Raw genomic sequence first — 50,552 nt, 5'->3', positions numbered from 1 at the left:
TGATTTTTAAAACTTAGCTTAATTTCTCTTAATCTCTTAATGGTAAAAAAATGGTGAAAGCTAATCATTAAAAGGACGGACTTGTTTTATATATAAATCCCTACTTTGGTTTACGATCTTAAATTCCATGTCGATGGCGCTACTTGAGTTTTTCCAATAACGGGACATTTTACTTTCTATTTTCTTACTGACCAGATACAGGTTGTTGATTTCCTTTTTTGTTAACAATGGTTTATTGTCGTTTAAATTTGAATTAGAAGTAAAGTCAACATCAAAATCGACATCTTTGGATTCATCGAAAGTGAAATTATAAACTACAAATTGTTCGCAAACTTCGCCTTTTTCTGGTTTTACAACCGAATTTTCTCCTTTCTGGATATTTACTGTAATTCCCGGGAGACTTTCTCTAAAAATGTTCTTCGTAATTATAACGCCATTTGCCAATTCATCTGGAAACGAACGATGAACGAGAACTCCCATCGCAATATTTTGTTGGTCGATACCAAAGAGTTCACGCTCCCAATAGGAACTTTCGTTCCATACGCTTGCCCAAACTTGTTTAATTGCTTTTTCGAATGTTTTAATAGTATCGCCTAAAATCCCAGTTTTCGATTCGTATAAGCCAGCACCATTAAATCCAGCTATATCTTCGGCATTAGTAGAAGAACGGAATCTGAAATTCTTAAAATCGGTTTGTTTTCCTAATCTCTCATTTAGTTTAGATATCAATAACTTGTCGATTGGTTCTTTTTTTATTGCAGTTCGAATCTTTTTTAATTGATTGTTTACCCATTGCGCAGAATCTTTGTGCGGATAATCTAAAAGCTCTTTTATTAATGGTGAAATACTTTTGTTCTGAATGTGTTTTGTGTAATAATAAAATGGAATAGCATTGGCATTTTCAGGGGTTTTAAAAGGAGTTTCTTTTGCAATAGCAATTAAATACGCCAGATTTTGTGCTTTCGCGCCAATGTAAGTCACACCATTTTTTGGGATAGTAGATAAATCAATTAGTTCCGTAACCGAATTATCTACGACTAGTTTTTTCTTTTTAGTGATTGATTTTTCGGCAATTTTTTTGGTAGTTTCACTAATGTAAAAGGTATCTATTGCAATTTTTAATTCTACTTTTTTACCAACTAAACTTTTTATTTTGTTGTCGTTTAAAACATTGGTATAAGCCATAATCGGAATCTTTCTATTTTTGCCCAAAATGACCAAATGACTTAAGGGAGTTTGTAATTCATTTACAATAATACCTCTTACATTTGGTAAGATTTCTGGCGTTCCGTCTAGAATAATAATCTCGTCTTTGCTGGGTTTCGTCTTTTCTAAATCTTTAGTTCGATACATTTTTAGAATACCAATATTCTTTCCCGAAACAACTTCTTGGTATTTAAGTTCGTTAAAGATATAATCGGATTTTACACAAGGAATTTTAAACTTTCCTAACTCGTATAAGTCAATATTTTCTCGGTTATTGAGATAGAATTTTAGATTTTTCCTAATAAAACTAGTTTTGGTAATGAGGTCGTAAAATTGCTCAATCAGAGGGATTGGCATATGATCCGAAGCCGCCAATTCAAAAATCCATTTTTCAGTTCCTTTTATATGGTTAAGATTTCCAAGTAAATAGTTCCTATTTTTGTCGGTATTGCTATAATTATCACGGTTAAAGATTTCTAATTCTTTACTATAGCCCAAATAATCAACAACAAAATCATAATGGAGTTTAATTAATGTGCTATTGAAATAATATATCTTCTTGCTTTTAAGATCATAAATGATTTTAACCGATTCGATATTCGAGAATTTATCAGATAGCGTTTTTCCTCTAAATGCTTTGTATGCTTCATAATTTGGCAAATTTGAAACATAACTTTGAGCATAAAAAGTGGTAATTATTGCAAAGCAGAGAATGGTATAAATACACTTTTTCATAGCAATTAGTTTGAGTATTAAATGTAATAAAAAATTGCAATAGATTTTATGTACTTTGTTTTTAGGTTTAAGTTGCTTGAGGTATTTTTAAATTGAGTGTTTACTACTAACTGAAAATTTTATTATTTATAATAATTTCACTAAAATAGCAATCTATTCAAATAAGTTTTAAGTGTTTGTATCTTTTTTTTCGAAGTTTCCATATCCAAACCATGCTCTATCCCTATCAAGTGGTATTTCAGTTCCAAATCCTAATTCTTTCCTAACTAAATTGCGATAGCTATTTAAAAGATCTGTAGCAGGAGTTTTTTGTGCATTCTGGTCTTTTGGTCCAAACATAATTAATGAAAACATCTCTAAAATTTCGACATTTTCGCAAGTTAAAATTAGATTATTATGGCATTTTCTGGCATCTTCTGTTGATGCATACTGTTTTTTTATTTTTTGACCTTCAGAAGGAATTAAAATATGTGATAAGTTTGCATCCATTATGGTTAATGACAATAGTATTGCATCATATTTTAATTGTCTTTTTTGTTTTTCAACTTCTTGCTGATTTTGAATTTTTGCTTTTACATCTTCAATTTTTTGTGTAATGTTTGTAATGTCTTGTTTAGTGGCATAGTTTTTTCCTTTTTCCATTAAAAATTGTATAAGGGAAGTTGTGGTTAAACAGAATAATATAGCTAATAAAATATAAAACCAATAATATTCTGTTTCATTTTCAATTACTTTTCTTAATATTTTTTCAATTTCTTCAGGGGTCATATTTCTTTTTTTTGTTAATTTAAGGTGTTTATTTGTATATATAATCTATAATATGAATTATATAGTTTAAAAGTTAGTTCCTTTTATATTATAAAAATGATTTTATTGTAAGACTAATGTATAGCTTTTTTATTGCGAATTATGAAATAAATTTTAAAAATTTGATTGAATCAATAATTCTTTTATAAAGTGCTATATCTTCTAGATTCAAATTAAGAATAAACATACCAATAACTTTTATCTACCATTCGATTGCATAAACTAATAGAAACAATAGTTATTATCTGCAATTATGGGTTAACTTTGCAAAATAATTTTTTTTAGATTTCGAATATATGAAACGTGTTGTAGTAGGACTTTCCGGAGGTGTTGATTCTAGTGTTGCGGCTTACTTGTTGCAACAGCAAGGATATGAGGTTATTGGTCTTTTTATGAAGAATTGGCATGACGATTCGGTTACTATTTCTAACGAATGCCCTTGGTTAGAAGATAGTAATGATGCATTATTGGTAGCCGAGAAACTTGGGATTCCTTTTCAAACCGTTGATTTAAGCGAAGAATACAAAGAAAAAATCGTTGACTATATGTTCAACGAATATGAAAAAGGACGCACACCAAACCCTGATGTGTTGTGTAATCGTGAGATTAAATTTGATGTTTTCATGAAAATTGCATTAAGTCTAGGAGCCGATTATGTGGCTACAGGACACTATTGTCAAAAAACTGAAATCGAAGTAAATGGCGAAAAAGTATACCAACTTATTGCTGGAACTGATACAAATAAAGACCAATCTTATTTCTTATGTCAATTGTCACAAGAGCAATTGTCTAAATCGTTGTTTCCTATTGGAGGATTGACTAAACCAGAAGTGCGCGAAATTGCTGCCGAAATGGATTTGGTTACTGCCGAAAAGAAAGATTCGCAAGGATTATGTTTCATCGGAAAAGTACGTTTGCCAGAATTTTTACAACAAAAACTACAACCTAAAGATGGTTTAATTGTACAAATTGATAAAAACGACCCAATATATAATGCTGAAAAATCTGAAGATTTATCTTTTGAAAAAGAATTAGAACTTGAATCTCAAAAATTACCTTATACTCCAAAAATGGGTAAAGTAGTTGGAAAGCATCAAGGTGCTCATTATTTTACTATTGGTCAACGAAAAGGACTTAATGTAGGCGGAACAACCGATCCATTATTTATTATTGCAACCGACGTTGAAACGAATACTATTTATACGGGTTTAACGAGTCAGCACCCCGGTTTGTTCAAAAAAGCATTATTTATCGAAAAATCAGAAGTACACTGGATTCGTACCGATTTAGCTTTAAAAAATGGAGAACAAATGGAAGTTATGGCAAGAATTCGTTACCGTCAGCCTTTGCAAAAAGCAACCTTACACCAATTCGAGGGAGGAATGTATATTCATTTTGACGAGCCACAATCGGCTATAACCGAAGGACAATTTGCTGCTTGGTATTTAGGAAATGAATTAGTTGGTTCGGGAGTAATTTCTTAGATTAGTACTTTTTTATGGGAGGTTTAACCTTATCTAAAAAAGTAACTTATGAAAAAATATTACACATTTCTTTTTTTGTTCATTTCTTATGCGACTTTCGCACAAGAAGATGCATGGGTTTATTTTAATGCCAAACCCAATTCCCAAGCCTATTATGATAATCCTTTGTCCATGCTTTCACAAAGAGCATTGGATAGAAGGAGCAATCAGAATATTGCTTTAGATCTTAAAGATGTTCCTATTGAAACTACTTATGTTGCTCAGATAAAAGGGAGTACAGGGATAACGGTTATGGCGGAATCTAAGTGGTTGAATGCGCTCCATATTCGAGGGACACAAGCTAATATCAATACACTTAAATTATTATCCTTTGTGTCCAAAGTTGATTTTGCTAATAAATCACTAAATGGTACTGGCAAAAAAGCAGCTTCGGATAAGGTAAAAGCAACGGAGAATAAGCTTGAAACTACTGTGAACTATTCTTATGGTAATTCTGCAAATCAAATACAAATGCTAAACGGACAAATCCTGCATCAACAAGATTATACCGGTTCGGGGAAGATAATAGCTGTTCTGGATGGCGGTTTTCCGGGTGTTAATACAGCAAGTACTTTTCAGCGTTTAAGAGACAATAATAAAATTTTAGGAGGATATAATTTCGTATCAAGAAATCCAAATTTTTATACTGGAGTTTCTCATGGTACGCAAGTTTTATCGACAATGGGAGGGTATAAAGAAAATGCTTTGGTTGGGACTGCTCCCGATGCTTCCTATTATTTGTTTATTACAGAAGATGATACCTCCGAGAATCCTGTTGAAGAATCGCTTTGGGTTGAAGCTGCCGAAGAAGCAGATAGGCTAGGGGCAGATATTATTACTACTTCTTTGGGTTATTTTGGATATGATAATGCAAATTATAGCCATACGTATAGCGATATGAACGGTACAACTAATTTTATTTCCAGAGGTGCAGAAATTGCTTTTAGTAAAGGAATGATTGTAGTTGCATCTGCCGGAAATGAAGGGAATACAGTAGAGAAGCATATTGGCGCTCCTGCCGATGCAGTATCTGTAATTACGGTAGGTTCGGTGACTGCTAATAAAACGTTATCTTCTTTTAGTTCTATCGGACCAAGTTATGATGGGAGAATTAAACCGGATGTTATGGCTCAAGGAAGTGCAGCAGTAGTTTCGAGTGTTACTGGAAATATTGGTACAACAAATGGAACCTCTTTTTCATGCCCAATAATGGCAGGAGCTATAGCTTGTTTATGGCAGGCTTTCCCGAATAAAACCAACCAGGAGATTAGACAAATGGTTTTGAAATCGTCGGATCGTTATGCATCTCCTAATATTCAATATGGCTACGGAATTCCCAATTTTAGTTTGGCTTTAAATACTATTTTGAATGTAAGATCGATTAAAGATTCTGAATTTTTGGTGTATCCAAATCCAACTGATTCTAATCTTTTCTTTGCTTTTTCTGAAGATATTAATGAAGCGTTTGTAACGGTGTATTCTATACTTGGACAAAAAGTTGTTGAAAAACAAATTACGAATCAGGCCCCGTTTGTATCGTTACAAGAATTACGTTCGGGTGTGTATTTTTATACTTTAGATGCGAATGACCTGCACAAAACTGGTAAAATCATAAAACAATAATTGGCATTTTTACATGAATAAAATCACAACTCTTTTTAATATAAAATACCCAATCATTCAGGCAGGAATGATATGGAATAGTGGTTATAAGCTTGCTAGTGCAGTAAGTAATGCAGGCGGTTTGGGAATAATAGGTGCAGGCTCGATGTATCCGGAAATATTACGGGAACATATTCAAAAATGTAAGAAAGCAACATCAAAACCGTTTGGGGTGAACGTGCCAATGCTTTATCCTAATATCGATGAAATCATGAAGATTATTGTTGATGAAGGGGTGAAAATCGTTTTTACATCGGCAGGAAATCCTAAAACATGGACCTCTTTTTTAAAAGAAAAAGGGATTACAGTTGTACATGTGGTAAGTAGTACTATTTTTGCGCTAAAAGCACAAGAAGCGGGTGTTGATGCTATTGTTGCCGAAGGTTTTGAAGCTGGAGGGCATAATGGTCGTGATGAAACAACGACTTTTACATTAATTCCGATGGTACGCGAAAAAATTACAATTCCGCTTATTGCAGCGGGAGGGATTGCAACAGGAAAAGGAATGCTTGCAGCAATGGTTTTAGGTGCAGATGGAGTTCAGGTAGGTAGTCGTTTTGCGGCTTCGATAGAATCATCGGCACATGATAATTTTAAACAAACTATTGTAAATGTTAAAGAAGGTGATACGCAGTTGACGTTGAAAGAATTAGCTCCAGTGCGGTTAATCAAAAATAAATTTTATCAGGATATTCAGGCTTTGTATGAAAAGTGTCCAACGAAAGATGAGCTTATCGAACTTTTAGGAAGAGCAAGATCAAAACGTGGAATGTTTGAAGGAGATCTTGAAGAGGGAGAATTAGAAATTGGGCAAATAGCAGGACTTATTCATGATATTAAACCTGCTGCAGAAATTATTGATGAAATGATTTCGGATTTTGAAACAGCACGTAAGCAAACATTAAATTTAGATTTTTAGATAAATGAATCGCATAAAAATATATATAGTATTACTTTTTTTAGGACTTGGTTTGCAACAAACGTATAGTCAGAGTTACAAGTTTAGGACTTCTGGTTATAGTGTTTTAGAGAAAAATGAAAAAGGAAAATGGGGTAAATGGTCCGAATTGGAATTGGTTAACATTCCGGTTGTTCTAGATACAGATAAAAACCGAATTGTAGTTAATTCTCAAGAGATACAAGTGTTTCAAATCTCGGATTATATCGCAAGAGAAGAAAATGATACAGATATTGTTTATTCTTTTGTTTGCAAAGATTTAAATGGGAATGATGCTAAGTTGTCGATTATTACCAGAAAAATGCAGGATAACAGGAAGCAGTTGTATATAAATTACAATGACAGAATTATTGTGTATAATATTTTTAATATGTAATTATAAGATAGGTTTTGCGTGAGGGATGGTAGCGAATAGCCCACAGCCTGACGAAGGAAGTGCGAGGACTTGTAGCGAACAGCCCGACCCGAAGGGACACGCCCAAATTATGAAAGAACCACAAGATTCAAAATTAAATAAACAAACCCGACAGTTTTTAAAACTTGTCGGGTTTGTTTATTTATAGCCACAATTTATGAAAATATTTGTCCTTTTGAATCTGAAAAACTACTCAATATTCTTAATAAACTCATCATACTCCAGATAAAACATTTCGAGAGCATTCATTTTTTCGAAATAGAAATCAAAAATTTCATCCCAATAATTGCGATTGCTAAAGCCTACTCCAAGTTTTTCAACCCAAATACGGCTAATAGTTTTTCCGCTTTCCAGAGTGTATTCTTTTTCGAAAATTAGGTCTTTAATAAATTCTTCTTCCAGAATGTTTTTTAAAGCTTCTAGTTTTTCATAGTATGCATTTCGCTTTTCATCACTACGATGCTCGATGTCTATTAAGACTTGTGCTTTTTTATTATCGACATAAAATTTAAATGAAAAATCTTTTATTTTGGTATCATAAAGCACCCATTTTCGAGGATATTTTTCTGCGAAAGAGACCCAGAATTCTCGTTTTAGTTTTTGCGATTCTTCTTTACTATACATTTTTATTGGCTTAAGCTCTAGAAAACTTGTGAGACACTATTTTCTAAAGTATATTTATATATTATTTGAGACTACAAAAATAGACTTTGATTATGGATTTTCAAGACTTTTTGCATTTTGTTCCCAATTTTGCGCAAGCAAAACTTCCTGCCGTTGCTGCTCATTTAAAAATGGCACCTTTGGAAAGAGCTGATGCGTTAAGAAATCTAGATTTAAAGGCTAAGAGTCCTAGAATTGCTGCTGTCATGATGTTATTTTATCCAAAAAATGGAATAACACATTTGGTTTTAATTGTTCGTAATAGTTATAATGGAGTACATTCGTCGCAAATTGCATTTCCTGGTGGGAAATATGAAATTGAAGATGAAAATTATGAGCAAACGGCCTTACGGGAAACACATGAAGAAGTGGGGGTTTTACCTAAAAAAATAACTGTGCTTAAGGCTTTTACACCAATGTATATTCCGCCTAGTAATTTTATGGTACATCCTTTTCTAGGAGTTTGTAAGGAGGAAATTTACTTTTCTCCGGACCCCAGAGAAGTGGCGGATATTATAGAATTGCCGCTTTCGGTATTTTTGGATGATAATATCGTTATTGAAACTACTTTGTCGACTTCGTATGCAGCCAATATATCGGTTCCTGCTTTTAAAATCGAAAATCATATTGTTTGGGGAGCTACAGCTATGATACTAAGTGAATTAAAAGAGGTTTTAAAAGAGAGTTTTGTAATCTGAATCATTGATGATTCTGAATAAAACATATTATAGCTTTTGATATCTAGATAATTAGGTTGTGTGGGCTTGAGCTAATTTTCTAGTTATAACTACAAAAATAAATTTCGTAAGTTTGTCCTTCTAATTTTCAAAATAACATATAAATTTATGGGATTGTTTAAGAGAAATCCTTTTGGTCATATACTATTTATAAAAAAATGGTTAATTCGAATTTTTGGAGCAATTACGCACAGACGTTATCGTGGTTTTAATGAATTACAAATCGATGGCTCGGAAATTATAAGAAGTTTACCAGATACAAATGTTCTTTTTATATCCAATCATCAGACTTATTTTGCCGATGTAGTGGCTATGTTTCATGTCTTTAATGCAAGTTTGAGTGGAAGGGAGGATAACATTAAAAACGTAGGATACTTGTGGCAACCAAAGATGAATATTTACTACGTTGCTGCCAAAGAAACAATGAGAGCGGGTTTATTACCAAGAATTTTATCTTATGTTGGAGCTATAACAGTAGAACGTACCTGGCGTGCTAAAGGGGTTGATGTTACCGAAAAAAGAGAAGTAAACCCTAATGATACCGAAAATATTAGAATAGCACTTAAGGATGGTTGGGTAATTACGTTTCCGCAAGGGACAACTAAGTCATTTAAGCCAGTTCGTAAAGGTACAGCGCATATTATTAAGGAACACAGACCTATTGTTGTACCAATTGTGATTGATGGTTTCCGTCGTTCTTTTGACAAAAAAGGATTGCGAATGAAAAAGAAAGGTATTTTACAATCGTTTATTATCAAAGAACCACTTGTTATTGATTATGATAATGATACAATCGAAGAAATTGTTGAAAAAGTAGAATATGCAATTGAGCAGCATCCTTCATTCTTGAAAGTTATTCCATCTGAGGAGATAAAAGTTCAGGAAGAATTGAATAAATTGCGTAGATGGGATTATTAATCTTCTGGATAAAATGAATTTTTGTAAAAAGAGAGATGTAAAATATATTTTACATCTCTCTTTTTTATTTCAAGTATTACCTTTTTTTGAAAGGTAAATTGAGTAATAGAAACTATAAATTCATGATTTCATAGGTATATCTTTAAAAACCTCTGAACCTTTGTGACTTTGAACCTTATCCTTTCTACAAATCTATCTTTTTAAGTTCTTTATAATTAGCATATAATCTTCGGAGTAATGTGCCGTATAGTAATTTGTAAAAACACCAGAATAAACCTAGAAAAGCAAGTGTAACCAATACCAGAATACCTATAACCATCATCATTACGGTACCATTGGTAGCTATTTTTTCTTTAAGATAATTCATTTCCGGGCTGGAAAAAGCAATGAAAAAACTTATAACAGAGCTTATTACTGCCATCGTCAAGTTATACCAAACGTAGTATTGAACCGTTTTTCGGGTTTTTAAGATACTACTCATGAGTAATTTTGTTGATTTTGTAGTCGATATTGTAGTGTAGTTTTTATAGAAAAAATACACAAAAATTAATACCACTATATAATTAAAGTAAGTTAATACTTCAAGGTATAATATATATTCAGGATGCTTAATTTGTCTTAAAAAATCATCAGTACTAAATATGAAATTGGATACAGTCCAAAATAATATTTCTAAAATGCTTATAACCAAAATCCACTTCACAATCGAAGACGATTTTTTATGAATCATATTGTAAATCTCCACTTCTGATACTTGTTGAAAAGTACCCGCGGTTTTGTTCCAGTCTTTTTTTAATAAATCCAGTTCTTTCATAATTTTTTTTAAGGATTTAATATTTTTTTAAGTTTCCCTTTTATCCTATTCATTTTCACGCGTGCATTTACTTCACTAATACCCAAAGTTTCGGCAATCTCCTGGTAATCTTTATCTTCGAGATACATGAAAACCAATGCTTTTTCGATATCGTTTAATTGGTAAACGGCTTTATACATTAGCTTAATTTGTTCTTCTTCCTCATAGTTGTAATCAACTTCTTTTATAAAATGTTGGTGATTTTCAAATTCTACTGTTGCTATTGAGCGTTTAGTTTTTCGATATAAAGTAATAGCGGTATTTAACGCGACACGATAGGTCCAGGTAGAAAATTTGCTGTCGCCTCTAAATTTTGGATATGCTTTCCATAGCTGAATCGTAATTTCCTGAAACAAGTCTTTGTGTGCGTCTTGGTTAGCAGTATATAATCTACAAATCTTGTGGATTATATTCTGGTTTGCCTGCAATTGCACAACAAATGAATGTTCTAAATTATCGCTCATATTACATTAGTGTAGTTAATACCTTTTTTGTTACACCCTTTTTTAACTAAAAAGAGAATTTTTAGTTTATAGATCTTTTCCTTTGTAATAATTAACCATTAAATCAACAAACTTGCTATAACTTTCCATGCCGTCTTTTTGCTGATTGATTTTTAAGAAATTGTCATAAAAAATATGGAAACCTGTTTCTATAAAAGTTTCATATTGTTTCCAAAAATCCTGACTTTCTTTGTAGTTTTTTATAATTCCGGGATGTACTGTTTTTAGTAATTGCTTAAATGTCTTTTCATTTTTAGCTTGTATAATTCCCAAGCAATAGCGCAAAGCTAAACTATAACCGGAATATTGAAAATACAGATTGTCATTTTTTATGGAAGCCAAAAATCCTATAAAGTTGCATTCGTTTTCGCTGGCATATCCCATTTGGTGTGCCATTTCGTGATTTGTGGTCATTGGGAAACTATACATCGGCCCAAGACTATTTACTTGAGCTTCATTTGTAAATGGGTTTAAATAACCACCAAATCCCATATAAGTAAGAGGTAAGCTAAAAAGTGATTTTTTTATACTTGAATGAGAGTAGGTGAAATAAGGATATTCTGCAGCAAGATTGTTATATCCGTTTAAATTGATTTTAAAAACCTGTTCTTGCGAATAAGGAAACACAACTTTAAGGCTATCATTTTTTGTTAATTGTGATTGAATTGAGTTGGTTTTTATAATTAGTTTTTGGGTGAAAGCCAATAAATCGGCATCAGAATAATCTTTTTGAATTCCCATTTTTTCAAATAAAGGCTCTCGGTAATAATTAAACGCCCATAGAAAATGGAATAAAAAATAAAATACCGACAGGTAGCTTAAAGCAGTTAAGAGATTATCTTTCCATAATTGTTTCCATGATTTTCGTTTTATCCAAAGCCATCTTAAAAGCAATACGATCAATATAGAATAGACACAATCTCCAACAGAAAAAGGAATTCCACCGAGTATAATTCTTGAAAAGGAAGCAATTTTGGGATATAATCCGTTACTATAGTTTTTTTCAAGGAATTCTGGGAAAAATGGAATAATCTTTAAGATGATGATTTGTAGGAGTAAAAATAAAGGAAGAATGTATTTTCGTTTCACAGTGTAAATTTTGGATACGTAAATATAAATACAATATCAATTAGTAACGAAAAAGAATTTAAACTTTGTAACTTTGAAGTTGGAAAATGTTAAACTTCAAACAAAACATAATGAGTCAAGAAATAAGAAATTTAGAACCAAAAGCACTTTGGAATAAGTTTGCCGATTTAAACGCTGTACCTCGTCCGTCTAAAAAAGAAGAGCGTGTTATTGAGTTCATGAAAAACTTCGGTGCTAGTTTAGGATTAGAAACTTTTGAGGATGAAATTCGCAATGTAATTATCCGTAAACCTGCCACTCCGGGAATGGAAAATCGTAAAGCAATTGTTTTACAAGGACACTTGGATATGGTACATCAAAAAAACGCCGATACGGTTTTTGATTTTGATACACAAGGAATTGATATGTATGTTGATGGGGATTGGGTTCGTGCTCGCGGAACTACGCTTGGTGCAGATAATGGTCTTGGAGTTGCAACAATAATGGCAATTTTAGAAAGTAAAGATATTCCGCATCCTGCAATCGAAGCATTGTTTACAATCGACGAAGAAACAGGAATGACAGGAGCATTAAATTTAAAAGGGGGAATTCTTCAAGGTCAGATTTTATTAAATTTAGATACCGAAGAAGATGATGAAATTGATATTGGTTGTGCAGGAGGAATTGATGTAACTGCTACAAGGACTTATAATGAAGAAGATGTTCCGGAAGGTTCGGTTGGACATATTATTACTGTAAAAGGATTAAACGGAGGTCACTCAGGAATGGATATTCATAAAGGTTTGGGTAATGCTAATAAAATAATGAATCGTTTGTTGTTTGACGCTTTCGAAAATTTCGGATTACAAGTAGTTGAAATTAATGGAGGAAGTTTGCGTAATGCAATTCCGAGAGAAAGTGTTGCCAAAGTTATTATTTCAGAAATGTTTGATGAAGCTTATATCTTTGATATGCAGGAAATAATCAACGATATTAAAGCTGAATATAAGACGACTGAACCAAACCTTACAATAGAAATCGTAAAATGCGATTTGCCTAAAAAAGTAATGGATTTAGGTGTTCAGGAAGGTATTATTCGTGCAATTTATGCTGCTCATAATGGTGTTTATAGAATGAGTGCCGATATGGATGATTTAGTAGAGACATCAAACAATATTGCTCGTGTTATTGTAAAAGATGGCGAGATTTCGGTTGGGTGTTTAACACGTTCTTCTGTTGAAACGTCTAAATTTGATTTGGCTAATTCATTACGTTCTGCTTTTGAATTAGTAGGGTGTGAAGTAGAGCTTTCAGGAAGTTATCCGGGATGGACTCCAAATGTAAACTCTGAGATATTAGATGTTTTGGTTGGAATCTATGAAAAACAGAATAACGAAAAACCTAAAGTTGTAGCTTGTCACGCTGGTTTAGAGTGTGGGATTCTAGGAACAAATTATCCAGATATGGATATGATTTCTTTTGGTCCAACAATTCATGGAGCGCATTCGCCAGACGAAAGAGCAAGCATTTCATCTGCTAAAAAATATTGGAAATTTGTTTTAGAAATTCTAGCAAATATTCCTGTGAAGTAATAAGTTGACAGTCGCAGTTTTCGGTTTTCAGTTAAAAAACTGTACACTAAAAACTGCGACTGAATACTAAATATTAGTCTCTTTTAGGACTATTTTTCTTTTCTCTCTTTTCCTCTTTCTTTTCTTTTGCAGTTTTAAGAGGTTCTTTTTTTTGCGTTTTTTTTGCGTCTTGACTCTTTGCCATGATATTTAAGTTTAGTTAATTTCCTTTTTATGTAAGTAAATATAGTGACTATTTTTTAGATGATTATACATGCAAAGTGTAAAACCTTTTTTACTAAAATAATCTCAGTTGTTATTCCTTATTTTAATGCCTGTTTATATACTTCTATTGAATCTTTGGCTAGTCGAATTTTGAGCCATGATTTTAGTTTTTTATTCATTTCGTGATCTAGTTCTTTCTTACTTTGGTATAAAACTATTGGAATTATTTTGGTAGTTTGACCTTCTTTGTAGGAGTAGTTTCCTATGGTTAATGAAGAAATATAAGGGAATAATACTTTTGATTCATTTGTAATTTGTTCATTGTTAAATTGATATTCGGATAATTGTCCTCGTAAACTATTAATGATGATGTCTTTTTTGTCTACTAAATCTTTATTGGATTTTATTTTATTTAGAACATCTTTACTTAAATTAAAAGTGTCTTGCTCAATAATTAGTTGTGTATTTAGCAAGTTGTATTCGGCTAATTTTTTATTCAAATTAACGATTTCCTGATGATTAAATTTTTTAGATAAAAAAGCTAATTTTATTTTCTTAGGTTTCGAATTATACTCTATTTTTTCATAGATTATAGGATAATCATGGTCGGTAAATTCCTTTCTGATGAAAACTTCAGTTCTTTGGTTATAACTCTTTTCTACAAATAGTTGATAGGCAAAATAAATACTAGGCAAAATCATGAGCATAATAAGTATTGTAATTCCGTACTTTACTTGTCTTTCGTGTTTTAAATCTAATTGTTGTGCAATAGGATATCTCAGGAATTTTACGATTACAAAAGTTGCTATGCAGATAAAAACACAGTTTATAGTGTATAAATACATAGCGCCAAGGAAATAACTAATGTTGCCCAATGCCAAGCCATATCCTGCAGTACATAAAGGGGGCATTAATGCTGTTGCAATTGCTACACCTGGAATAGGATTTCCTTTTTCGACTCTGGTTACTGCAATTACGCCAACCAAGCCACCAAAGAAAGCAATTAAGATGTCGTATATATTAGGAGATGTTCGTGCTAGAAGCTCAGATTGGGCCTCTTTAAACGGACTTGCGTAGAAATATAAAGTAGAGATAGCTAGACTTACAAATGTGGCAATAAGAAGGTTCTTGATGGATTTTTTTACCAATGTGAAGTCATACATGCCTAAACCAAAACCAGCACCTACAATAGGTCCCATTAAAGGCGAAATTAACATTGCACCTATGATTACTGCTGTTGAATTTACATTTAGACCAACCGATGCGATAAGTATAGCGCATGCTAATATCCATAGATTAGATCCTCTAAAAGAAATTGCACCAGTAATGTTTTCAATTACTTTCTTTTTGTTTTCTTCTCCTTTATGTAAGTCTATAAAATTTAATACTTTATTAATTTCTCGTTTCATTTAGGTTAGAGGTTTCTTATTTAGAGTTAAAGTACGAATTTTATATTAGATTGCCAATGAAGTATAGTGTTGAAATAAAAAAATCCTCTTTTACTTTTGTAAAAGAGGATTCGTTTTTTATAATTTGAAGTAATTTTAATTACGTTTAAGTATTTTATATTGTTCGTAACAACCACTAATGGCATCCATTATCTGTAAATCATTTGCAGTTTGAATAAAAGACTCAGAGTAGTTGCATCGTTTTAAAATCTCTGGGATTTCATCTTTGCTTACTCCCAGAAGTACAGCAACAGTTTCTCTGTCAAACTTAGATTCTAATAGATTGCGAACAGTATCGTCTTTTTTCATTTCCTTGAGTTTCTTGAGCTCCTTAGGATTTCTTCCAAAGAAATTATAGAGGACATCTGTAGGATTAAATATCGATCCTAATACTTTGCCAAATGCATTTGGCGAGTATTCACCAGCTTCGTATCCTTGCGTTAGCCCCGAAATGCTATAACGATAATTTTCTTTTGTAGGGATCAGTTTAGAGTCAACTTCCAGATAACCGGTTAGATTAAAAGGTCTGATTATAACTTCTTCAAGCGCAATTGCTTTTTCTGTAAGTTGAATTTTTGTGACTTTGTTTTTTATCCAGTCATTTGTAACACGAATCCTTAAGGATTGAAATCCTAAAATAGAGAAGTGTAAAGTATCATTTGGTTGTACATCAATTTCAAAATATCCTTTAGAATCAGATGTAGCACCTCTTACTTTATTAAGATTGATGATGTTTACACTAGAAAGTGGAAGTTTTGTGTTGTCGTTAACGATGTAACCAGATACTCGTTGAGAATGCTCAGTGTCTTGAGAAAACGCGGCTGTGGATAGTACTAAAAAAAAGAAAACTACAAAATATTTCATAAACTGATTTAAAACTCTAAAAGTAGTAAATCAGGATTAAATATTTTGTAGTCTTCAAGTATTATTATAAGAAAATTAACAAAGGGTATTAATCTCTTCTTGGTCTTCTTGGTCTTGGTGAATCACCAAAGCTTTCAGAACGTCTTGGAGCTCTATCAGAACCACCTTCACTTCTTGGAGCCGAGCTTCTGAAACCACCTTCTCTTGGAGCAGAGTTTCTATCGCTTCTAAAACCACCTTCTCTTGGAGCAGAATTTCTGTCGCTTCTAAATCCGCCACCAGAACCTTCTCTTCTTGGAGCAGAACTTCTTCCACCACCGAAACCACCACCAGAACTTCTTCCGTTATGGTCACGTCTTCCACCACCGTCATTTTTAGAAATTTCAACATTAATACGACGTCCTTCTAATTGTACGTTGTTTAATACTTCCATTACTTTATCAGTGTGTTCAGGATCAGTGTTAAAGAAAGAGAAACCTTCTTTTACATCTACTTTGAAAACGTCATCACGACCTAAGTCTAATGTTTCTTTTAAGTAATCTTTTAAAGACATCCAATCAAAATTGTCTCTTGATCCAATGTTAACGAAATATCTTGTTGCTCCGCCATTGTTGTTAGGTCTTGCAGCACCATCTCTATCATCACGTCTTTCAGAACCTGAAGATTGATTAGTGATATCTCTGTTCTTTTTGTAATATGCAATAAAACGGTTAAATTCAACAGAAACCATTTTTTTGATTAATTCTTCTTTAGATAATCCTTCTAAAACATTGTTAATAGCAGGAAGATAGTTGTCGATTTCGTGATCAACTTCAGTATCTTTAATCTTATTTGCTAAGTGTAATAATTGAATTTCGCAAATTTCGATTCCAGAAGGAATTGTTTTTTCTTCAAATTTTTGTTTGATAATTCTTTCGATAGAAGAAATCTTGCGTAATTCACTTTTAGTAACAATTACGATAGAAGTTCCTAATTTTCCAGCTCTACCAGTACGTCCAGAACGGTGATTGTAAGTTTCAATTTCGTCAGGTAATTGGTAGTTTACAACGTGTGTAATACTATCAACATCAATACCACGTGCAGCAACATCTGTTGCAACAAGCATTTGTATTTGTCTTCCACGGAAAGATTTCATTACACCATCACGTTGCGCCTGAGATAAATCTCCGTGCAATGCAGCTGCGCTGTATCCATCTTCGATTAATTTTTCGGCAACAGCCTGTGTATCTCTTTTGGTACGACAGAAAACTACAGAGAAAATGTCTGGATTAGCATCAGCTAAACGTTTCAAAGCTTCGTAACGATCACGAGCATTTACTAAGTAAAATTCGTGAGATACAGTTGAAGAACCTGAGTTTTTAGCTCCAACAGTGATTTCTAAAGGCTCATGCATGAATTGTTTTGCAATTCTAGCAACCTCTTGTGGCATAGTTGCAGAGAACAACCATGTACTTTTTTCGTCTGGAGATGTAGATAGGATGTTTACGATATCTTCGTAGAAACCCATGTTCAACATTTCGTCAGCCTCATCAAGAATACAATAGTTGATTTGAGAAATGTTTACCAATCCTCTGTTAATCATATCTTGCATTCTACCTGGAGTAGCCACAATAATTTGTGCTCCTCTTTTTATGTCTCTAGCTTGTTCTGTTATACTTGCACCACCGTAAACTGCTACTACATTAATACCTTTTTCGTATTTAGAGTAGTTTTTAATTTCGTTAGTAATCTGCAAACAAAGCTCGCGGGTTGGAGATAAAATTAATGCTTGTGTATTTCTGTTGTTGGCATCAATTTTTTGAATTAGCGGAAAACCAAAAGCTGCCGTTTTCCCTGTCCCTGTCTGAGCCAACGCAACCATATCTGTGTCTTTTTCCAATAATAGGGGAATCGCTTTCTCCTGTACTTCAGTCGGATTTTCAAATCCTAGATCTAAAATCGCCTTCAGTAACGATTCACTCAATCCTAATTGTTCAAATTTGTTCATATGTATTTTTAAAATAGGGTGCAAAATTACTGCTAATTATTCAGATAAACTAATGCTATTTTAAGAATTGTATATTTATTATGATTTGATTATCAAATAGTTATATTTATTCTCAAGTATTTTAAGGTCAATTTTTATGAAATTGTAGTAAAAAAACGTCTAGAAATTTAAATTTTAGGGTTTAAAATGTTGCATTTTAAACAATTATTAAACTATGTTCAGAAAATCAATAAGTTGTTGCGTTGCTTTTCCGCGATGACCAATTTTATTTTTAATACTTAATGGTAATTCAGCAAAAGTTTCATCATATCCTTCAGGTTGAAAAATGGGGTCATAACCAAAACCCTGGGTTCCTTTTTTATCCTGAATAATTTTTCCATTGGCAATTCCTGTAAAGAGGTGCTGCTTTCCGTTTAGGTTCAATGCAATAACGGTTTTAAAATGAGCATTACGGTCAGTAATATTCTTTAATCCTTCTAAAACCTTATTTATATTATCATCTGAGTTACGTTGTTCTCCAGCATATCGTGCCGAATAAACTCCGGGTTCTCCATTTAAAGCGCTTATTTCAAGTCCAGTATCATCGGCAAAACAATCGTAACCATATTTTTTAGTTACATAATCAGCCTTAAGAATTGCATTACCTTCAATTGTATCAGCAGTTTCCGGGATATCTTCGTGGCATCCAATGTCTTCTAAACTCAGGATCTGTATTGATCCGTTTAGTATACTTTGTATTTCTTTTATTTTATTCAGATTGTTTGAAGCGAAAACAAGTTGCATTATATAAGGTTATGAATTATGATGTAGACAAAGTTACAATGATTTCGTGGAACTTTGATCATAACTATGTTTTTTATGGAGCTTCTCCTGCTGTACACTATATCTTTTATGATAATCCCGATTAGTAGATATCAAGCCTTTGTCAAAGTTCAAAACTTTAGGGAAGGCATTCCATAGCATGATATTTAATCATACGGTTATGAATGTTCTGTTCTGTAATAAGTATTGTGTATGAAATATAATTAGATTATGTTTGAATTAATGATTTATTGATTCAACTCAAAAACAAAAAAATATGATTAAGAAAATTATCCAAATCTCATTTGCCATCGCTATTGTATTGCTATTAGTAAGTTGTAAAAACACCAAACAAAAACTTCAGGAGTATGTTGTTACCTACAATACTAGTATAGCTCCAAGTTTTAAAGGTGAAAATATTACTGGTACTACTGCTAGAGGATATTTAGAAGACAATAAAATTGAGATAAGAATAGAAACTGATTTAGAACAAAACGAATTAAATAAACAAAATTATACCAAGGGATTTCCTGATTTGTTAGCTGAAATGATTAAAAAAGACCAGCTTCCTAAAGAGTTAATCGAAGAAGGGGTGACCTTTCATGTGTATTTTCTAGCTAAGGATAATACAGTTCTGTCCAAATTGATAATTAATAAGGAAGAATTAAAAGAGTTGTTAAAAGAAAAGTAAGCCTACGGAAAATAAGATATTTAAAATCTCTTGTTAGTTGAAAAATCAAAAGCCTCTTTTGCAATATAGCTAAAGAGGCCTTTTTAATTTATCGATTGGTAACGCTTGTTAAGTTATCGGGGAAGTATAGTTCGGATAAATTGGTAAATTCATCACCGCGCATAAAGATATTGATATCAACATCGGCGAAACGTGTCTTTCCTGCAGCAGCCAATAATTCATTTGCAGAATGCAATGTGTTTTTATGGAAATGAAATACGCGATCTGATTTATCAGTAACAACTAAGCCTTTCATCAACATTTTATTTTGTGTAGCAACTCCTGTTGGGCATTCATTATTATGACAACGTAAAGCTTGTATACAACCTAATGAGAACATAAAGCCTCTGGCGCTATTACACATATCGGCACCTAGAGCAACAGCGTGAAGAATAGAATATCCTGAGATTATTTTTCCGCTACCAATTACTCTCATCTTATCTCTAATATTTAGGGAAATCAACGTTTTATTTACAAAAATCAAAGCAGGTTCAAATGGCATACCAACACCATCTGCAAATTCTAGTGGAGCAGCTCCGGTACCACCTTCGGCACCATCTATAGTAATGAAATCAGGATAACAATCTTCAGAAATCATTTCATGACAAATGGCTTCAAATTCTTTGGTATTTCCGATACAAAGCTTAAATCCAATTGGTTTTCCGTTGGATAATTCGCGTAAGCGTGCAATAAAATGTACAAGCCCTTTTGCATCAGAGAATGCACTATGGCTTGGAGGAGATAAAATCATGGTATGAGGTTGAACGCCTCTTATTTTTGCTATTTGTTCTGTGTTTTTAGCTGCAGGAAGTACGCCACCATGTCCAGGTTTAGCACCTTGAGATAGCTTGATTTCAATCATTTTTACGTTTGGTAAAAGTGCTTTTTCTTTGAACTTTTCTCCATCAAAGTTTCCGTTTATATCACGACAACCAAAATATCCCGTACCTATTTGCCAAGTAATATCTCCACCGCCAGCAAGATGAAATTCTGTAAGTCCACCTTCACCAGTATTTTGATAGAATTTTCCTTTTTGAGCACCGATGTTCAAAGCGCGAACAGCATTTTCGCTTAGGGAACCAAAACTCATTGCCGAAATATTTAGTATAGAGGCTAGGTAAGGTTGTTTACAATCTTTACCACCTACAAGAACACGAGGTAATTCTTCATTTACTTTTGCAGGAAAAATAGAATGTTTGATTCCTTCGTAACTATCGTGATTAAGATTTAATTGCGTTCCAAAAGGGGAACTGGAATCTATATTTTTGGCTCTTTGATATACTAATGAACGTTGATTTCTTGAGAATGGCTTACCATCTGTGGATCTTTCGATAAAATATTGTTGAATTTCAGGCGCGATCATTTCAAATAAATACCTGAAATAGCCTAAAACAGGAAAGTTTCTTAAGATAGCATGCTTTTTTTGATTTGCATTATAAACACCAACAACCAACAATATAGGAATAATAATAACGAGTAAAAAACCACGGTCAGTATATAGGTAAATTGCAGTAACAACTAGAAATAATAAAAATCCGTAGATAAAGAATTTTTTTCTCATGTTCGTAAAAAATTAAAATGTAATGAATAATAGTTTAATAATTAATTGAATCGTAAGCGTACATAAACATGTTTAATGCCTTTTTTATCCGATTCTCTTTCGTCAATTTCAAGAATATCAGTTAGCGATTTTAACATTGGCGTAAGCTTAGAAAAACCATAATTTCTAGGGTCGAATTCCGGTTTTTTCTTTACAATTAAATTTCCAACATCACCTAGGAATGCCCATCCATCATCATCTTCAATGTCTTCGATGGTTGCTTCAATAAGTTCAATAGTTGGAGCATCTATTTTATGTAAGGCTTTTTCAGTTGGTTTTTCGACTGGTTTTTTTGCATCGATTGCATTGTTGTTAGTCTTAGGTTTTTTCTTTTGGATTGCTCCATCCAGAACCTCAATATAAATAAACCTGTCACAAGCAACAATGAATGAGTTTGGCGTTTTCTTTTCTCCAATACCAATTACTTTCATGCCGGATTCTCTTAATCTAATTGCCAAACGTGTAAAATCACTATCGCTGGAAACAATACAAAATCCATCTAGTTTTCCTGAGTATAATAAATCCATGGCATCAATAATCAAAGCAGAGTCGGATGAATTTTTACCTACAGTATAGCTGTATTGTTGAATAGGGGTAATGGCGTGCTCTAGTAAAACAGCTTTCCATCCATTGGAGTTTGGTTTGGTCCAATCAGCATAAATACGTTTAGTGGTTGGAGTGCCAAATTTAGTAATTTCCTCCATCATACCTTTTACATTGCTATACGGTACATTATCGGCATCGATAAGTACGGCAAGTTTTAGTTCTTTGGTGCTGTTTAAAGACATTTTTTTGGTTTTACAAAATTATAATCTACCAAAGGTAAAACTAAAATTGGTTTTAAATCCACTTGATATATAATATGTGTTTTGAGTTAATTAAATTATTTTGGTTATAAATAAGGTCTTTTTTTATTTGAAAATCTATTAAGGATAAATTTGTCTTTTAATGTTGTTTTAAATATATTTGTATGGAATTTAATACATCTTTCTATGTTTTCAAAAGCTTGTGAGTACGGTATTCGTGCATCAATATTTATTGCAACCAAATCATCTCAGGGAATCCGGGTAGGAATAAAAGATGTGGCAAAAGAAATTGATTCACCAGAACCTTTCACAGCCAAAATAATGCAGATTCTTACCAAAAGCGGAATAATTGATTCGTCTAAAGGAGTGGGAGGAGGATTTGAGGTATCTAATGATGCGGTAAAATCTATAAAATTAATCCAGATTGTAGATGCTATAGATGGAGACAATATATATAAAGGATGTGGAATTGGTTTAAAAGAATGTTCAGAGATTCATCCTTGTCCGGTGCATAATGAATTCAAGCAAATACGTGAGTTGCTTCTTGCTATGCTTACAAAGACAACATTACAGGAACTTGCTTTGGGAGTAAAATCAGGTGATTTCTTTCTTAAAACATTAAATAAAAGTGAATAATATTATAATAATTTAAATACTTAAAAATGAATAAAAGAGTCAAAATTTCTATCGTAATGCTAATGGGTTTTTTCGCAATAACTTCATGTGGTAAAAAAGACGCAACAACAGATGCAGCTACCGAGGTAAATGGAACTACAACAGGTACTGAAGGTCAGGCAGAAGCTGTTAGCAATGTTTTGGTTATTGAGGGGAATGACCAAATGCAATTTAGTACTAAAGAGTTAAAAGCTATAGCAGGAAAACCAATTACACTAACATTAAAACATGTAGGTAAAATACCAAAAGAAGCAATGGGACACAATTTGGTTATTTTGCAAGAAGGTACCGATGAAGCGGCTTTTGCAGCCAAAGCGATTGCTGCGAAAGACACTGATTATATTCCCGCTTCAGAAAAAACGTCGATTATAGCTCACACTAAGTTAATTGGAGGAGGAGAAGAAGATACTATTGAATTTACTATTGATAAAAAAGGGACATACAATTTCTTGTGTACTTTTCCGGGCCATGTTGCCATGATGAAAGGTGTTTTAATTGTAGAATAAATAATAGACTCTAATCTTAATTTATAGGTTAGAGTTTTTTTACAAGCTAATAAAGGATAGTTTTGTCTTTTATTAAGGTCAGATAAATAATAATTTAATTTTAGAGAAAATGGAAAACTTAAAAGATAAAACAATTGGTTCATTTGTAGCCAAAGATTTTAGAACAGCTGCTGTATTTACAAAATATCAAATCGATTTTTGTTGTAAAGGGAATAGGACTATTAATGAAGTTTGTGAAAAACAAGATATTGATTCAGATGTTTTAATGCAAAATGTGTATGATGTATTGCAATCTGAAGGCAGTAATACAATCGATTTTGATTCATGGCCTTTAGATTTATTGGTAGATTATATCGAAAAAACGCATCATCGTTATGTAGAGGATAAATCTACAATTTTAATACAGTTTTTAAATAAACTATGTAGCGTACATGGAGCAAATCATCCCGAATTATATAAGATAAACGAATTGTTTACCGAATGTGCTGGAGAATTGTCGCAACACATGAAAAAGGAAGAGCTTATGTTGTTCCCTTTTATCAAAAGAATGGTAAAAACTAAGGAATCTGATGGGCCTTTATCTCAACCATCTTTTGGAACGGTATCCAATCCAATTGCTATGATGATGCAAGAACATGATAACGAAGGAGAACGCTTTCGTGAAATTGCCAGCTTAACAAATAATTACACAGCACCAAGTGATGGATGTACTACTTATAAGGTAACATTTGCAATGCTTAAAGAGTTTGAGCAGGATTTACACAAACACATTCATTTAGAAAACAATATTTTGTTTCCTAAAGCTATCATTTTAGAAGAGGAATTTTCAGAAAGAGCATAGTAAAATGAATGGTTAAAAAAGAAATGTGCCGATAGATCATTTGAGGGAATGATTACATCGGCGCATTTTTTATTGAAATAACTATTCATAATCATAAAGGTACTAAAGTAAATATAAGTCTTTAAATACTTTTATTATATGAACTTATATAAATTACAGGGTTGAATTTTAGGTAAATAAAACTACTTTTAATATGATAAAAAATGAAATTGTTAGTTGAAATGAATTCGCAAAGAAGTTGGATTTTATGTTGCTTTTTTAATTTTCTGATAGCTTCGGTTATGGGATTATTAATGCGTTTTCTATATCTGTTTCCTTTGCAAAATATAAATTATAGTTTTTTACTTCATGCACATTCCCATGTAGCAATGTTAGGTTGGGCTTATTTGATGATTTATGTTTTAATTGTTCACTTTTTTATACCAAAAGATAAAAGCGAGAAAGCAATTTACAATCAATTATTTTGGACTACAGAATTTGCAGTTATCGGCATGATGATAACCTTTCCTATTCAGGGATATGCTTTGTTTTCGATTGTGTTTTCTACACTACATATTTTATTAAGCTATGTATTTTGCTGGCTGGTTTGGAGAGATGGTTTTAAGGATGAAACAAGTGATTATAAGCTTTTATTAGTAGCTGTTTTGTTTATGGTTTTGTCAACTTTTGGTGTTTGGTGTTTAGGACCAGCGGTAAGTATGTTGGGTAAACAAAGTGCTTTTTATCAAATTGCAATTCAGTTTTTCCTTCATTTTCAATTTAACGGTTGGTTTTTATTTGCTGTTTTAGCTTTATTCTTAAAACAATTCGAAGATAAAATAGATAAAAAAAAGTTTGAAATATTCTTCACATTACTCATTATAGCAACATTTTTAACGCTTGCATTCCCTGTAAGCTGGTATGTTAAGAATAGTTTATTAAGTTGGATTAATACTATTGGAGTTATCTTGCAATTGGTTGCTTTTATCTATTTTTATAAAATGCTAAAACCACAATGGGGATGGTTTAAAGCTAATTTAGACACTACAGCCAAAATGGTTTACAGTTTGGCTTTATGTTCATTATTCTTAAAAATAGGTATTCAACTATTGGTTTTAATTCCTAAACTAGCAGAAGCTTCACACCAGATTAGAAATTTTATAATTGGCTTTATCCATTTAACAACTTTAGGTGTAATTACAGGATTTTTATTTGGAATATTAATTCAGAATAAGATGCTTTCACCTCAATCTTATTTACTCCGTTTAGGAATAAAATGCTTCATTGTGGGATATGTAGCAACAGAAGTTTTGTTATTTCTTCAAGGGGGATTTCTTTACTTTGGTAAAGGCGCACTTTGGGGCTATTACGAAGAAGTTTTTGGAACGAGTGTTCTTATTGTCGTTGGCTTAAGCTTGATTATGGTATCAATATTTAAAACAAAAATATTAGCCATAAATTAGACTAGTTAAATTTATTAAATTAAAAATAGTTACATAGAATTAAAAAGATTTAAGCTTTGCAGTTAATTTTTTTTGCCACAGATTTACTTCGTCTGTTCGACTTTCAGTCTCGGGCCAAGAAAGTACGGTTTGGGTCTTTGACAAAGAGTTGCTAACTTAAATTGTCTATAATGAGACGCGGATGAAATGGATTTACAAAAGTAAAGCCGCGGATTAAAAACTGATTTAAAAATAATCGAAAATAAAATCCGTTTAATCCGTGTTTTCGCTTTAGCGAATCCGCATAATCCGCGTTCCTTCGGCAAAGAGTTAGATAGAATTAAAATGATTACAATGATTTTATCCCGTTCCGAAGCTTTGGGATCGGTATTGCGACCTTTGCGTAATCCTTTGTGAACTTTGCGGTTAATTCTATAGATAAAAAAAACAAGGGTCGATTAATAAAAATCTTCCCTTGTTCTCTTACTAATCAACCTATTTAATCTTCTCTGCTTCCATATTTATTCTGTCTACAGTTTTATCATTATTTACACCTAAACCTTCTTGTTGGTATATTAATTCGCCATCGGGATTAAAAACACTTATGATATTAGAATGGGAAAACTCTACCGGTGATATTTTCTTATAGTTTACTGCGAGAACTGCTGCAAACTCACGTGTGTTTTCTTCTGTAGAACGCAAGAACAGCCACGGGTCATTTTCCATTTTATTTGCTATAGCAAATGCTTTTAATTTTTCGGGAGTATCAGTTTCAGGATCAATACTTACGAGAATAAGCTTTACATTCTTTTTGTTGTTTTTATTCAATCGGGATTCTATATTTCTCATATCGGCTACTAATCTGGGGCATGCTGCTTTGCAAGTCGTGTAGATCATTACCATAACAAGAACGTTGCCTTTCAGGCTTTTTAGTTCTATATTTTTCCCATCTTGATTAGTCCATTGTGATGGTAAATTGTAAATCGATAAATCACTAATTGGTTTATCTTGAGTTACAATTGCGGTACTATCTTTAGAATCTTTGCAACCTTGCAGACTAAAAGCTAATATGGAAATTGCGATTATTATTATTTTCATTTTAAATATTTAAAATTATTGCTTTTTAGTGCTTGCGCATCGAAAGCCTAGATTTCGTGTTGAATATTGTGCCTTGAGACTTCCTCGAAATGCGTATCTCATAAAAGCTGCATAATCCATTAAATCGGTTGCATTTACCGAGGCTCCACCACAAAAAAGATTTTTGTCTTCGCTTTTATCTTTTCTGGATTCTCCTGATAGAAAGATGCTATTAAAATCTGCCGTCCATTCCCATACTAAACCATGCATATCATAAACTCCCCAGTAATTTTTGAATGTCCCTCCAATAGAATTCTCGTATGTTTTTGATTTTTCATACCATGACAATATGTATTTATTGAATTCCGATTTGGTTCTGGCATCAATTTTTTTTTCATCTGCCATAGCAACATATTCCCATTCATCCATTGTAGGCAAACGTTTTTCTTGACATTCACAATATTTCCTGGCAGCAAACCAGGAAACGTTGGTTACTGGTGCTTTTGGATTTGCACTTCCAAAATCAAAATCAGTTTTCCAATACGATAGATAGCTTTTATCTGCATAAATAGCCTTTATTTTGGATTTGTTATAGCTTGGATTCTTTTTGAGGAAACTCAAGAACTCACGATTAGTAACTGGATAAACATCTATAAAAAAGGGCTTCACAACAATTGGGTTTTTTACTGTAGCTCCGTAAAGAGGGACAAACGAGCCCTCTTTTATCGGAACCATCTTCGATTCTTGCGCTCTTATCATTCCTATATGAGCTAAGAAAAGGATAATAATGAAAAAGCTTTTTTGCATAATGTTTTATCTTAGGGCTTTTACCATTTCGGGAGTTACTTCAGTTTTATTATTCCCCCAACTATTGTATATATAGGTCATAATATTTGCTATTTCATCATCGGATAAATTCTGGCTAGGCATAATGTTGTTGTATTTTTTACCATTTACAGTTATTTCGCCACTCAAACCGTGCAGGATTGTCTTGATTGCTCGTTTTGGGTCTGCATTAAGATAATCTGATTTTGCGAGAGGAGGGAACGCACTAGGAATTCCTTGTCCTTCGGATTGATGGCAGGCAAAACACGTTGTTCCAAAAATCTCTTTTCCAATTTTCACTCTTTCGGCTACTGTTCTTTTTGGAATAGCTGTTTTTGTAGCTCCATAGTCAGGCATTTTTTGGATTGTTCCACCTTCTGGTAAATAAATACCTTCTTGGATAGTTCCCGAATAGATATTTTTATGTTCTGCACCTTCTACTTTTAGGATTCCCAAAGCACCTTTGTTAAATGCTCTAAAAATAGAGTGGTCAACAATAATGAAATTTCCGGGAGTTTCTACTTTAAAATCAACTATCGATGCACCGCCGGCAGGAATTAAAGTAGTCTGAACATTTTTATTGATAAGACTTCCGCCTTCAACATGTACATGATCGAATATTTCACCAATAACATGGAATGAAGAAACTAGGTTAGGACCACCATTTCCAACAAATAAACGAACAGTTTCTCCCACTTTTGCGGTAAGCTCATTTCCATTTGTCAAAGAACCAACTCTACCATTAAAAACAACATAATCGGGAGTTTCTTTCACGGCTTTATTCATATCAAAAGGTTGAAGTCCCTTGGCTCCATATTCACCTTGAGTATAAAAGTCGCCTTGCATAACGTAGTATTCCTTGTCTACAGGAGGGAGACCTCCTTCTGGTTCTACCAAAATTAAACCGTACATTCCGTTAGCAATGTGCATTCCTACGGGAGCAGTTGCACAATGGTAAACATACAATCCGGGGTTTATTACCTTAAAACTAAATACTTTTTCATGACCGGGAGCAACCAGTGATGATGAGGCTCCACCTCCTGGGCCTGTTACGGCATGTAAATCGATATTATGAGGTAGTTTGTTATCAGGGTGATTTTTTAAGTGAAATTCTACTTCATCACCAACACGTGTTCTGATAAAGCTTCCCGGAACAGATCCGCCAAATGTCCAATACGTATATTTTACTCCATCGGTCATTGTCCCTTCCTGTTCTTTAATTTCCATATTAACCTTTAACTTCATTGCAGGTCTGTTACCAATAGGTTTAGGTACCATTGGGGGAGCAGTAAGTTCGGCTTCCATTTCTCCATCCGTTACAATTTTTGTGTAATTCGTTGATTCTTCTCCTTTTTTGCATGATGCTAAAATCATTATTGCAAAAAAAGCATATAAAAAGACTTTAGTCTTAATGAGTTTTTTAAATTCTTCTTTCATAATAAATTTGGTTTATTTTAGTTTTTAAATCTAAAACAAATTTAAAAGACTGTTTTGTCTTTTGTTATGACAAAAGTCATGTGTTATTTACAAGATTATAGCTAAATTTAATTGACTTTTATTTTTATGTTCGCGTTTAATCTTGTTAAATAAAATGCTTTCCGATGTGATTAATTCATTGAATATTGATATTCAGAATATTTTTTAATAAAAATAATTGGCTAACTCTATTTTAGAATAATAATCATTATTTTTGCACGCTGTTTAAATTAAAATTATTACTTCAAAATATATTTATGGTAAAAGATTTATTCGAAAGAATTCAGAACAATAAAGGGCCATTAGGAAAATGGGCTTCACAAGCTGAGGGTTATTTTGTTTTCCCTAAATTAGAAGGTGAACTTGGTCCAAGAATGCAATTTGGTGGAAAAAATATTTTAAACTGGAGTTTGAATGACTATTTAGGTTTAGCAAATCATCCAGAAGTTCGTCAGGCCGATATTGATGCTGCAACTCAGTTTGGAGCAGCTTACCCTATGGGTGCGCGTATGATGTCTGGTCATACTAAATATCATGAGCAATTAGAAAATGAATTGGCTGATTTTGTAATGAAACCAGCGGCTTATTTATTGAATTTTGGTTACCAGGGAATGGTATCTATTATTGATGCTTTGGTTACTAAAAATGACATCATTGTATATGATGTAGATTCTCACGCTTGTATTATTGATGGTGTTCGTTTGCACATGGGTAAACGTTTTACATACAAACACAATGATCTTGAAAGTATGGAAAAAAACCTGCAACGTGCTACGAAAATGGCAACTGAAACAGGTGGTGGTATTCTATTTATTACCGAAGGTGTTTTTGGAATGCGAGGACAACAAGGGAAATTAAAAGAAATCGTAGCTCTTAAACAAAAATACAATTTCAGACTTTTGGTAGATGATGCACACGGTTTTGGTACACTTGGTAAAACAGGAGCTGGAGCAGGTGAGGAGCAAGGAGTTCAGGATGATATAGATGTTTATTTCTCTACTTTTGCTAAATCTATGGCAAATATCGGGGCTTTTGTAGCTGCAGATCAAGATATTATTGATTATTTGAAATACAACTTACGTTCTCAAATGTTTGCAAAAGCATTACCAATGATTCAAACTATTGGTTCTTTGAAACGTTTGGAATTGTTACGTAGCCACCCAGAATTAAAAGATAAACTTTGGGAAAACGTAAATGCTTTACAAAACGGATTACGCTCTAGAAATTTTAATATTGGTGATACAAATACTTGTGTAACTCCAGTTTATCTTGAAGGTAGTGTGCCAGAAGCAATGGTAATGGTAAATGATTTAAGAGAAAACTACGGTATCTTCTTATCAATCGTAATTTATCCGGTTATACCAAAAGGTATCATTCTATTAAGAATGATACCTACTACATCACATACTTTAAGTGATATTGACGAAACGTTAGTAGCTTTTGAAGCCATTCGTGAAAAATTAGAAAACGGAACTTATAAAGAAATTGCAAGCAGAACTAAAGTTGATTTAGATGCATAGTAATTAGCTTGAATCCTATATTATTTTTTGATTATATGGGGATTATATAAAAGAATCCATTCGTTATGCGAATGGATTTTTTTTGTTTAAAACTTTTATATAGTATATTTAACACTCAAACTTTTAAACGGAATGATTATGAAAAAAATAATGCTAATAATTGGAGTTTTTACAATGGTATTAGTTTCTTGTAAAAAAAATAAGCCAGAAGAAGTAACCCTCGATGCAGTAGAATCTGTAGGCGAGCAATGTTTCGAGTCGGTAATTAATAAAGATACTATAAAAATGACCCTGAATACAAATTCGCGCAATGAGGTAAACGGAGAATTGATATACAAAATTTACGAAAAAGATAAAAATGAAGGGACTATAAACGGAACTATTAAAGGAGATACGCTCATTGCCGATTATACTTTTCAATCCGAAGGGGTTTCTTCTGTAAGGGAAGTTGCTTTCTTGAAAAAGGGAACAACTTATATTGATGGCTACGGGGATCTTATCGAAAAAAACGGAAAAATGGTTTTTAAAGATAAAAAGACATTGAAGTTTGATGCAAAAATGACATTATCAAAGGTTGATTGTAAATAGATTTAAAACTTAGGCAATAAAAAAATCCATTCGTACATAACGAATGGATTTTTGGTTTTTATAATTCTTTACGAAAAGTAGCTCTTCGTTTGTGTACTACGGGGCTAAAGTGTTTCCATAAATTATGAATAGCTGCATTATCGGCAAGTTCAGGAGTTCTATAACAATTTACAATACCCTTTTCTTTGAAAGTATGGTAGTATTCATTGAATATTATTGCTGTTACGGCTTTATTTTGGTATTCTGGATGAACGCCAATTAAATAAAAAATCATGTCCTTACTATGTTTTTTTGCTTTAAGCAAATGAAGGAATCCGAATGGAAACAGCTTTCCTTTAGTTTTTTGTAAAGCTTCCGAAAATGAAGGCATTACAATGCTGAATGCTACGATATTATGATCTTTATCTTCTACGAATTTTATAAACTCAGGATTGATAAAACTAATATATTTTTTCTTGAAATACTCTTTTTGCACATCCGATATTGCTACAAATGATGATAAAGAAGCGTAAGACTCATTAAATAAATCAAACATTTTATCTACATGAGGCATAACTTCTTTGGTTGTCTTGAAATTAAGCGGTTTTAATTGATATCTTCTCTTTACCAATTCATTTGCCTTTTCGAAAAATTCTGGTTTTACGTTTGAAAAAGGAAATTTACTTTCATCGTATTTTTTTTCTACAACATAACCCAATTGTTCAAAATGAGTTGCGTAATAAGGATGATTGTACCAAGTAATCATGGTTCCGATTTCATCAAATCCTTCGGTTAAAACGCCAACCTTATCTAGATTAGAGAATCCCATTGGACCTTCAACGTATTCAAGGTTGTTTTTTCGACCTAATTCATATACTTTCTCTAGTAAAACTTTGGTAACTTCAATATCATCAATAACGTCGAACCAGCCAAAACGGACTTTCTTTTTTTGTTGTCCATTAACTTCATCCCAGTTAATTATGGCAGCAATTCTTCCTACTATTTCATTGTTTTTATGTGCGACAAAAAAAGTAGCTTCGGCATTTTCGAAAGCGGGGTTTTTAGTTTTATCAAAAGTTTCCAACTCATCGGCAATAATAGGTGGGACCCAATATTTATTGTCTTTATATAATGAGAAAGGAAATTTTATAAATTCGGTTAATTCCTTTTTAGACTTAGCTTCTTGTATTGTAATCATTAAGATTGTATTGTTTATTTTAAAAATATTCCTGTTTTTTTAGGAGATAGTAGTTCTTGTTTTAGGCTTAATTTTATTCAAAAGTAGCTTTTCGTTTTTGCTCCATTTTCATATAATCTTCTTCGTCTGTTTGCTTTTTACTTTTTTTATCTTTCTTTCCTTTCTTCCCTTTTTTGTCTTTTCCGTCTTTAAAGCTCATTTGAACCTCTTTATACTTGGCATCATAACGCCATGAAAACCCAACACCTCCGTAAAAAATAGAGGGAGTGTCTTTAAAGTTTGTGCTTAAAGAAGCATCGATTTGCATGTTTTTATTTAACAAATATGCAGCACCACCTCTCACGATACAATCGCTATAAAAGTCGCTTTTGTAGCCTTGATTTTCTACAAAACCAGACCATTTATCATTAAAACCTCTCGTAAGCGTTAATACATATCCATAACTTGGATAATCGGTTGTGATGTAATCAGCAATAATATTAGTTACAAATACCCATTTTCCATCACCTAAATGGTTTTGAGTAATCAACATGATTTTTGGAGAAATGCTAGATTCTTTTGTAAAGGCATAAGGATTACCTGCAAAAGTAAAGTTTGCTCCTGCAAAAACAGAAACTGCAGGAATTAATTGATGCCAATTGAATCGTTGATTACCTTTCCAGCTATATATATTGGTTTTCTTTTCGTAGTTTTTAAACGGATCGTAGATTAAATATTTTGCTCCTAATATAGTCTGTTTAAAATCATTTTTTTTGTAGCTACTATAGGGAGTGCTGTAATCTTCCATTTGATATTGCAAATCGGCAATAAGTTCCAATTGCTCACGAAAAAGTCCCCAGCGAAGTGTTAAATCTGTTCCGAAACCACTAGCGTCGTAATTTAATAAATTATGTTTTTCATTGATTCCGTATACGCCAACTTCAGCTTGGATTACTGATTTTCCTACAGCAAATGCCGACATTGTTTCACCAGGACGGTTTGAGTTGATTACATCGGTATGTTGGCCGAAAAAAAGATAAGGCGTTAATAAAACGCAGGAAATAATCAAGTTTTTGATTTTAAACATATTATTTTTTTTAGTTAAAAAGTAATAACGCATTTCAAATGTACTATATTTTATTATTTATTTAAGATTGATATCTTAATTTTGAAGAATGGATTTATTATTTTTGAAAAAAATTATATGATTATGCAAACAGCATCTTTTTCAGGTCTTATAAAAGCAATTTTTTATATGATTGCTTTTTATTACATTTTTAGATTCTTGGCAAAATTATTTTTGCCAGTTTTAGTAAAGAAAGTGGTAGATAAAGCAGGAGAGAATTTTCAGAGACAGCAACAACAATATACACAGCAGCAACAAAATAATTCATGGCAAAAAACCAGAACAAATGATGAGGTGATAATTGATACCGCTAATGCGAAAAAACCGCGTGAAACCAAAAAAGTCGGTGATTACGTTGATTACGAAGAAATAGATTAAATTTGTGATCGAATAAATAGATTTTCATCCTTAACCAAACCTACCAAAATTGAAAGTAATAAATAAGCTTTATCCGCATGCCCTTGTTATATTGGGATTTGTACTCGTTTCTTTAATTTATTTTTATCCTGTATTACAAGGAAAACAGATTTTTCAATCGGATATTGCACAATATACCGGAATGGCCAAAGAGCAAAATGATTTCAGAGCAACTGAACATTCTGAACCTTATTGGACAAATTCGGCTTTCGGCGGAATGCCTACTTATCAATTAGGGGCTAATTATCCACATGATTATGTAGGGAAAATAGATGACGCTTTACGATTTTTACCTCGTCCTGCCGATTATCTTTTCCTTTATTTCTTAGGGTTTTATGGGTTGTTATTGGTTTTAAAAATCGATCCTCTTAAAGCATTTATAGGAGCACTAGCTTTTGGTTTTTCTACATATTTAATTATTATTCTAGGAGTTGGACATAATGCCAAAGCACATGCTATTGCATATATGCCACTGGTTATTGCCGGATTTATACTCGTTTTTCAGAAAAAATATATTCTCGGAGGTTTGCTCACCATGTTTGCGGTAGCGTTGGAGATCAATGCCAACCACTTCCAAATGACTTATTACTTATTGATTTTCTTATTGATTCTTTCAGGATATTACGCTTTTAATTTTATTAAAGAGAAAGAATATAAGCCACTTTTAATATCATTTGGAGTTTTGGCTGTAGCCGGAATTTTTGCTTTAGGCGCAAATGCTACTAATTTATTGGCTACATCCGAATATGCTAGTTTTAGTATTCGTGATAAAAGTGAATTGACTTTCAATCCAGATGGATCTAAAAATCTAACAACTGCATCAATGACAACCGACTATATCACCGAATATAGTTATGGTATTGCCGAAAGTTTTAATTTAATTGCACCAAGACTTTTTGGAGGTTCTAGCCATGAACCTGTAGGTACAGATAGTAAAATGTATGAATTCATGATTGGGCAAGGAGTTCCGGAAGGACAAGCTCAGGATTTTGTTTCAGCAATGCCAACATATTGGGGAGATCAACCTATCGTTTCTGCACCAGCATACATAGGAGTTGTTGTTTTCTTTTTGGCAGTTTTGGCTTTGTTTATTGATGACAGAAAAATTAAATATGTGTTCTTTTCAGGCGCAATGGTTTCTTTAGTACTTTCTTGGGGTAAAAATTTCTCGTTACTAACAGACTTTTTTATTCATTACGTTCCGATGTATGATAAATTTAGAGCAGTTTCTTCGATACAGGTTATTTTAGAATTATGCTTCCCTGTTCTTGCAATTATGGGATTACAATCTTTTTTCAAACTAAAAGATACTGATCCTAAGTTACAGCAAAAAGGATTGGTTCAAACAGGAGTTTTTAGTATAGGTGTTTTATTGATATTGCTTTTTAGTAAAAGCATGTTTAATTTCTCGGGAGCAAGTGATAGTTACTTTCTAGAAAGTTACGGACCTGATTTTGTTGATGCACTTAAAGCCGATAGAAGAAGCTTGTACTCTGCAGATTTATTGCGTTCAGGATTCTTCATAGTGGTTACTTTTGGAGCCTTATGGTTCTTTATCAAAAATAAATTATCACAAAATACGGCACTTATAATAGTTAGTATTTTTATGATTTTTGATTTATTTTTTGTAGATAAAAAATATGTTTCAGCAAAAGATTTCGTTAGTCCGGTACAAATTGCGGCTCCTTTTCAAGAAACGCCAGCAGATACTCAAATTTTAAAGGATACTTCGGTTTACCGCGTATTTGATGTTCAGGGACAATTACAAGGAAGAACATCTTATTTCCATAAAACAATTGGAGGATATAGTGCGGTAAGACCTAGAAGAATGCAACAATTGTTTGATTATCAAATTTCTAAAAATAATTTAGAAATTCTTAATATGCTTAATGTTAAGTATGTTATTCAGGTAAATAAAGAAGGTCAGGAATTTCCAACAATAAATCCAGATGCCAATGGTAATGCTTGGTTTGTAAAAGATTTGAAATTGGTTAATACAGCCGATGCAGAGATGAAAACTTTAGAGCATTTGGACACTAAAAATGTAGCTGTTTTTAATATTCATGATTATGGTTCTAAATTTAAAAGTGCTAGATTAAAAAAGAAATGGGATGCTAACGGAACTATAAAATTAGAAGTTTATAAACCTAATTATATCAAATACAAATCGGATAATTTAAATGAAGGTTTGGCAGTATTCTCAGAGATTTATTATGGAAAAGGTTGGAATGCTTATATAGATGGTAAACTTACAGATCATTTTCCTGTGAATTATGTTTTGAGAGGAATGGAAGTTCCGGGAGGAAAACATACAATAGAGTTCAAATTTGAACCACAAGTTGTTAAAACCGGAGGTACAATTACACTTTTTAGTTCAATAGGGATGTTGCTTCTTTTAATAGGAGGAATTTATTTTGAAAGAAGGAAATCTAGTGCTCAGTCTTAGTAATTAGTGTCAGTTTCTTGCTTTGTGAATTTTACAGAGGAATTCAAAAAGCAAGAAACTTTTGAGTTTTTTTAGTATTTGTTGAAAATGGAAACAGATAAAATTATTGGATCAAATATTAAGGCTATCGAAAAAGAAAGGATACCGAAATAAAATCACTTTCTTATCTGGAAAGATTAGAGAGAATGATGACAATTATTGAAGTTTCTGATATGTAAAGCACAGCTGAAAAAATTCAAATTCAAATTCAAAATAAACTTAAGATTATAGATTAATGATTAATTGAATCTGAAATCACAAATCATTATTCAAAAATAAAAACTCTTGGAACAAAAGAAACTCCTAATTATAACATATTACTTTCCACCAGCTGGAGGACCTGGCGTACAACGTTGGTTAAAATTTGTAAAATATTTGCCGGAATTTGGTGTTCAGCCAATTGTATATGTGCCTGAAAATCCAACATATCCAATTGTCGATGAAGGATTGGTTAATGAGGTTTCGGATAAGGTAATTGTTATTAAGAATAAAATTATAGAACCGTATCAATTAGCTTCTTTTTTTTCGAAAAATAAAACAAAGAAAATTGCTTCTGGAATTATTCCAAATCAAAAAAAGCAATCGTTTCTTGATAAAACATTTCTTTGGATTCGTGGTAATTTATTTATTCCAGATGCCCGTGTATTATGGGTAAAACCATCTGTTTCTTATTTGGAGAAATATATTGTCGAGAATAATATCGATACGATTGTAACTTCTGGACCGCCACATAGTTTGCATCTTATAGGTTTAGAGTTAAAACAGAAATTAGATATAAAATGGTTTGCCGATTTTCGTGATCCATGGACTACTATAGGATATCATAAATCATTGCGTTTATCGGGTTATGCTGCCAGGAAACATAAGAAATTAGAGTATCAGGTTTTAAATACCGCCGATACTATTCTTGTTACGAGTAAAACTACAAAAGCCGAATTTCAAGAGATCACGACAAAACCTATTGAAGTTATTACCAATGGTTATGATGTTGAGAATGTTGAGAAACAAATATTAGATACCAAATTTACTTTGGCACATATTGGTTCTTTCTTATCCGAAAGGAATCCGCTTTTTTTATGGGAATGTTTGGTTGAGTTATTACAGGAAATTCCTGAATTCAAGCAGCATTTAGAGATAAAATTAATTGGAGCAGTAAGTCAGGAAGTATTAGAAACAATTGCTAGGTTCAAGCTTAATGATTACTTGAATAATTTAGGTTATGTTTCGCACAACGAAGCTATTGCACATCAAAAAAAATCTCAGGTTTTATTATTAATCGAAATCAATTCAGAAGATACCAAGAGTATTATTCCTGGTAAGTTGTTTGAATACATGGTTTCTAATAGACCAATAATCGCAATTGGACCTAAGGGTTCTGATTTCTCAGATATTATAACTCAGACAAATACAGGAGTGTTTTTTGACTATTCTGAAAAAATGAAATTAAAAAGTGTAATTTTGGATTTTTATAATCAATTCTTAGAAGGGAAACTACAAGCAAACGGAGTAGGATTGCAACAGTATTCTAGAAAAAATCTAACGAAGCAGTTAGCACAATTGATTAAATAGAATACTTCTTATACTTTAAAATTAAAATCATAAATACCTTCAATGGGCATAGTCTTAAATCAGTCTTTTAAAAATACTATTATAACATATATTGGTTTTGGTATCGGTGCTATAAACACGCTTTATTTATATCCGATTTACTTAGGCGAAAGGTATTATGGTTTAACGAATTATATTCTCTCTGCAGCAAATGTTATTATGCCTTTGTTTGCTATAGGGATGCAAAATACGTTGGTCAAATTTTATTCTCAATATAAAACAGAAGAAGAAAGGGAGCAATTTTTGTCGTTTACGGCTTTATTTCCCATACTAATGTGTATTCCATTAGGGATAATTGGTTTTTTCTTTTTTGATGACATTACAGTTTTCGTATCAAAGAAAAACCCTGTTGTTAAAGAATTTATTTTACTGATTCCCTTTGTCGGAATTTGCATGGCTTATTTCGAGATTTTTTATGCTTGGGCAAGGGTACACATGCATTCTGTTTTTGGTAACTTTATTAAAGAAGTTGGTTTAAGGCTGTTTTCTACGTTTGTATTAGTAGGATTGTATTTTAATTGGATAACCTTGATCCAATTTGTTTATATAACGGCAGCAATTTATTTTTTGGCTTTTATCGTAACGATGTTTTATGCTTTTAGTATCAAGAAGCCAAACTTTCAAATCACTATACCTGAGAATGTAAAAAGTGTAATGGAATATACGTTTTATATAATTCTTTCAGGAAGTGTAGCCAATTTGCTTTTGGATGGAGATAAGCTTATGCTTAATCAGTATATGAAAATAGAGAATATTGCTTATTATTCGGTAGCAACATATATAGCATTGGTAATCTCGGTTCCAAGCCGTGCTATGCATCAAATCGTATATCCTATTACGGCAAAGTTGATGCATGATGATAAACACGATGAATTGAATGATTTGTACAAAAAGACATCTATAAACTTACAGATTGTTGGTGGGTTTGTGATGTTGTGTATTTTCGTAAATATTAATCAGTTATATGAAATAGTTCCTGAGCAATATAGAGGAGGGGTTCCAGTTGTTTTTATGATTGGATTATCTAAATATTTTGATCTTATTTTAGGGAATAATAATGCTATTATTTTTAACACAAAATATTATCGAACAGTGTTGTTCTTAGGGTTAGGTTTAGTTGTTTTGACCTTTGTTTTAAATATAATTTTTATACCGATTTACGGTATTAAAGGTTCTGCATTTGCAACTTTATTGTCGATTACTTGTTATAGTTTGGCAAAATTACTTTTTGTAGTTAAGAAACTCCATTTGTATCCTTTTACAAAGCAAAATTTGTATTCGTTGCTGGTTACAGCAGTATTATTTGTATTATTTTATTTTTGGGAATTTCCTGTTTATCCGTTAATCGGAATTGCTTTAAAATCGGTTATTGTGACGGTTTTTTATGTGTATTTAAACTATAAATTCGCTATTTCTAAAGAGATAAACCAAGTAATAAATAAGTTTATAAATAAGCTTGGAGTTAAAATTTAGTAAGAAATAAGGCTAGGAACTAAACGTAAGTTATTTTGTTTTATATTTGTTAGACCACCTTTATTGTGGTGTATATTATTACATACAAATATGAAAAAGAGTGTAATTGTTTTTCTGCTCATTCCCTTGTTTTTAGTTTCGATAGTTAGTTTTGCTCAAAAGGCAAAAAAACAACCTGAAAAACAAATCGTTCAAAGCGATACTATTGCTAAAGCCGATTTAAAAGGATATCCTGTAACGCCTTTTAAAGACACCCTTTTTTATGTTTATAATAAGGTAGGTTCGTTCTCTGCAGAGAATAGAGCCAAGGCGATTTCCGACAAAGTAAAAAAACTCTACGAAGACGCTTTTTTTGTTACTGATTCTTTAAAAATCATTCCTTCGGATATAAGCTTGGATATTACTTATGAAAATGATTTTGTAGTAATGTCGATTCTGGAAGCTGATGCAAAATCTGAGAACATGACGGCTAAGGCTATTGCAGAACGTAATTTTACGGCAATAAAAAGAGCTATTCTTTTTCAGAATGAAAACTATTCCTTGTTGCCAAAAAGGCTTGGATTTACGGCTTTATTAGTATTGATTCTTGGACTTGTCTTGATTGGCGTAGGTAAGCTTTTTAATAAAGGAAGTCTTTATATTTCCAGAAATAAAGATAAATATTTTACCGGATTTAAATACGGCGAGATAAATATTCTTAGCCCGCAAAAGCAACATTTTCTTGCGATGCGCTTAATGAGTGTTATAAAAACTTTTGTTCTAATATTAATAGTGTATTTGTCCTTACCAATACTTTTTAGCATTTTTCCTGCCACCGAAAAGTATACAACAACATTATTACGCTGGGTTCTTACGCCTGCAAAATCGGCTATTATGAGTTTTGTGGCATTCCTGCCTAATTTATTTACGATAATTGTAATAGTGTTTATCTTTAGGTATACTTTAAAAGTAATCAAGTTCTTTGTAGATGAAATAAGTAAAGGAAACATTAAAGTAGATGGTTTTTATAGTGATTGGGCAAGACCAACTTTTAATATCATCCGTTTTTTAATGTATGCCTTTATGTTGGTTGTTATTTTTCCGTATTTACCAGGTTCAGATTCTCCAATTTTTAAAGGAGTTTCAGTTTTTGTGGGGATTTTATTTTCATTAGGATCATCTAATGCGATTGCCAATATGGTTGCTGGACTTGTAATAACTTATATGCGTCCTTTTAAAATTGGTGATTTTATAAAAATAGGAGATGTAAGTGGGGTTGTTATCGAAAAAACAGCTTTGGTTACGCGTGTAAGAACACCTAAATTTGAAGACATAACAATACCAAATGCGACTGTTTTATCGAGTACATCAACTAATTACTCTGCGAATACAAAAGAGGATGCCAGAGGATTGGTCATTCATTCGACCGTTACCATAGGTTATGATGTGCCTTGGAGGGATGTTCATAAAGCATTAATCATTGCGGCTTCTAAAACAGATTTTATAGAAAGTACTCCAGAACCATTTGTTCTTCAAACAGGTTTAGATGATTTTTACGTTGCTTATGAGATTAATGCATATACCAAAGAGCCTCAAAAACAACCATTAATTTACTCTTCTTTGCATCAAAATATTCAGGATAGTTTTAATGAAGCAGGGATCGAGATTATGTCTCCACATTATAAAGCGCTTCGCGATGGAAATAAAACAACGATACCCGAAGACTATTTGGGTAATAATTACGAAACTCCCACGTTTAATATAAATGGCAAGTTGTAATTTATTGTTTTAGATCATATGTATTTGAGAGAAAGAGATTGTTTAATCTGCAATGAATCTTTTAATAGCTGGGTCTGTCTTGGAGAATTGATACTTTTTAGTGTTTTATGATGAATTACTAATTGTAAAATCACTAAAAGTGGGTATTGTGTAGTTTATTATTGTAAACTAATTTTACTTTCTAAATTCCACTAGAATAAATTATTAAAGTAAATAGCTAAAATAATTTTAATAAACGATTATGAAAAGCCCACAATTTACGCAAGAAGAGAGTCTACAAGTTTTCTCAAACATAATTTCAAATAAAATTCACAACGGTTTTATTTTAGAAGAAAGAAATGATGAAATGCTTTTTGCTGTTTTATCAAAAGGAGAAAGAGTAGTTGACCACAGTTTTAATTTCCTTATTTGTTGCTTAACATTTGGATTATGGTCAATTGCCTGGTTGTACCTGACTATAGAATCATCTAAAAACAAAAAGATATTGGTAGCCATCGATGAAGACGGCTTCCCATTTGAAGATAAATGTTATCACGAATAAAATTATTCGGGATTATAGTTTTTCTTTTAAATAAATACCTGTTATTGACTTTTTTACTTTAACTATTTCCTCTGGAGTTCCTTCGGCTAGTAATTCCCCGCCGTTTTCTCCACCTTCAGGACCTAGATCTATTATCCAATCGGCACATTTTATAAGGTCAAGATTGTGTTCAATTACAATTATAGAATGTCCTTTATCAATTAATGCATCAAATGAAGCTAATAGCTTCTTGATATCATGAAAATGAAGTCCCGTTGTAGGTTCGTCAAAAACAAATAATGCCTTATCTTTTGTAGCTCCTTTTACCAAGAATGAAGCTAGTTTAATACGTTGCGCTTCACCACCAGAAAGAGTAGAAGAGGATTGCCCAAGTTGTACATATCCTAAACCTACATCTTGCAATGGTTGTAGTTTTTGAGTAATCTTAGTTTGATTGTTTTTTGAAAAGAAACTAATTGCATCATCAATTGTCATCGTTAAGATATCATTGATGTTTTTATCGTCAAAGGCAACTTCAAGAATTTCTTTTTTGAAACGTTTTCCGCTACAAGTTTCGCAAGGCAACTGTACATCGGCCATGAAAACCATTTCGACGTTAATAGAGCCTTCTCCTTTACAAGTTTCGCATCTTCCACCATCTACATTAAAAGAAAAATGTTTGGCTTGATATCCTCTTATTTTTGATAGTTTTTCTTTAGCATATAATTCTCGAATATCATCATAAGCCTTTATGTATGTTACAGGATTAGAACGTGAACTTCTTCCTATAGGATTTTGATCCACATACTCGATATGTTTTATTTGAGAGAAAGAGCCTTTTATTTCGGTAAACTGACCTGCTTTTTCGGCTGCATTGTCTAATTTTTTCTGAATGGCAGGAAATAAAATCTTTTTAACAAGCGTACTTTTTCCACTACCAGAAACTCCCGTGATTACAGTTAAAACATCCAAAGGGAAAGTAACATCTATATTCTTAAGGTTGTTTTCGCGAGCACCAATAACCTGTACGAAGTTTTTAGATTTTCGTCGATGTTTAGGAACAGCAATTTCTAGATCGCCATTTAAGTATTTAGCAGTTAGCGACGATGATTTTAATATTTCATCATACGTTCCCTGAGCAACTAACTCACCTCCAAAAGTTCCTGCTTCCGGACCAATATCGATAATCATATCGGCAGCTTTCATGATGTCTTCATCATGTTCTACAACAATTACGGTATTACCTAAATCACGAAGAGAAAGCAATACTTTTATCAATCGTTCAGAATCCTTTGGGTGTAAACCAATACTTGGCTCATCAAGAATATACATCGATCCAACCAAACTACTTCCTAGAGAAGTTGCAAGATTAATACGTTGCGATTCTCCACCGGAAAGAGTCGAAGAATTTCGGTTTAAAGTAAGATAGGATAAACCTACTTCGGTTAAAAAGGATAATCTATTATTAATTTCGACCATCAAACGTTTTGCGATTTGTTTTTCGTAAACGTTAAGGTCTATATCATTGAAAAAAGTTACTAAATGCTGTATTGGTAAATCGACTAAATCGGAAACTGTTTTGCCGTTTATTTTTACATAAGAAGCCTCTATTCGTAAACGTTTTCCTTTACAAACATGGCATTTTGTTTTTCCGCGGTAACGCGAAAGCATTACTCTGTTCTGAATTTTATAATTTTTCTCTTCTAGTTCTTTGAAGAAATCATTTAAGCCTTCAAAATATTGATTTCCTTTCCAGATTAACTCTTTTTGTTCCTCGCTTAATTGAAAGTAAGGTTTGTGTATCGGGAAATCGAATTTATGAGAATTATTTACCAGCTGATCACGAAACCAACTCATGCTTTCACCACGCCAAGGAAAAATAGCATTTTCGTAAACAGATAATGAAGTATTAGGGATAACCAAATCGGAATCAATACCAATAATATTTCCATAACCTTCGCAAGCAGGACAAGCGCCGTATGGATTGTTAAAGCTGAATAAATGTGGATTTGGCTCTAAGAATGTGATTCCGTCCAGCTCAAAATTATTGGAGTAGCTGTATTTTTTATTAGTATTTAATTCTTGTAAATAGCAAATTCCTTTTCCTTCAAAAAATGCAGTCTGAACTGCATCGGAAAGGCGGTTATAAAATTCCTCTTCTTCTTTTACAACGATTCTGTCTATAATCAATAAGATATCCTGATCTTTTGTGGTGTCAAGTGAATTTGTAAAATCATCCAGACGAACCATTTCGTTATCGATTAAAATACGAGCAAATCCTTGTTGCAGTAATACGTTAAGTTTTTCTTCCAGTTTTCTTCCTTTTTCAAGATGAATTGGAGCCAGCAATAACCACTTACTATCTAAGTCGAAGCTTTTTACATCGGTAACAACATCGGTAACGGTATTTTTTTTGACTTCCTGACCAGAAATCGGAGAGTATGTACGGCCAATTCTTGCAAATAGTAACTTTACATAATCATAAATCTCTGTAGAAGTTCCTACTGTAGAACGGGCATTAGTAGTATTTACTTTTTGCTCGATAGCAATTGCAGGAGCGATACCTTTTATGTATTCGACTTTTGGTTTATCTAAACGACCTAAAAACTGACGCGCATATGAAGATAAACTTTCTACATAACGACGTTGCCCTTCGGCATATAAAGTATCGAATGCCAAACTCGATTTCCCAGAGCCGGAAAGCCCTGTGATAACAACAAGTTTGTTTCTTGGAATCGCAACATCTACATTTTTTAAATTATGTACCTGAGCGCCTTTTATAATTATATTTTTCTTTGGGTCGAGTGTAGAAAGGTCAATTTGCATACAAAAAATCAATTTCCACAAAAGTAATCAATTTTCATTTGAGTTATGTTAAGGATAGGAACTCAATTTATCTAAAAATGAAACGTAACTGAGCTTTGGTTCCTTAATAAGTGTAAAAGATACTATTTATGTTTATGTCTTATTTTTTGCCAAAATAGTGCTTTATCAATGAATAATAATTTATTTTAGTGCAGAATAAATACCACTGATGCTATTGAAACCGAAATTTTATTTTTTATTAGTTTTTTTATACTGTAGTGCATTTTCTCAGGAATTGCCACCTATAATTAAATATTCTCCCAGTATTTATGGCGCCGGCAATCAGAGTTGGATGATTTCGCAGGACCAGAAACATGCTATGTTTTTTGCTAATAATGAAGGTCTATTAGAATTTAACGGTACAAATTGGGACTTATATCCATCGCCAAACGAAACAATTATACGTTCTGTAAGAGTAATCGATGATAAAATTTACACAGGATTTTACATGAATTTTGGTTTTTGGACTCGACAAACAAATGGAAAACTTAAATATACTTCGCTTAGCGATTCTATAAAAGATAAAATTCTAGATGATGAACAGTTTTGGAATATTCTAAAATATGACCAGTGGATTTTGTTTCAATCTTTAAGCAGAATCTATATTTATGATACAAAAACTAAAAAATTCCAGATAATAGCTCCTAAAAATGGTGTTGTAAAATCATTTAGAGCCAATTCTTCTATTTATTTTCAGACACTAAAAGAAGGTCTTTTTGAGATAGAAAGCGGTGAGACGGTTTTGATTTCGGATAATCCAATTTTGAAAAATAATACTATTGTAAATATTTTTTCTATTGATGAAGGATTGTTAATTCAGACGCAATTAAGCGGGTTTTATAAATTAATAGGTAAGAATATAACCAAGTTTCAAACAGAGGTAGATAATGAACTCGAGACAAGCCTTGTTTATAGTAGTCAGCAACTTTCGGATGGAAGTTTTGCTTTAGGAACAGTTTCCAATGGAATATTTATAGTTTCTAATGAAGGAAAACTTAAATATCATATTTCCCAAAATAAAGGTTTAAGTAATAATACTGCATTATCATTATTTGAAGATGATGATAAGAACCTTTGGGTAGGATTGGATAATGGCATAAATTGTATTAATCTCCAGTCTCCTATTCATAGTTATACAGATGATACGGGGATTCTGGGCACCGTATATGCTTCGATAACATATAATGGAATCTTGTACATTGGAACAAATCAGGGATTGTTTTGTAAAAAGTATCAAAGCAACGAGGAGTTTAAATTTATAAAAGGGACCAAGGGGCAGGTTTGGTCTTTATTTATGTATGATGAAACCTTGTTTTGTGGACATGATTCCGGAACATTTGTTGTAGAAAATAATACGGTAAAGAAAATATTTTCGGCATCGGGAACGTGGAAATTTGGTATTATTCCCAATCATAAAAACGTACTTCTACAAGGAAATTATTATGGTATTTCGATACTTGAAAAAGTTAATAAACAATGGGGATTTAGAAATAAAATAACAGGATTTGATTATTCTTCAAGGTATTTTGAGATTGCAAAGAATCAGGATATTTATGTAAGTCATGAATATAAAGGAATTTTCAGATTGCAATTGGACTCTGATTTAACAAAAGTGAAATCATTTTTTGCTTACGCAACTCCCAAAAAAGGTAAAAATGCCAGTTTAACCAAATTTAATAATTCGATTTATTACGCCTGTAAGGAAGGAATTTTCAAACTTAATGATCAGACAAAACAATTTGAAAAAGATAAATTACTAAGTTCTGTTTTTGAAAAAGATGAATATACTTCGGGAAAACTTATTGTAGATAATTCTAATAGGATATGGTTATTCTCTAAAAACTATATTCATTATTTCTCATCAAGTAAATTAAGTAATCAGCTTAAGCAAAATGTGATTCCGATTCCTGCATCATTAACCAATTCGATGCTTGGATTCGAAAATATTACACAAATATCCAAATCGGATTATCTTATAGGGACCACAGATGGATATTATACGCTTAATATAGATGATTTGACTTTTAAGGATTATGTTGTTTCTATTTCGGGCATAACGACAAATAAACTTAATGAAAGGATTACCAATGAATCAATTATTGATGAAGGGAGTTTTAAATTTGATGAAAATAACATTACTTTTAGTTACACGGTTCCTGAGTATAACAAATACATAAACTCGGAATATCAATATTTACTGGAAGGTTTTCAGGATGACTGGAGCGAATGGACGGTTAAGTCAACAGTGAATTTTAAAAATCTTCCCCCGGGGAATTATACTTTTAAAGTGCGGGCAAAATTCGCAAATACTGTACTCGAGAATACTGCAACCTATTCGTTTACGATATTAAAACCTTGGTATCTTACCAATGTTGCTTATTTTATTTATTTACTTCTGGCATTAGTAATAGCATACTTTATTCATAAAGCATATAGAAACTACTATCATAAGCAGAAAGAGAAGTTAATAGAAGAAAACAATTTGTTGCTTGAAATTAAGGAACTGGAAAACGAGCAACAGTTAATGAAGTTACGAAACGAGCAATTAACTCAGGATGTTGATAGTAAAAATAGAGAATTGGCAGTTTCTACCATGAGCCTGAACAGCAAAAATGAATTATTGGCTTTTATAAAAGAGGATTTAAAGAAAACATCCGATGATGGGAATAAAAGTATTAAATCGGTAATTACGACCATCAATAATAATATTACCGAGGATGATTCCTGGAATGTTTTTAAAGAAGCATTTGATAATGCCGATAAAGATTTTCTTAAAAGAGTAAAACAACGACATCCATTATTAACCCCAAATGATTTACGACTTTGTGCTTACTTAAGATTGAATCTTTCTTCAAAAGAGATTGCTCCGCTATTGAATATTTCGGTTAGAAGTGTAGAGATAAAACGCTATCGTTTACGTAAAAAAATGGAACTGCAGCATGAACAAGGCTTAGTAGAGTATATTCTTGCTGTATAGGAAGTCCAATAATATAATTTTACACCTATACATTACCACAACATTAACGTTATTGTTGTGGTTTTTTTATGATTTGAATTGAAATTTTAACACAATTTAACATTGCTGATTTGCTATTAATGCTGGTGGTTTTTTATGTTATCTAAAAAATAAAGCCCCTTTTTTTTAATTGTATGTTTTTTGTAAAGGTTGTTTTTAAATCATTATGAATGAATCCGAATAAATTTATCTTTCAATAAAAACTAACTAATTATGAAATCTAGATTATTACTAATGGTATTGTTACTGTTTACATCTTTTGCGTTTTCGCAGGCCTTTGATGTAAGTGGAACCGTACTCGATGGCTCAGGTTTATCCCTACCTGGCGTAAATGTAAAAGTTAAAAATTCGTCACAAGGTACAAGTACCGATTTTGACGGATCTTTTAAGTTATTAGGTGTCTCAAAAGGCTCCACAATTGTTTTAAGCTATATTGGTTTTAGAACACAAGAAGTTGTGGTTTCGGGTACCAAAATCACGGTCAGGATGAGTGATGATGCAAAGTCATTGGATGAAGTGGTTGTGATAGGTTACGGTACCCAGAAAAAGAGAGAAGTAACAGGAGCAGTATCTGTACTTGACAGTAAAACAATCGATATCTTGAAACCAGCAAGAATAGAGCAAGCTTTACAAGGAACTCTTTCCGGAGTAAATGTTACAACACAATCGGGAGCACCAGGAGCGCCATTGGATATTCGTATTCGTGGTATAGCTACCAATGGAGAAAATAGACCAATGACTATTATTGATGGCTATGTAGGAGACCTAGGTTTACTTAATCCAAATGATATCGAAACAATTACCGTTTTAAAAGATGCTCAGGCAGCAATTTACGGAACCATTGGAGCAAACGGAATTATCCTGGTTACAACCAAAACAGGTAAGAAAAATTCCAAAACAAGAATTTCTTTTAATAGTTATACAGGATTTCAGGAAACGTCTAGAAAATTACCAACTCTAAACGCTACAGAATATGCCCTTTTATTAAATGAAAGTTATGCCAATGGAGGCAAAGCACTTCCCTATCCAAATGTAAGCGGACTAGGAAAAGGTACAAATTGGCAAGATGAAGTTTTTAAGAAAGTACCTATTATAAGTAATGATTTAACTATTTCGGGAGGATCTGATAAAATTACTTACTCCATAAGTGGTTCCCATTTAGACCAAGAGGGAATCATTGGTGGGGATAAATCGGGTTTCCTGAGAAATACTGCCAGATTAGCCTTAGGAGTTGATTTAAGTGATAAATTTAAATTGAAGACGAATATTATTTATACTTATTTTACAAGAAATACATTGAATGAAAACGGACTGGGATCTGTTTTATTTAATGCACTCAACGTTCCGGCTACACTTAATCCTTATAATGCAAATGGAAACTTTACCCTAGTACCTAGTACAACTGGATTAGGAACAGAAATTATCAATCCATTAGCGCAAATTGACGATACTTATAACGATTATAACTATAAAAAACTAAATGGGAATTTTGGGTTAGACTATAAAATTTTCAAAGGATTTGTTTTATCAAGTTCAATAGGTTTTAATACCTCTAATAGTGAATCAAAAACATTTGCAAAACAAGTTAATTATGGCGGAAAAGTTTTTGATGTACAGAGAAGTTCTGTTACTCAGGGAACAGTAAATGATAATAATTATTCATTCGATCTTTTTGGAACATATACTGCCAAAATAGCCGAAAATCATAATATTGTAGGAACACTGGGCACAACTATTTTTAAAGAATGGGGTAATGGTCTTACTGCAACTGGTTTTGATGTTCCTAATAACTCTTGGGATTATGCAGATATTTCTTTGACAAAAGGGATATCCGAAACTTTAACCAATACTTCCTATGTATACGATCAAAGAAGACTTTCTTATTTTGGAAGAGTACAATATGATTATAAAGGTAAATACCTTTTTTCGGCTATGATTAGACGTGATTCTTCAACCAAATTCGGACCAGGAAATAAAGTAGGTTACTTTCCTTCATTTACAGGAGGTTGGGTGATTTCTGATGAAGATTTCTTTGGAGATCCTAAAGCGTTTAGTTTCTTAAAATTGAGAGCCAGTTACGGAACTTTAGGAAACGATCAGATTCCTAATTATGGTTATATCGGACTTTTAACAGGAGAAGCTACCTATGTGTTTAATAAAACGTTGGTTAACGGAACGGCAAATGGTCAAGTACCAAATCCTAATTTGAAATGGGAAGAAGCCAGAAAATTTGATGTTGGTATGGATATGAAATTTTTAAATGATAAAATATTTGTAGTAGCAGATTACTTTATAGATACGAGAAAAGATTTGTTGATTCCTAATATTCCTGTTTCGGGAATTAACGGTACGGGTGCGCCGGGTGCGAGTGCTCCTACGATGAATGCAGGTACAGTTAGAAATTCAGGATTTGAATTCTCAATTGATTATAAAGAGAAATTATCCGATTCTTTTACAATGAGCGTAGGTTACAATATAACTTTCCTTAAAAATGAAGTTTTAGAGGTAAATAATGGAACCGGATTTATCGAAGGAGGCGCTTTTGGAGTAGGACAACCTGCACCATCACGTATGGAGATAGGAAAACCGATGGGGTATTTTTATGGATATAAAACCGATGGAATTTTCCAGAATCAAGCCGAAATCGATGCGCATCCATCACAATTAGCATTGGGAGCAAATCCATCACCTGGAGATATTCGTTATGTTGATGTTAACGGAGATGGCGTAATTGATGCCAAAGACAGAACAAACATAGGAGATCCAATTCCAAAAGCTACAATGGGATTTAATATACAATTGAACTATAAAAATGTAGACTTCGCTGTATTTACTTTTGCCTCTGTAGGGAATGATATGGTACGTAACTACGAAAGAACACTTTCTGATGCAAATCGCTTAAACTATGTTTTGGACAGATGGACAGGAGAAGGGACCAGTACTACAACTCCAAGAGTAACTACTGGCGCTACAGCAAATAATGTTTTCTCCGATTATTTTGTTGAAGATGCTTCATACTTAAGAATTCAAAATGTTCAAATAGGATATACACTTGATCCAAAGGTGTCTCAAAGAGCCGGAATTACCAAATTAAGACTTTATACAGGAGTAAATAATTT

General features: G+C 32.5%; 40 protein-coding genes (1 of these 40 running past the window's edge). 22 read left to right on the top strand and 18 right to left on the bottom strand.

The window, feature by feature from the left end; translation table 11 throughout:
- Nucleotides 1-60 precede the first annotated feature (60 nt).
- Nucleotides 61-1,941 carry a PEP/pyruvate-binding domain-containing protein gene (locus OIU83_RS05170; RefSeq protein WP_264205199.1) on the bottom strand — a complete coding sequence of 627 codons (1,881 nt, stop codon included), beginning with the start codon at nucleotides 1,939-1,941 and terminating at the stop codon, nucleotides 61-63.
- Between the two features lie 168 nt (nucleotides 1,942-2,109).
- Entirely contained in the window at nucleotides 2,110-2,709 is a 600-nt protein-coding gene (locus tag OIU83_RS05165; RefSeq protein WP_264205198.1) for a hypothetical protein, read from the bottom strand.
- Nucleotides 2,710-3,044: 335 nt separating this feature from the next.
- Between OIU83_RS05165 and mnmA the strand changes: the two genes are divergently transcribed.
- From mnmA to OIU83_RS05145, 4 genes are read left to right on the top strand one after another with little or no spacing between them, the layout of a single operon-like run.
- Nucleotides 3,045-4,232 (top strand): tRNA 2-thiouridine(34) synthase MnmA, encoded by a 1,188-nt coding sequence (gene mnmA, locus OIU83_RS05160; RefSeq protein WP_264205197.1) that lies wholly within the window; start codon nucleotides 3,045-3,047, stop codon nucleotides 4,230-4,232.
- 48 nt (nucleotides 4,233-4,280) lie between these two features.
- The gene (locus tag OIU83_RS05155; RefSeq protein ID WP_264205196.1) at nucleotides 4,281-5,894 is read left to right on the top strand and encodes a S8 family serine peptidase; all 1,614 of its coding nucleotides are present in this window, start codon (nucleotides 4,281-4,283) and stop codon (nucleotides 5,892-5,894) included.
- A 13-nt stretch (nucleotides 5,895-5,907) separates the two neighbouring features.
- Nucleotides 5,908-6,852 carry an NAD(P)H-dependent flavin oxidoreductase gene (locus OIU83_RS05150; RefSeq protein ID WP_264205195.1) on the top strand — a complete coding sequence of 315 codons (945 nt, stop codon included), beginning with the start codon at nucleotides 5,908-5,910 and terminating at the stop codon, nucleotides 6,850-6,852.
- Nucleotides 6,853-6,856: 4 nt separating this feature from the next.
- Nucleotides 6,857-7,267 carry a hypothetical protein gene (locus OIU83_RS05145; RefSeq protein WP_264205194.1) on the top strand — a complete coding sequence of 137 codons (411 nt, stop codon included), beginning with the start codon at nucleotides 6,857-6,859 and terminating at the stop codon, nucleotides 7,265-7,267.
- A gap of 228 nt (nucleotides 7,268-7,495) precedes the next feature.
- Here OIU83_RS05145 and OIU83_RS05140 read toward each other — a convergent pair whose 3' ends face one another.
- Nucleotides 7,496-7,930, bottom strand: a complete 435-nt coding sequence (locus tag OIU83_RS05140; protein WP_264205193.1) for a DUF4268 domain-containing protein — start codon at nucleotides 7,928-7,930, stop codon at nucleotides 7,496-7,498.
- 92 nt (nucleotides 7,931-8,022) lie between these two features.
- On the opposite strand from OIU83_RS05140, the gene OIU83_RS05135 reads away from it, so the two are divergent.
- The gene (locus OIU83_RS05135) at nucleotides 8,023-8,667 is read left to right on the top strand and encodes an NUDIX hydrolase (RefSeq protein ID WP_264205192.1); all 645 of its coding nucleotides are present in this window, start codon (nucleotides 8,023-8,025) and stop codon (nucleotides 8,665-8,667) included.
- Nucleotides 8,668-8,814: 147 nt separating this feature from the next.
- Nucleotides 8,815-9,624 carry a lysophospholipid acyltransferase family protein gene (locus tag OIU83_RS05130; RefSeq protein WP_264205191.1) on the top strand — a complete coding sequence of 270 codons (810 nt, stop codon included), beginning with the start codon at nucleotides 8,815-8,817 and terminating at the stop codon, nucleotides 9,622-9,624.
- Between the two features lie 184 nt (nucleotides 9,625-9,808).
- Here OIU83_RS05130 and OIU83_RS05125 read toward each other — a convergent pair whose 3' ends face one another.
- The 3 genes from OIU83_RS05125 to OIU83_RS05115 all read right to left on the bottom strand — a co-directional run bounded on the left by OIU83_RS05125 (nucleotide 9,809) and on the right by OIU83_RS05115 (nucleotide 12,069).
- Nucleotides 9,809-10,438: a hypothetical protein gene (locus OIU83_RS05125; protein WP_264205190.1), complete on the bottom strand. Its 630-nt coding sequence runs from the start codon at nucleotides 10,436-10,438 to the stop codon at nucleotides 9,809-9,811.
- An 8-nt stretch (nucleotides 10,439-10,446) separates the two neighbouring features.
- Entirely contained in the window at nucleotides 10,447-10,941 is a 495-nt protein-coding gene (locus OIU83_RS05120; protein WP_035623144.1) for an RNA polymerase sigma factor, read from the bottom strand.
- Between the two features lie 66 nt (nucleotides 10,942-11,007).
- The gene (locus OIU83_RS05115) at nucleotides 11,008-12,069 is read right to left on the bottom strand and encodes a DUF3810 domain-containing protein (protein ID WP_264205189.1); all 1,062 of its coding nucleotides are present in this window, start codon (nucleotides 12,067-12,069) and stop codon (nucleotides 11,008-11,010) included.
- 110 nt (nucleotides 12,070-12,179) lie between these two features.
- Here OIU83_RS05115 and OIU83_RS05110 point away from each other — a divergent pair, with 110 nt between their 5' ends.
- Nucleotides 12,180-13,640 (top strand): aminoacyl-histidine dipeptidase, encoded by a 1,461-nt coding sequence (locus OIU83_RS05110; RefSeq protein WP_264205188.1) that lies wholly within the window; start codon nucleotides 12,180-12,182, stop codon nucleotides 13,638-13,640.
- 302 nt (nucleotides 13,641-13,942) lie between these two features.
- Here the strand turns inward: OIU83_RS05110 and OIU83_RS05105 are convergent, their stop codons facing one another.
- From OIU83_RS05105 to OIU83_RS05090, 4 genes are all read right to left on the bottom strand, one after another.
- Nucleotides 13,943-15,253, bottom strand: coding sequence for a DUF389 domain-containing protein (locus OIU83_RS05105; protein WP_264205187.1), 1,311 nt, complete (start codon nucleotides 15,251-15,253; stop codon nucleotides 13,943-13,945).
- Between the two features lie 135 nt (nucleotides 15,254-15,388).
- A complete protein-coding gene (locus OIU83_RS05100) occupies nucleotides 15,389-16,156 on the bottom strand; it encodes a carboxypeptidase-like regulatory domain-containing protein (RefSeq protein ID WP_264205186.1) in 768 nt (255 codons plus the stop codon).
- An 88-nt stretch (nucleotides 16,157-16,244) separates the two neighbouring features.
- Nucleotides 16,245-18,143: a DEAD/DEAH box helicase gene (locus OIU83_RS05095; RefSeq protein ID WP_264205185.1), complete on the bottom strand. Its 1,899-nt coding sequence runs from the start codon at nucleotides 18,141-18,143 to the stop codon at nucleotides 16,245-16,247.
- Nucleotides 18,144-18,350: 207 nt separating this feature from the next.
- Nucleotides 18,351-18,926 (bottom strand): non-canonical purine NTP diphosphatase, encoded by a 576-nt coding sequence (locus tag OIU83_RS05090; RefSeq protein ID WP_264205184.1) that lies wholly within the window; start codon nucleotides 18,924-18,926, stop codon nucleotides 18,351-18,353.
- Nucleotides 18,927-19,221: 295 nt separating this feature from the next.
- Here OIU83_RS05090 and OIU83_RS05085 point away from each other — a divergent pair, with 295 nt between their 5' ends.
- Nucleotides 19,222-19,635, top strand: a complete 414-nt coding sequence (locus OIU83_RS05085) for a hypothetical protein (protein ID WP_264205183.1) — start codon at nucleotides 19,222-19,224, stop codon at nucleotides 19,633-19,635.
- An 88-nt stretch (nucleotides 19,636-19,723) separates the two neighbouring features.
- On the opposite strand, the gene OIU83_RS05080 is transcribed toward OIU83_RS05085, so the two are convergent.
- Both OIU83_RS05080 and OIU83_RS05075 read right to left on the bottom strand, forming a co-directional pair.
- A complete protein-coding gene (locus OIU83_RS05080) occupies nucleotides 19,724-21,235 on the bottom strand; it encodes an FMN-binding glutamate synthase family protein (RefSeq protein ID WP_264205182.1) in 1,512 nt (503 codons plus the stop codon).
- Nucleotides 21,236-21,276: 41 nt separating this feature from the next.
- Nucleotides 21,277-22,062, bottom strand: coding sequence for an NYN domain-containing protein (locus tag OIU83_RS05075; RefSeq protein WP_264205181.1), 786 nt, complete (start codon nucleotides 22,060-22,062; stop codon nucleotides 21,277-21,279).
- 204 nt (nucleotides 22,063-22,266) lie between these two features.
- Between OIU83_RS05075 and OIU83_RS05070 the strand changes: the two genes are divergently transcribed.
- The 4 genes from OIU83_RS05070 to OIU83_RS05055 all read left to right on the top strand — a co-directional run bounded on the left by OIU83_RS05070 (nucleotide 22,267) and on the right by OIU83_RS05055 (nucleotide 25,544).
- Nucleotides 22,267-22,716: an RrF2 family transcriptional regulator gene (locus tag OIU83_RS05070; protein ID WP_264205180.1), complete on the top strand. Its 450-nt coding sequence runs from the start codon at nucleotides 22,267-22,269 to the stop codon at nucleotides 22,714-22,716.
- A gap of 26 nt (nucleotides 22,717-22,742) precedes the next feature.
- A complete protein-coding gene (azu, locus tag OIU83_RS05065) occupies nucleotides 22,743-23,261 on the top strand; it encodes an azurin (protein WP_264205179.1) in 519 nt (172 codons plus the stop codon).
- A gap of 109 nt (nucleotides 23,262-23,370) precedes the next feature.
- Nucleotides 23,371-24,102, top strand: a complete 732-nt coding sequence (gene ric / locus OIU83_RS05060) for an iron-sulfur cluster repair di-iron protein (protein WP_264205178.1) — start codon at nucleotides 23,371-23,373, stop codon at nucleotides 24,100-24,102.
- Between the two features lie 203 nt (nucleotides 24,103-24,305).
- Nucleotides 24,306-25,544: a hypothetical protein gene (locus tag OIU83_RS05055; protein WP_264205177.1), complete on the top strand. Its 1,239-nt coding sequence runs from the start codon at nucleotides 24,306-24,308 to the stop codon at nucleotides 25,542-25,544.
- Nucleotides 25,545-26,018: 474 nt separating this feature from the next.
- On the opposite strand, the gene OIU83_RS05050 is transcribed toward OIU83_RS05055, so the two are convergent.
- Genes OIU83_RS05050 through nirK form a run of 3 tightly spaced genes read right to left on the bottom strand, consistent with a single transcriptional unit; the run spans nucleotide 26,019 to nucleotide 28,799 of the window.
- Nucleotides 26,019-26,621, bottom strand: a complete 603-nt coding sequence (locus OIU83_RS05050; RefSeq protein WP_264205176.1) for an SCO family protein — start codon at nucleotides 26,619-26,621, stop codon at nucleotides 26,019-26,021.
- A gap of 15 nt (nucleotides 26,622-26,636) precedes the next feature.
- Nucleotides 26,637-27,407 carry a formylglycine-generating enzyme family protein gene (locus OIU83_RS05045; protein ID WP_264205175.1) on the bottom strand — a complete coding sequence of 257 codons (771 nt, stop codon included), beginning with the start codon at nucleotides 27,405-27,407 and terminating at the stop codon, nucleotides 26,637-26,639.
- A 6-nt stretch (nucleotides 27,408-27,413) separates the two neighbouring features.
- Nucleotides 27,414-28,799 carry a copper-containing nitrite reductase gene (gene nirK / locus OIU83_RS05040; protein ID WP_264205204.1) on the bottom strand — a complete coding sequence of 462 codons (1,386 nt, stop codon included), beginning with the start codon at nucleotides 28,797-28,799 and terminating at the stop codon, nucleotides 27,414-27,416.
- Nucleotides 28,800-29,158: 359 nt separating this feature from the next.
- On the opposite strand from nirK, the gene OIU83_RS05035 reads away from it, so the two are divergent.
- Together OIU83_RS05035 and OIU83_RS05030 are read left to right on the top strand one after the other, a co-directional pair.
- On the top strand, nucleotides 29,159-30,421 hold the full coding sequence (locus OIU83_RS05035; protein ID WP_264205174.1) for an aminotransferase class I/II-fold pyridoxal phosphate-dependent enzyme: 1,263 nt from the start codon (nucleotides 29,159-29,161) through the stop codon (nucleotides 30,419-30,421).
- A gap of 138 nt (nucleotides 30,422-30,559) precedes the next feature.
- Nucleotides 30,560-31,009, top strand: a complete 450-nt coding sequence (locus tag OIU83_RS05030) for a hypothetical protein (protein WP_264205173.1) — start codon at nucleotides 30,560-30,562, stop codon at nucleotides 31,007-31,009.
- A gap of 58 nt (nucleotides 31,010-31,067) precedes the next feature.
- Here OIU83_RS05030 and OIU83_RS05025 read toward each other — a convergent pair whose 3' ends face one another.
- Both OIU83_RS05025 and OIU83_RS05020 read right to left on the bottom strand, forming a co-directional pair.
- Nucleotides 31,068-32,186, bottom strand: a complete 1,119-nt coding sequence (locus OIU83_RS05025; protein WP_264205172.1) for a GTP cyclohydrolase — start codon at nucleotides 32,184-32,186, stop codon at nucleotides 31,068-31,070.
- 73 nt (nucleotides 32,187-32,259) lie between these two features.
- Nucleotides 32,260-33,252 carry a transporter gene (locus OIU83_RS05020; protein ID WP_264205171.1) on the bottom strand — a complete coding sequence of 331 codons (993 nt, stop codon included), beginning with the start codon at nucleotides 33,250-33,252 and terminating at the stop codon, nucleotides 32,260-32,262.
- A gap of 117 nt (nucleotides 33,253-33,369) precedes the next feature.
- Here OIU83_RS05020 and OIU83_RS05015 point away from each other — a divergent pair, with 117 nt between their 5' ends.
- The 6 genes from OIU83_RS05015 to OIU83_RS04990 all read left to right on the top strand — a co-directional run bounded on the left by OIU83_RS05015 (nucleotide 33,370) and on the right by OIU83_RS04990 (nucleotide 41,573).
- Entirely contained in the window at nucleotides 33,370-33,669 is a 300-nt protein-coding gene (locus OIU83_RS05015; RefSeq protein WP_404827650.1) for a DUF4834 family protein, read from the top strand.
- Between the two features lie 49 nt (nucleotides 33,670-33,718).
- The gene (locus OIU83_RS05010; RefSeq protein ID WP_264205170.1) at nucleotides 33,719-36,154 is read left to right on the top strand and encodes a YfhO family protein; all 2,436 of its coding nucleotides are present in this window, start codon (nucleotides 33,719-33,721) and stop codon (nucleotides 36,152-36,154) included.
- A 324-nt stretch (nucleotides 36,155-36,478) separates the two neighbouring features.
- A complete protein-coding gene (locus OIU83_RS05005; protein ID WP_264205169.1) occupies nucleotides 36,479-37,762 on the top strand; it encodes a glycosyltransferase family 4 protein in 1,284 nt (427 codons plus the stop codon).
- A 42-nt stretch (nucleotides 37,763-37,804) separates the two neighbouring features.
- Nucleotides 37,805-39,274, top strand: coding sequence for an oligosaccharide flippase family protein (locus OIU83_RS05000; protein WP_264205168.1), 1,470 nt, complete (start codon nucleotides 37,805-37,807; stop codon nucleotides 39,272-39,274).
- Between the two features lie 90 nt (nucleotides 39,275-39,364).
- The gene (locus OIU83_RS04995; RefSeq protein ID WP_264205167.1) at nucleotides 39,365-41,032 is read left to right on the top strand and encodes a mechanosensitive ion channel family protein; all 1,668 of its coding nucleotides are present in this window, start codon (nucleotides 39,365-39,367) and stop codon (nucleotides 41,030-41,032) included.
- 241 nt (nucleotides 41,033-41,273) lie between these two features.
- A complete protein-coding gene (locus OIU83_RS04990) occupies nucleotides 41,274-41,573 on the top strand; it encodes a hypothetical protein (RefSeq protein WP_264205166.1) in 300 nt (99 codons plus the stop codon).
- A 12-nt stretch (nucleotides 41,574-41,585) separates the two neighbouring features.
- On the opposite strand, the gene uvrA is transcribed toward OIU83_RS04990, so the two are convergent.
- A complete protein-coding gene (gene uvrA, locus OIU83_RS04985) occupies nucleotides 41,586-44,378 on the bottom strand; it encodes an excinuclease ABC subunit UvrA (protein ID WP_264205165.1) in 2,793 nt (930 codons plus the stop codon).
- Nucleotides 44,379-44,592: 214 nt separating this feature from the next.
- Here uvrA and OIU83_RS04980 point away from each other — a divergent pair, with 214 nt between their 5' ends.
- Both OIU83_RS04980 and OIU83_RS04975 read left to right on the top strand, forming a co-directional pair.
- Nucleotides 44,593-47,394 (top strand): helix-turn-helix and ligand-binding sensor domain-containing protein, encoded by a 2,802-nt coding sequence (locus tag OIU83_RS04980; protein ID WP_319005347.1) that lies wholly within the window; start codon nucleotides 44,593-44,595, stop codon nucleotides 47,392-47,394.
- A 252-nt stretch (nucleotides 47,395-47,646) separates the two neighbouring features.
- Nucleotides 47,647-50,552: the 5' portion of a SusC/RagA family TonB-linked outer membrane protein gene (locus OIU83_RS04975; RefSeq protein WP_264205164.1), read on the top strand. 130 nt of this gene lie beyond the right edge of the window; 2,906 of the gene's 3,036 nt are visible here — the first part of the coding sequence; its start codon is at nucleotides 47,647-47,649; its stop codon lies off the right edge, out of view.

The sequence above is a fragment of the Flavobacterium shii genome (assembly GCF_025847235.1).
In the GTDB taxonomy this organism is placed as follows: domain Bacteria; phylum Bacteroidota; class Bacteroidia; order Flavobacteriales; family Flavobacteriaceae; genus Flavobacterium; species Flavobacterium shii.
Note: the sequence above shows the minus strand (reverse complement) of the source record. Positions and strands in the feature narration are given on the sequence as shown.

What these genes read in the sequence shown, in the direction of transcription:
- mnmA (WP_264205197.1), top strand. Translation starts at nt 3,045, where the DNA reads ATGAAACGTGTTGTAGTAGGACTTTCCGGAGGTGTTGATTCTAGTGTT.
- ric (WP_264205178.1), top strand. Translation starts at nt 23,371, where the DNA reads ATGGAAAACTTAAAAGATAAAACAATTGGTTCATTTGTAGCCAAAGAT.
- OIU83_RS05080 (WP_264205182.1), bottom strand. Translation starts at nt 21,235, where the DNA reads ATGAGAAAAAAATTCTTTATCTACGGATTTTTATTATTTCTAGTTGTT.
- uvrA (WP_264205165.1), bottom strand. Translation starts at nt 44,378, where the DNA reads ATGCAAATTGACCTTTCTACACTCGACCCAAAGAAAAATATAATTATA.
- OIU83_RS05100 (WP_264205186.1), bottom strand. Translation starts at nt 16,156, where the DNA reads ATGAAATATTTTGTAGTTTTCTTTTTTTTAGTACTATCCACAGCCGCG.
- OIU83_RS05135 (WP_264205192.1), top strand. Translation starts at nt 8,023, where the DNA reads ATGGATTTTCAAGACTTTTTGCATTTTGTTCCCAATTTTGCGCAAGCA.
- OIU83_RS05110 (WP_264205188.1), top strand. Translation starts at nt 12,180, where the DNA reads ATGAGTCAAGAAATAAGAAATTTAGAACCAAAAGCACTTTGGAATAAG.
- OIU83_RS05090 (WP_264205184.1), bottom strand. Translation starts at nt 18,926, where the DNA reads ATGCAACTTGTTTTCGCTTCAAACAATCTGAATAAAATAAAAGAAATA.
- OIU83_RS05020 (WP_264205171.1), bottom strand. Translation starts at nt 33,252, where the DNA reads ATGTTTAAAATCAAAAACTTGATTATTTCCTGCGTTTTATTAACGCCT.
- OIU83_RS05025 (WP_264205172.1), bottom strand. Translation starts at nt 32,186, where the DNA reads ATGATTACAATACAAGAAGCTAAGTCTAAAAAGGAATTAACCGAATTT.
- OIU83_RS05055 (WP_264205177.1), top strand. Translation starts at nt 24,306, where the DNA reads ATGAAATTGTTAGTTGAAATGAATTCGCAAAGAAGTTGGATTTTATGT.
- OIU83_RS05095 (WP_264205185.1), bottom strand. Translation starts at nt 18,143, where the DNA reads ATGAACAAATTTGAACAATTAGGATTGAGTGAATCGTTACTGAAGGCG.
- OIU83_RS05145 (WP_264205194.1), top strand. Translation starts at nt 6,857, where the DNA reads ATGAATCGCATAAAAATATATATAGTATTACTTTTTTTAGGACTTGGT.
- OIU83_RS05140 (WP_264205193.1), bottom strand. Translation starts at nt 7,930, where the DNA reads ATGTATAGTAAAGAAGAATCGCAAAAACTAAAACGAGAATTCTGGGTC.
- OIU83_RS05170 (WP_264205199.1), bottom strand. Translation starts at nt 1,941, where the DNA reads ATGAAAAAGTGTATTTATACCATTCTCTGCTTTGCAATAATTACCACT.
- OIU83_RS05070 (WP_264205180.1), top strand. Translation starts at nt 22,267, where the DNA reads ATGTTTTCAAAAGCTTGTGAGTACGGTATTCGTGCATCAATATTTATT.
- OIU83_RS05165 (WP_264205198.1), bottom strand. Translation starts at nt 2,709, where the DNA reads ATGACCCCTGAAGAAATTGAAAAAATATTAAGAAAAGTAATTGAAAAT.
- OIU83_RS05030 (WP_264205173.1), top strand. Translation starts at nt 30,560, where the DNA reads ATGAAAAAAATAATGCTAATAATTGGAGTTTTTACAATGGTATTAGTT.
- OIU83_RS05050 (WP_264205176.1), bottom strand. Translation starts at nt 26,621, where the DNA reads ATGAAAATAATAATAATCGCAATTTCCATATTAGCTTTTAGTCTGCAA.
- OIU83_RS05015 (WP_404827650.1), top strand. Translation starts at nt 33,370, where the DNA reads ATGATTATGCAAACAGCATCTTTTTCAGGTCTTATAAAAGCAATTTTT.
- OIU83_RS05035 (WP_264205174.1), top strand. Translation starts at nt 29,159, where the DNA reads ATGGTAAAAGATTTATTCGAAAGAATTCAGAACAATAAAGGGCCATTA.
- OIU83_RS05125 (WP_264205190.1), bottom strand. Translation starts at nt 10,438, where the DNA reads ATGAAAGAACTGGATTTATTAAAAAAAGACTGGAACAAAACCGCGGGT.
- OIU83_RS05000 (WP_264205168.1), top strand. Translation starts at nt 37,805, where the DNA reads ATGGGCATAGTCTTAAATCAGTCTTTTAAAAATACTATTATAACATAT.
- OIU83_RS04995 (WP_264205167.1), top strand. Translation starts at nt 39,365, where the DNA reads ATGAAAAAGAGTGTAATTGTTTTTCTGCTCATTCCCTTGTTTTTAGTT.
- azu (WP_264205179.1), top strand. Translation starts at nt 22,743, where the DNA reads ATGAATAAAAGAGTCAAAATTTCTATCGTAATGCTAATGGGTTTTTTC.
- OIU83_RS04990 (WP_264205166.1), top strand. Translation starts at nt 41,274, where the DNA reads ATGAAAAGCCCACAATTTACGCAAGAAGAGAGTCTACAAGTTTTCTCA.
- OIU83_RS05085 (WP_264205183.1), top strand. Translation starts at nt 19,222, where the DNA reads ATGATTAAGAAAATTATCCAAATCTCATTTGCCATCGCTATTGTATTG.
- nirK (WP_264205204.1), bottom strand. Translation starts at nt 28,799, where the DNA reads ATGATTTTAGCATCATGCAAAAAAGGAGAAGAATCAACGAATTACACA.
- OIU83_RS05130 (WP_264205191.1), top strand. Translation starts at nt 8,815, where the DNA reads ATGGGATTGTTTAAGAGAAATCCTTTTGGTCATATACTATTTATAAAA.
- OIU83_RS05045 (WP_264205175.1), bottom strand. Translation starts at nt 27,407, where the DNA reads ATGCAAAAAAGCTTTTTCATTATTATCCTTTTCTTAGCTCATATAGGA.
- OIU83_RS05120 (WP_035623144.1), bottom strand. Translation starts at nt 10,941, where the DNA reads ATGAGCGATAATTTAGAACATTCATTTGTTGTGCAATTGCAGGCAAAC.
- OIU83_RS05150 (WP_264205195.1), top strand. Translation starts at nt 5,908, where the DNA reads ATGAATAAAATCACAACTCTTTTTAATATAAAATACCCAATCATTCAG.
- OIU83_RS05155 (WP_264205196.1), top strand. Translation starts at nt 4,281, where the DNA reads ATGAAAAAATATTACACATTTCTTTTTTTGTTCATTTCTTATGCGACT.
- OIU83_RS05105 (WP_264205187.1), bottom strand. Translation starts at nt 15,253, where the DNA reads ATGAAACGAGAAATTAATAAAGTATTAAATTTTATAGACTTACATAAA.
- OIU83_RS05075 (WP_264205181.1), bottom strand. Translation starts at nt 22,062, where the DNA reads ATGTCTTTAAACAGCACCAAAGAACTAAAACTTGCCGTACTTATCGAT.